At 68.3% G+C, this 54,213-nt stretch carries 55 protein-coding genes, 4 tRNA genes and 1 pseudogene (1 of these 60 running past the window's edge); 32 read left to right on the plus strand and 28 right to left on the minus strand.

All coding sequences use genetic code 11. The features are described from left to right. Nucleotides 1-93: 93 nt before the first annotated feature. Nucleotides 94-681: an imidazoleglycerol-phosphate dehydratase HisB gene (hisB, locus tag VK682_RS18395; protein WP_089848985.1), complete on the minus strand. Its 588-nt coding sequence runs from the start codon at nucleotides 679-681 to the stop codon at nucleotides 94-96. 125 nt (nucleotides 682-806) lie between these two features. Here hisB and VK682_RS18400 point away from each other — a divergent pair, with 125 nt between their 5' ends. Then, on the plus strand, nucleotides 807-1,046 hold the full coding sequence (locus VK682_RS18400) for an Lrp/AsnC ligand binding domain-containing protein (RefSeq protein ID WP_089848983.1): 240 nt from the start codon (nucleotides 807-809) through the stop codon (nucleotides 1,044-1,046). A gap of 117 nt (nucleotides 1,047-1,163) precedes the next feature. Here VK682_RS18400 and VK682_RS18405 read toward each other — a convergent pair. From VK682_RS18405 to VK682_RS18435, 7 genes are all read right to left on the minus strand, one after another. Beyond that, nucleotides 1,164-1,238, minus strand: a tRNA-Gly gene (locus VK682_RS18405). Nucleotides 1,239-1,282: 44 nt separating this feature from the next. Then, nucleotides 1,283-1,357, minus strand: a tRNA-Gly gene (locus tag VK682_RS18410). Nucleotides 1,358-1,401: 44 nt separating this feature from the next. Beyond that, nucleotides 1,402-1,476 (minus strand) — tRNA-Gly (locus tag VK682_RS18415). Nucleotides 1,477-1,713: 237 nt separating this feature from the next. After that, nucleotides 1,714-5,163, minus strand: coding sequence for a pyruvate carboxylase (locus VK682_RS18420; RefSeq protein WP_230797241.1), 3,450 nt, complete (start codon nucleotides 5,161-5,163; stop codon nucleotides 1,714-1,716). A gap of 161 nt (nucleotides 5,164-5,324) precedes the next feature. Continuing rightward, complete coding sequence (locus VK682_RS18425; protein ID WP_230797242.1) at nucleotides 5,325-5,753, minus strand: CoA-binding protein; 429 nt, start codon at nucleotides 5,751-5,753, stop codon at nucleotides 5,325-5,327. 347 nt (nucleotides 5,754-6,100) lie between these two features. Then, nucleotides 6,101-8,392, minus strand: coding sequence for a xanthine dehydrogenase family protein molybdopterin-binding subunit (locus VK682_RS18430; RefSeq protein ID WP_230797243.1), 2,292 nt, complete (start codon nucleotides 8,390-8,392; stop codon nucleotides 6,101-6,103). Between the two features lie 80 nt (nucleotides 8,393-8,472). After that, complete coding sequence (locus VK682_RS18435) at nucleotides 8,473-9,600, minus strand: type III PLP-dependent enzyme (RefSeq protein ID WP_230797244.1); 1,128 nt, start codon at nucleotides 9,598-9,600, stop codon at nucleotides 8,473-8,475. Nucleotides 9,601-9,681: 81 nt separating this feature from the next. Between VK682_RS18435 and VK682_RS18440 the strand changes: the two genes are divergently transcribed. Both VK682_RS18440 and truB read left to right on the plus strand, forming a co-directional pair. After that, nucleotides 9,682-10,143 (plus strand): Lrp/AsnC family transcriptional regulator, encoded by a 462-nt coding sequence (locus VK682_RS18440; RefSeq protein ID WP_230797245.1) that lies wholly within the window; start codon nucleotides 9,682-9,684, stop codon nucleotides 10,141-10,143. Nucleotides 10,144-10,295: 152 nt separating this feature from the next. Then, nucleotides 10,296-11,201, plus strand: coding sequence for a tRNA pseudouridine(55) synthase TruB (truB, locus tag VK682_RS18445; RefSeq protein ID WP_230797246.1), 906 nt, complete (start codon nucleotides 10,296-10,298; stop codon nucleotides 11,199-11,201). Nucleotides 11,202-11,208: 7 nt separating this feature from the next. Here truB and VK682_RS18450 read toward each other — a convergent pair whose 3' ends face one another. Both VK682_RS18450 and VK682_RS18455 read right to left on the minus strand, forming a co-directional pair. Further along, complete coding sequence (locus VK682_RS18450; protein ID WP_230797247.1) at nucleotides 11,209-12,036, minus strand: alpha/beta fold hydrolase; 828 nt, start codon at nucleotides 12,034-12,036, stop codon at nucleotides 11,209-11,211. Further along, a complete protein-coding gene (locus VK682_RS18455; RefSeq protein ID WP_230797249.1) occupies nucleotides 12,036-12,713 on the minus strand; it encodes a haloacid dehalogenase type II in 678 nt (225 codons plus the stop codon). Before VK682_RS18455 ends, VK682_RS18450 begins: the two co-directional genes overlap by 1 nt. A 177-nt stretch (nucleotides 12,714-12,890) precedes the next feature. Here VK682_RS18455 and VK682_RS18460 point away from each other — a divergent pair, with 177 nt between their 5' ends. Continuing rightward, nucleotides 12,891-13,319: an FKBP-type peptidyl-prolyl cis-trans isomerase gene (locus VK682_RS18460; protein ID WP_089848967.1), complete on the plus strand. Its 429-nt coding sequence runs from the start codon at nucleotides 12,891-12,893 to the stop codon at nucleotides 13,317-13,319. A gap of 89 nt (nucleotides 13,320-13,408) precedes the next feature. Here VK682_RS18460 and VK682_RS18465 read toward each other — a convergent pair whose 3' ends face one another. Beyond that, on the minus strand, nucleotides 13,409-14,311 hold the full coding sequence (locus VK682_RS18465; protein ID WP_324782318.1) for a LysR family transcriptional regulator: 903 nt from the start codon (nucleotides 14,309-14,311) through the stop codon (nucleotides 13,409-13,411). 98 nt (nucleotides 14,312-14,409) lie between these two features. On the opposite strand from VK682_RS18465, the gene VK682_RS18470 reads away from it, so the two are divergent. The 5 genes from VK682_RS18470 (at nucleotide 14,410) to VK682_RS18490 (ending at nucleotide 18,245) form a co-directional block, all read left to right on the plus strand. Beyond that, complete coding sequence (locus tag VK682_RS18470) at nucleotides 14,410-15,228, plus strand: SDR family NAD(P)-dependent oxidoreductase (protein WP_230797255.1); 819 nt, start codon at nucleotides 14,410-14,412, stop codon at nucleotides 15,226-15,228. Nucleotides 15,229-15,398: 170 nt separating this feature from the next. Next, nucleotides 15,399-16,187 (plus strand): 3-oxoadipate enol-lactonase, encoded by a 789-nt coding sequence (gene pcaD, locus VK682_RS18475; protein ID WP_230797257.1) that lies wholly within the window; start codon nucleotides 15,399-15,401, stop codon nucleotides 16,185-16,187. Beyond that, entirely contained in the window at nucleotides 16,187-16,915 is a 729-nt protein-coding gene (locus tag VK682_RS18480; RefSeq protein ID WP_230797258.1) for an alpha/beta fold hydrolase, read from the plus strand. The genes pcaD and VK682_RS18480 overlap by 1 nt, the downstream gene beginning before the upstream one ends. After that, nucleotides 16,912-17,736 carry a lyase family protein gene (locus VK682_RS18485; protein WP_230797259.1) on the plus strand — a complete coding sequence of 275 codons (825 nt, stop codon included), beginning with the start codon at nucleotides 16,912-16,914 and terminating at the stop codon, nucleotides 17,734-17,736. Before VK682_RS18480 ends, VK682_RS18485 begins: the two co-directional genes overlap by 4 nt. 218 nt (nucleotides 17,737-17,954) lie before the next feature. Continuing rightward, nucleotides 17,955-18,245, plus strand: coding sequence for an ArsR/SmtB family transcription factor (locus VK682_RS18490; RefSeq protein WP_230797316.1), 291 nt, complete (start codon nucleotides 17,955-17,957; stop codon nucleotides 18,243-18,245). A gap of 16 nt (nucleotides 18,246-18,261) precedes the next feature. Here VK682_RS18490 and VK682_RS18495 read toward each other — a convergent pair whose 3' ends face one another. The 3 genes from VK682_RS18495 to VK682_RS18505 form a co-directional block, all read right to left on the minus strand. Continuing rightward, nucleotides 18,262-20,142, minus strand: coding sequence for an acyl-CoA synthetase (locus tag VK682_RS18495; protein WP_324782319.1), 1,881 nt, complete (start codon nucleotides 20,140-20,142; stop codon nucleotides 18,262-18,264). Nucleotides 20,143-20,270: 128 nt separating this feature from the next. Next, nucleotides 20,271-22,070 carry an ABC transporter transmembrane domain-containing protein gene (locus VK682_RS18500; RefSeq protein WP_230797262.1) on the minus strand — a complete coding sequence of 600 codons (1,800 nt, stop codon included), beginning with the start codon at nucleotides 22,068-22,070 and terminating at the stop codon, nucleotides 20,271-20,273. Between the two features lie 123 nt (nucleotides 22,071-22,193). Next, a tRNA-Gly gene (locus tag VK682_RS18505) sits at nucleotides 22,194-22,267 on the minus strand. A gap of 113 nt (nucleotides 22,268-22,380) precedes the next feature. On the opposite strand from VK682_RS18505, the gene VK682_RS18510 reads away from it, so the two are divergent. Both VK682_RS18510 and VK682_RS18515 read left to right on the plus strand, forming a co-directional pair. Beyond that, the gene (locus tag VK682_RS18510; protein ID WP_230797263.1) at nucleotides 22,381-23,463 is read left to right on the plus strand and encodes a methylglyoxal synthase; all 1,083 of its coding nucleotides are present in this window, start codon (nucleotides 22,381-22,383) and stop codon (nucleotides 23,461-23,463) included. 58 nt (nucleotides 23,464-23,521) lie between these two features. Next, nucleotides 23,522-23,923, plus strand: a complete 402-nt coding sequence (locus VK682_RS18515; RefSeq protein ID WP_089848946.1) for a DUF2177 family protein — start codon at nucleotides 23,522-23,524, stop codon at nucleotides 23,921-23,923. A 25-nt stretch (nucleotides 23,924-23,948) separates the two neighbouring features. Here VK682_RS18515 and VK682_RS18520 read toward each other — a convergent pair whose 3' ends face one another. The 3 genes from VK682_RS18520 to VK682_RS18530 are packed head-to-tail and all read right to left on the minus strand — an operon-like array spanning nucleotide 23,949 to nucleotide 25,894. After that, the gene (locus VK682_RS18520) at nucleotides 23,949-24,692 is read right to left on the minus strand and encodes an SDR family NAD(P)-dependent oxidoreductase (protein WP_230797265.1); all 744 of its coding nucleotides are present in this window, start codon (nucleotides 24,690-24,692) and stop codon (nucleotides 23,949-23,951) included. A gap of 9 nt (nucleotides 24,693-24,701) precedes the next feature. After that, nucleotides 24,702-25,337, minus strand: a complete 636-nt coding sequence (locus VK682_RS18525; protein ID WP_089848942.1) for a ChrR family anti-sigma-E factor — start codon at nucleotides 25,335-25,337, stop codon at nucleotides 24,702-24,704. Further along, entirely contained in the window at nucleotides 25,334-25,894 is a 561-nt protein-coding gene (locus VK682_RS18530) for a sigma-70 family RNA polymerase sigma factor (protein WP_230797266.1), read from the minus strand. The genes VK682_RS18525 and VK682_RS18530 overlap by 4 nt, the downstream gene beginning before the upstream one ends. 246 nt (nucleotides 25,895-26,140) lie before the next feature. Here VK682_RS18530 and VK682_RS18535 point away from each other — a divergent pair, with 246 nt between their 5' ends. The 4 genes from VK682_RS18535 (at nucleotide 26,141) to VK682_RS18550 (ending at nucleotide 29,855) form a co-directional block, all read left to right on the plus strand. Beyond that, nucleotides 26,141-27,427 (plus strand): NAD(P)/FAD-dependent oxidoreductase, encoded by a 1,287-nt coding sequence (locus VK682_RS18535; protein WP_324782320.1) that lies wholly within the window; start codon nucleotides 26,141-26,143, stop codon nucleotides 27,425-27,427. After that, a complete protein-coding gene (locus VK682_RS18540; RefSeq protein WP_324782321.1) occupies nucleotides 27,424-28,212 on the plus strand; it encodes a DUF1365 domain-containing protein in 789 nt (262 codons plus the stop codon). Before VK682_RS18535 ends, VK682_RS18540 begins: the two co-directional genes overlap by 4 nt. After that, nucleotides 28,212-29,369: an SAM-dependent methyltransferase gene (locus VK682_RS18545; RefSeq protein ID WP_230797269.1), complete on the plus strand. Its 1,158-nt coding sequence runs from the start codon at nucleotides 28,212-28,214 to the stop codon at nucleotides 29,367-29,369. The genes VK682_RS18540 and VK682_RS18545 overlap by 1 nt, the downstream gene beginning before the upstream one ends. A gap of 132 nt (nucleotides 29,370-29,501) precedes the next feature. Continuing rightward, nucleotides 29,502-29,855, plus strand: a complete 354-nt coding sequence (locus VK682_RS18550) for a cupredoxin domain-containing protein (RefSeq protein ID WP_089848931.1) — start codon at nucleotides 29,502-29,504, stop codon at nucleotides 29,853-29,855. Here VK682_RS18550 and VK682_RS18555 read toward each other — a convergent pair. Continuing rightward, the gene (locus tag VK682_RS18555; RefSeq protein ID WP_324782322.1) at nucleotides 29,852-30,397 is read right to left on the minus strand and encodes an rRNA large subunit pseudouridine synthase E; all 546 of its coding nucleotides are present in this window, start codon (nucleotides 30,395-30,397) and stop codon (nucleotides 29,852-29,854) included. The genes VK682_RS18550 and VK682_RS18555 overlap by 4 nt on opposite strands. A 3-nt stretch (nucleotides 30,398-30,400) precedes the next feature. Next, nucleotides 30,401-30,853 (minus strand): nucleoside deaminase, encoded by a 453-nt coding sequence (locus tag VK682_RS18560; RefSeq protein WP_324782323.1) that lies wholly within the window; start codon nucleotides 30,851-30,853, stop codon nucleotides 30,401-30,403. A 96-nt stretch (nucleotides 30,854-30,949) separates the two neighbouring features. Here VK682_RS18560 and VK682_RS18565 point away from each other — a divergent pair, with 96 nt between their 5' ends. The 7 genes from VK682_RS18565 (at nucleotide 30,950) to VK682_RS18595 (ending at nucleotide 38,086) form a co-directional block, all read left to right on the plus strand. Continuing rightward, nucleotides 30,950-32,485, plus strand: coding sequence for a pseudouridine synthase (locus tag VK682_RS18565; protein WP_324782324.1), 1,536 nt, complete (start codon nucleotides 30,950-30,952; stop codon nucleotides 32,483-32,485). A gap of 121 nt (nucleotides 32,486-32,606) precedes the next feature. Next, nucleotides 32,607-32,801: a hypothetical protein gene (locus tag VK682_RS18570; RefSeq protein WP_089848923.1), complete on the plus strand. Its 195-nt coding sequence runs from the start codon at nucleotides 32,607-32,609 to the stop codon at nucleotides 32,799-32,801. A 12-nt stretch (nucleotides 32,802-32,813) separates the two neighbouring features. After that, nucleotides 32,814-33,644: a hypothetical protein gene (locus VK682_RS18575; protein WP_230797271.1), complete on the plus strand. Its 831-nt coding sequence runs from the start codon at nucleotides 32,814-32,816 to the stop codon at nucleotides 33,642-33,644. A gap of 191 nt (nucleotides 33,645-33,835) precedes the next feature. Next, nucleotides 33,836-34,723 carry a 5-bromo-4-chloroindolyl phosphate hydrolysis family protein gene (locus VK682_RS18580; RefSeq protein ID WP_089848919.1) on the plus strand — a complete coding sequence of 296 codons (888 nt, stop codon included), beginning with the start codon at nucleotides 33,836-33,838 and terminating at the stop codon, nucleotides 34,721-34,723. Between the two features lie 30 nt (nucleotides 34,724-34,753). Continuing rightward, entirely contained in the window at nucleotides 34,754-35,956 is a 1,203-nt protein-coding gene (locus VK682_RS18585; RefSeq protein ID WP_089849087.1) for a toxic anion resistance protein, read from the plus strand. Between the two features lie 3 nt (nucleotides 35,957-35,959). Then, on the plus strand, nucleotides 35,960-36,937 hold the full coding sequence (locus tag VK682_RS18590) for a DUF2927 domain-containing protein (protein WP_230797273.1): 978 nt from the start codon (nucleotides 35,960-35,962) through the stop codon (nucleotides 36,935-36,937). 15 nt (nucleotides 36,938-36,952) lie between these two features. Continuing rightward, nucleotides 36,953-38,086 carry an SPFH domain-containing protein gene (locus VK682_RS18595; RefSeq protein ID WP_230797275.1) on the plus strand — a complete coding sequence of 378 codons (1,134 nt, stop codon included), beginning with the start codon at nucleotides 36,953-36,955 and terminating at the stop codon, nucleotides 38,084-38,086. A 3-nt stretch (nucleotides 38,087-38,089) separates the two neighbouring features. Here the strand turns inward: VK682_RS18595 and VK682_RS18600 are convergent, their stop codons facing one another. Together VK682_RS18600 and VK682_RS18605 are read right to left on the minus strand one after the other, a co-directional pair. Then, complete coding sequence (locus VK682_RS18600) at nucleotides 38,090-38,377, minus strand: cupin domain-containing protein (protein WP_089848913.1); 288 nt, start codon at nucleotides 38,375-38,377, stop codon at nucleotides 38,090-38,092. Next, entirely contained in the window at nucleotides 38,367-38,936 is a 570-nt protein-coding gene (locus VK682_RS18605) for a hypothetical protein (protein WP_230797276.1), read from the minus strand. The genes VK682_RS18600 and VK682_RS18605 overlap by 11 nt, the downstream gene beginning before the upstream one ends. Before the next feature lie 118 nt (nucleotides 38,937-39,054). On the opposite strand from VK682_RS18605, the gene VK682_RS18610 reads away from it, so the two are divergent. The 3 genes from VK682_RS18610 (at nucleotide 39,055) to dtd (ending at nucleotide 41,547) form a co-directional block, all read left to right on the plus strand. Continuing rightward, nucleotides 39,055-40,134 (plus strand): TFIIB-type zinc ribbon-containing protein, encoded by a 1,080-nt coding sequence (locus VK682_RS18610; protein ID WP_230797277.1) that lies wholly within the window; start codon nucleotides 39,055-39,057, stop codon nucleotides 40,132-40,134. Nucleotides 40,135-40,207: 73 nt separating this feature from the next. Further along, complete coding sequence (locus VK682_RS18615; RefSeq protein ID WP_324782325.1) at nucleotides 40,208-41,107, plus strand: carbohydrate kinase family protein; 900 nt, start codon at nucleotides 40,208-40,210, stop codon at nucleotides 41,105-41,107. Beyond that, nucleotides 41,104-41,547 (plus strand): D-aminoacyl-tRNA deacylase, encoded by a 444-nt coding sequence (gene dtd, locus VK682_RS18620; RefSeq protein WP_230797280.1) that lies wholly within the window; start codon nucleotides 41,104-41,106, stop codon nucleotides 41,545-41,547. Before VK682_RS18615 ends, dtd begins: the two co-directional genes overlap by 4 nt. Nucleotides 41,548-41,556: 9 nt before the next feature. Here dtd and VK682_RS18625 read toward each other — a convergent pair whose 3' ends face one another. Further along, nucleotides 41,557-42,885, minus strand: a complete 1,329-nt coding sequence (locus tag VK682_RS18625) for an Ig-like domain-containing protein (protein WP_230797281.1) — start codon at nucleotides 42,883-42,885, stop codon at nucleotides 41,557-41,559. Nucleotides 42,886-43,150: 265 nt separating this feature from the next. Beyond that, nucleotides 43,151-44,743 (minus strand): glycerol-3-phosphate dehydrogenase, encoded by a 1,593-nt coding sequence (gene glpD / locus VK682_RS18630; RefSeq protein WP_324782326.1) that lies wholly within the window; start codon nucleotides 44,741-44,743, stop codon nucleotides 43,151-43,153. Between the two features lie 47 nt (nucleotides 44,744-44,790). Between glpD and VK682_RS18635 the strand changes: the two are divergent. The 4 genes and pseudogenes from VK682_RS18635 to VK682_RS18650 form a co-directional block, all read left to right on the plus strand. Then, nucleotides 44,791-44,997: pseudogene (locus VK682_RS18635) on the plus strand (hypothetical protein); the annotation flags it as partial. Between the two features lie 6 nt (nucleotides 44,998-45,003). After that, nucleotides 45,004-45,351: a hypothetical protein gene (locus VK682_RS18640; RefSeq protein WP_324782338.1), complete on the plus strand. Its 348-nt coding sequence runs from the start codon at nucleotides 45,004-45,006 to the stop codon at nucleotides 45,349-45,351. 47 nt (nucleotides 45,352-45,398) lie between these two features. Further along, the gene (locus VK682_RS18645; protein WP_230797284.1) at nucleotides 45,399-45,971 is read left to right on the plus strand and encodes a DUF4202 domain-containing protein; all 573 of its coding nucleotides are present in this window, start codon (nucleotides 45,399-45,401) and stop codon (nucleotides 45,969-45,971) included. Nucleotides 45,972-46,026: 55 nt separating this feature from the next. Then, the gene (locus VK682_RS18650; RefSeq protein ID WP_324782327.1) at nucleotides 46,027-46,737 is read left to right on the plus strand and encodes a CbiX/SirB N-terminal domain-containing protein; all 711 of its coding nucleotides are present in this window, start codon (nucleotides 46,027-46,029) and stop codon (nucleotides 46,735-46,737) included. Between the two features lie 56 nt (nucleotides 46,738-46,793). Here the strand turns inward: VK682_RS18650 and VK682_RS18655 are convergent, their stop codons facing one another. Then, the gene (locus tag VK682_RS18655; RefSeq protein WP_324782328.1) at nucleotides 46,794-47,420 is read right to left on the minus strand and encodes an META domain-containing protein; all 627 of its coding nucleotides are present in this window, start codon (nucleotides 47,418-47,420) and stop codon (nucleotides 46,794-46,796) included. Nucleotides 47,421-47,450: 30 nt separating this feature from the next. Further along, nucleotides 47,451-47,927 carry an Lrp/AsnC family transcriptional regulator gene (locus VK682_RS18660; protein ID WP_089848892.1) on the minus strand — a complete coding sequence of 159 codons (477 nt, stop codon included), beginning with the start codon at nucleotides 47,925-47,927 and terminating at the stop codon, nucleotides 47,451-47,453. Between the two features lie 105 nt (nucleotides 47,928-48,032). On the opposite strand from VK682_RS18660, the gene putA reads away from it, so the two are divergent. The 3 genes from putA (at nucleotide 48,033) to VK682_RS18675 (ending at nucleotide 52,661) form a co-directional block, all read left to right on the plus strand. Further along, complete coding sequence (putA, locus tag VK682_RS18665; RefSeq protein ID WP_324782329.1) at nucleotides 48,033-51,461, plus strand: bifunctional proline dehydrogenase/L-glutamate gamma-semialdehyde dehydrogenase PutA; 3,429 nt, start codon at nucleotides 48,033-48,035, stop codon at nucleotides 51,459-51,461. 73 nt (nucleotides 51,462-51,534) lie between these two features. Continuing rightward, entirely contained in the window at nucleotides 51,535-52,281 is a 747-nt protein-coding gene (locus tag VK682_RS18670; RefSeq protein ID WP_089848888.1) for a rhomboid family intramembrane serine protease, read from the plus strand. Further along, nucleotides 52,278-52,661 carry a GFA family protein gene (locus tag VK682_RS18675; RefSeq protein WP_324782330.1) on the plus strand — a complete coding sequence of 128 codons (384 nt, stop codon included), beginning with the start codon at nucleotides 52,278-52,280 and terminating at the stop codon, nucleotides 52,659-52,661. The genes VK682_RS18670 and VK682_RS18675 overlap by 4 nt, the downstream gene beginning before the upstream one ends. A 46-nt stretch (nucleotides 52,662-52,707) precedes the next feature. Here VK682_RS18675 and VK682_RS18680 read toward each other — a convergent pair whose 3' ends face one another. From VK682_RS18680 to VK682_RS18690, 3 genes are all read right to left on the minus strand, one after another. Further along, nucleotides 52,708-53,499: an inositol monophosphatase family protein gene (locus VK682_RS18680; protein ID WP_089848884.1), complete on the minus strand. Its 792-nt coding sequence runs from the start codon at nucleotides 53,497-53,499 to the stop codon at nucleotides 52,708-52,710. Between the two features lie 73 nt (nucleotides 53,500-53,572). After that, entirely contained in the window at nucleotides 53,573-53,902 is a 330-nt protein-coding gene (locus tag VK682_RS18685) for a hypothetical protein (protein ID WP_230797293.1), read from the minus strand. A gap of 242 nt (nucleotides 53,903-54,144) precedes the next feature. Next, nucleotides 54,145-54,213 carry the final stretch of a hypothetical protein gene (locus VK682_RS18690; RefSeq protein WP_230797294.1) on the minus strand. Its footprint extends 336 nt past the window's final position, so 69 of the gene's 405 nt are visible here — the last part of the coding sequence; the start codon falls outside the window, past its right edge; its stop codon occupies nucleotides 54,145-54,147.

The following is a 54,213-nucleotide window of genomic DNA, read 5'->3' on the forward strand; positions in this document are numbered from 1 at the left end:
CTTTACCCTGCCGCGCCTGCGGCGCGAGGGGCAGCGCCCCTCGCCTTTTCAGACTGCCGCGCCAGAGGCGCGAGGGGCAGCGCCCGGCAGCTGTCACAGCGCGCCCTTGGTCGAGGGGATGGCGTCGCCTTTGCGGGGATCGGGTTCCACCGCCTCGCGCAGGGCGCGGGCCACCGCCTTGAACACCGCCTCGACGATATGATGCGAATTGACCCCCGACAGCGCCTCCACATGCAGGGTGATGCCGCCCTGCGCCGCAAAGGCCTGAAAGAACTCGCGCACCAGTTCGGTATCGAAGGTGCCGATCTTTTCGGTGGGCAGATCCACGTTCCAGACCAGATAGGCGCGGCCCGACAGATCAAGGGCCGCCCGCACCAGCGCGTCATCCATCGGCAGCAGGCAGGAGCCGTAGCGCCGGATGCCGCGCTTGTCGCCAAGCGCCTGTGCCAGCGCCTGCCCCAGCGCGATGCCGGTATCTTCCACCGTGTGGTGGTCGTCGATATGCAGATCGCCCGCGGCCCGCACCACCATGTCGATCAGCGAATGCCGCGCCAGCTGGTCGAGCATGTGGTCGAAGAATCCGACCCCGGTCTGCATGTCGTAAACGCCGCTGCCATCCAGATCGAGACTGACCTCGATCTTGGTCTCGGCGGTGCTGCGGTGGATCTGGGCCTTGCGCATGGGGCTCTCCGGGTTGGTCCGGCGGCCCTTATAGGCAGGACCGGCGCGCAGGCCAAGCCCTTGGACCCCGCGCGGGCTTGCGGGCGGCGGGGGGCTGTGCCAGCCTGCTCCAAAACGAGGAAGCCATGACCACCTGCGTCTTTGTCCAGATCCGCTGCAAGCCCGGCACCACCTATCAGGTTGCTGACGGCATCGCGCTCAAGGAAATCCATTCCGAGCTCTATTCCACCTCCGGCGAATGGGATCTGCTGCTGAAGCTCTACATCCCCGAAGGCGCCGATGTCGGGCATTTCATCAATGAAAACCTGCTGGACGTGCCGGGGATCGAACGGTCGCTGACCACGCTGACCTTCAAGGCGTTCTGAGCCCGGCCCGCCCGGGCGGGCGGCGCGGCCCAGCCCGCGCGCCCCGCCGGGGCCGAAAACGCAAACAGGGCCAACCCGAAGGCGGCCCCGCATCACGCAGATCGGTGGATTGATGAATGGAGCGGGCGAGGCGATTCGAACGCCCGACCCTAACCTTGGCAAGGTTATGCTCTACCCCTGAGCTACGCCCGCGCTGCCATTCATCTGCGGCGGAGTGATCCGCCATTTGGTCCATCTGGAGCGGGCGAGGCGATTCGAACGCCCGACCCTAACCTTGGCAAGGTTATGCTCTACCCCTGAGCTACGCCCGCGCTGCCATTCATCTGCGGCGGAGTGATCCGCCATTTGGTCCATCTGGAGCGGGCGAGGCGATTCGAACGCCCGACCCTAACCTTGGCAAGGTTATGCTCTACCCCTGAGCTACGCCCGCAGTCCTGATGGGTGAGGGCGATTTAGAGTCTGCGGCATGTCTCTGCAAGAGGAAAATCATCCCGCCCTGGCATTTTTTCCCGCCCGCGCCGCGCCCTGCCGAAAAGACCCGCCTGGCCGCAGGGGAAACGGGGTCTGAAGCCCCGCTTGTCCCCTGCCCCAGAGTCCCAAACAGAAACCCCGCGGCCAGAGCGTGCTGGCCGCGGGGCTGGGGCGGATCCGCCGCAGAGCGGGCCGGTCAGGCCTCGTCGAATTCGATCAGCAGATCCTTGGCGTCGATCTGGCTGCCGGGGGTGACATGCACCGCCTTCACCACCGCGTCGCGTTCGGCATGCAGGCCGGTTTCCATCTTCATCGCCTCGATCGTCACCAGCAGGTCGCCCAGCTTCACCGCCTGCCCCGCCGTCACCACGACAGAGGCCACCACGCCCGGCATCGGCGCGCCCACATGCGCGGGGTTGCCCATCTGCGCCTTGGGCCGCGCCGCACTGGAGGCCTTGGCCTTGCGGTCCGGCACGCGCACGGTGCGGGGCTGGCCGTTGAGCTCAAAAAACACCCGCACCTCGCCATCGTCCTGCGTCTCGCCCACGGCGATCAGGCGCATTTCCATGGTCTTGCCCGGATCGATCTCCGCCGAGATCTCTTCACCCGGCTCCATCCCGTAGAAATAGGTCCGCGTCGGCAGCACCCGCACCGGCCCGTATTCCAGATGCCGCGTCATGTAATCGGTGAAGACCTTGGGATACATCAGATAGCCGTTAAGATCCTCGCCATCGATGGTCACCTCCTCGAACTTCGCCTGAAGCTCGGCGCGGGTCGCCTCCAGATCCACGGGCGGCAGGTGCTTGCCGGGACGTTCGGTGTTCGGCGCCTCGCCCTTCAGCACCTTTTTCAGGATGCCTTCGGGAAAGCCGCCCGGCGGCTGGCCCAGATTGCCGCGCATCATGTCGATGACCGAATCGGGAAAGCTGACCTCGGTCTTCGGATCCTCGACCTGCGCCCGGCTCAGCCCCTGGCTCACCATCATCAGCGCCATGTCTCCCACCACCTTGGAGGAGGGCGTGACCTTCACGATGTCGCCGAACATCATGTTCACGTCGGCATAGGTCTTGGCCACCTCGTGCCAGCGCTCCTCCAGCCCCAGCGACCGCGCCTGCGCCTTGAGGTTGGTGAACTGCCCGCCGGGCATCTCGTGCAGATAGACCTCGGAGGCGGGCGCCTGCATCCCCGATTCAAAGGCCGCATACTGCCCGCGCACCGCTTCCCAGTAGTTGGAGATCTCGCGGATCACGTCCATCTCCAGCCCGGTGTCGCGGTCGGTATGGCGCAGCGCCTCGACGATGGAACCCAGCGTCGGCTGCGAGGTATTGCCCGACAGCGCGTCCATGGCCGCATCCACAGCGTCCACCCCGGCCCTGGAGGCCTCCATGATGGTGGCGATGGCGGCACCGCTGGTGTCATGGGTGTGGAAATGGATGGGCAGCCCCACCTCTTCCTTCAGCGCGCGGATCAGCGCACCTGCGGCAGAGGGTTTCAGCAGCCCCGCCATATCCTTCAACCCCAGCACATGCGCGCCCGCGTCGCGCAGATCCTTGCCCATGGCGACATAGTATTTCAGATCATACTTGGCCCGCGCCGGATCAAGGATGTCGCCGGTATAGCAGACCGTGCCTTCGCAGATCTTGCCGGTCTCCAGCACCGCATCCATGGCGACGCGCATGTTCTCGACCCAGTTGAGGCTGTCGAACACCCGGAACACGTCCACGCCCGACTCCGCCGCCTGCGCGACAAAGCTCTGCACCACATTGTCGGGATAGTTGGTATAGCCCACGCCGTTGGAGGCGCGCAGCAGCATCTGGGTCAGGATGTTGGGCATCTTGGCGCGGATGTCGCGCAGCCGCTGCCACGGGCATTCCTGCAGGAACCGGTAAGCCACGTCGAAGGTGGCGCCGCCCCAGCATTCCACGCTGAAAAGCTGCGGCAGATTGGCGGCATAGGCGGGCGCCACCTTGATCATGTCGATGGACCGCATCCGCGTCGCCAGCAGCGACTGGTGGCCGTCGCGCATCGTGGTGTCGGTGATGAGCAGCTTCTGCTGCGCCAGCATCCAGTCCGCCACCGCCTGCGGCCCCTCGCGCTCCAGCAGGGTGCGCGTGCCGGGCAGCAGCGTCTCGGTGCGCGATTCGGGCGGGCGGGCGGGCTTCAGATCCGCCGCCGGGCGCGCGCGCCCCGCCACCTCGGGATGGCCGTTTACGGTGATGTCGGCGATATAGGTCAGCACCTTGGTGCCCCGGTCGCGGCGCTTCTTGAAATCGAACAGCTCCGGCGTCGTGTCGATGAATTTCGTCGTATACTGGTTGGTCAGAAACACCGGGTGTTTCAGCAGGTTGATGACGAATTCGATATTGGTACTGACGCCCCGGATCCGGAATTCGCGCAGCGCCCGGTCCATGCGGCGGATCGCGGCCTCTGGAGTCGGCGCCTTGGCGGTCACCTTCACCAGCAGCGAATCGTAATAGCGGGTGATGACCCCGCCCGCATAGGCCGTGCCGCCATCCAGCCGGATGCCCATGCCGGTGGCCGAGCGATAGGCGGTGATGCGGCCATAATCGGGGATGAAATTGTTGGTCGGATCCTCGGTGGTGATCCGGGTCTGCAGCGCGTGGCCGGTCAGGCGGATGTCATACTGGCTGGCCTTGCCGGTGGCTTCCGCCAGAGACTTGCCCTCGGCGATCATGATCTGCGCCTGCACGATGTCGATGCCGGTGACCTCCTCGGTCACGGTATGCTCGACCTGCACCCGCGGGTTCACCTCGATGAAGTAGAACTTGCCCGTCTCCATATCCATCAGGAATTCGACGGTGCCCGCGCATTCGTAATTCACATGCGCGCAGATCTTGCGGCCCAGCTCGCAGATCTCCTCGCGCTGCGCCTCGCTCAGATAGGGGGCGGGCGCGCGCTCGACGACCTTCTGGTTGCGGCGCTGCACCGAACAGTCGCGTTCATAGAGGTGATAGATGTTGCCCATCTTGTCGCCAAGGATCTGCACCTCGACATGGCGGGCGCGGATGATCATCTTTTCCAGATAACCCTCGCCATTGCCAAAGGCGGCCTCGGCCTCGCGCCGTCCCTCCAGCACCTTTTCCTTCAGTTCCTTCGGGCCGTTGACCGGGCGCATGCCGCGCCCGCCGCCGCCCCAGCTGGCCTTCAGCATCAGCGGATAACCGATCTTTTCCGCCTCGGCCGCGATGGCCTCCCAGTCATCGCCCAGCACCTCGGTGGCGGGGATCACCGGCACGCCCGCCTCGACCGCCACCCGCCGCGCCGAGGCCTTGTCGCCCAGCGCCCGCATCGTTTCCGCGCGCGGCCCGATAAACGTGATCCCCGCCGCGTCGCAGGCATCGACAAAATCGGGGTTCTCGGACAGCAGGCCATAGCCCGGATGGATCGCATCCGCCCCCGACAGCTTGGCCACGCGGATGATCTCGGGGATCGACAGATAGGCGGCGACCGGCCCCAGCCCCTCGCCGATGCGATAGGCCTCGTCCGCCTTGAACCGATGCAGCCCCAGCTTGTCCTCTTCCGCGTAGACGGCCACGGTCCGCTTGCCCATCTCGTTGGCGGCCCGCATGATGCGGATGGCGATCTCGCCACGGTTGGCGATCAGGATCTTCTGGAACTCGGGCATCTGGTCCTCCTTCTGACAGGGGCCCCCCACGGACCCCGCACCGGCAAGAGAATGCGATGCCGCGTCGCAGCGCAAGAAGATTTCGCCTGCGCCGGGACCGCCCCGCTGGTTTCTTCTGACCGGAAATATCCCGGGGTGCGGGGCAGCGCCCCGCCCGACCCTCAAAGGCCGGCGTCGCCCAGAAGCCGCGGGAATTCGATCTTGGGACAGCGGTTCATCACCACATCGACGCCCCGCGCGCGGGCCAGCGCGGCAGCACCGTCATGCACGACGCCAAGCTGCATCCAGATGGTGCGCAGATGCGGCAGATGCTCCAGCGCGTCCTCGACGATTTCCGGCACCGCGTCGGAGCGGCGGAAGATGTCCACCATATCCACCGGCGCATCGACGTCAGCCAGCCGCGCCCGCACCTCTTCGCCAAAAAGCATCATGCCCGCATGGCCGGGATTGACCGGGATCACCCGATAGCCCTGCTGCACAAGAAACCGCGCCACATAGTGGCTGGGCCGCACCGGATTCAGCGAGGCCCCCACCACCGCCACGACGCGGCTGCGTTTCAGGATCTCCGTCAGAAGGGCATCATCGGTCATGCGCCCAGTGTGCCACGGCTGCGGCAAAAGAAAACCCGTGTCGTGGGCAGAATTGCTTCCCCCCTGCCCCGGCGGCTCCCCACGGCAGCGGCATCAAGCAGGCCTCGGCCATAACCCGCACCGGCGGCACCGGCAAACCACCGGCCAGAACGGCGCGGCCCCGCACAAGAAAAAGCGCCCGGGATGAACCCGGGCGCAAGTCGTGGAACGAGGGACAGTGAAGGGTGCGCGGGGGTTCCGGATCCGCGCTCCTGATCCAAAGATAGGCGAAAATGCCACATCCGGAAGCCCCCTCAAGAAGACGTGAAGAATTTTCTTGATCTTCCCTCCCGGATTTGGCAGGCGCCCTATTCCGCCGCCATCCGGCTGCCCTGCAGCATCTCCCAGACCCGGTGCGGGGTGAAGGGCATATCGGCCTGACGGATGCCCCGATCCCAGAGCGCGTCCTGCACCGCATTGGCCACGGCAGCCATGGATCCCACCGTGCCCGCCTCGCCGCAGCCCTTCATGCCCATCGGGTTGCCGGTAGAGGGCACCGGTTCCACGTCAAAGGCGATCCACGGCGAATCCTTGGCGCGCGGCATGGCGTAATCCATGAAGGTGGCGGTCAGAAGCTGGCCGTCCTCGTCATAGACCACCCGCTCGGTCAGCGCCTGACCCAGACCCTGCACCACGCCGCCATGCACCTGCCCCTCGGCCAGCATCGGGTTGATGAGATTGCCGAAATCGTCGACCACCGTGTATTTGACCACCTGCGTCACGCCGGTGTCGGGATCAACTTCCACCTCGCAGAAATGCGCGCCATTGGGATAGGAGCGCGCGTCGATGGCGGTGCGGGCCGACCATGTCAGCAGATCCTCGCGGCCCTTCTCGCGCGCCAGCGCCGCCACTTCCAGCATGGTGGGGGTCAGGTTCGACCCCTCGGCGCGGAAGCGTTCGTCATCAAAACGCACCTCGTCCGGATCCACGCCCATCTCGCCCGCAAGGAATTCGGTGAAGCCCGCCACCATGTCGCGCACGGCGGTCAGCGTCACCGTGGCCTGCGTGGTCACCGAGCGCGAGCCGCCGGTGCCCCCGCCCCGTGCGATCAGGTCGCTGTCGCCCTGCACCACCTCGATGGCCTCGAACGGGATGCCGGTCTGGTCGGACAGGAACTTGGCATAGACCGTCTCGTGGCCCTGCCCGTTGGACTGCGTGCCCACATAGATCAGCGCGCCGCCCTCGGGGGTGAATTCCACCCGCACATCCTCCGACGGATCGCCAAGGATGCTTTCGATGTAATAGCACAGGCCCAGCCCGCGCAGCTTGCCCTGCGCTTCCGATGCGGCACGGCGCGCGGCAAAGCCCGCGATGTCGGCATCCGCTTCGGCATGGCCCAGCACGCGGGAGAAATCGCCCACGTCGTAATTCTCGCCGGTGACGGTCTTGTAGGGAAACTCCTTGATGAAGTTGATCCGGCGCAGCTCCTGCGGATCCACCCCCAGCTCGCGCGCGGCGCGGTCCATCATCCGCTCCAGCACATAGATGGCCTCGGGGCGGCCCGCGCCGCGATAGGCATCCACCTGCGTGGTGTTGGTGTAGAACCCTTCGCAGCGCATCCATGCGTTCTGGATGTCATAGGTGCCGGTCAGCACCTTGGCAAAGAGGATCGACTGGATCGCCTGCCCGAAATTCGAGTTATAGGCGCCAAGGTTGCACAGCGTGTGCACGCGGTAGGCGGTGATGCGGTTCTCGGCATCAAAGGCCAGTTCCGCCATGGTCACCAGATCGCGCCCGGCATGGTCCGACAGCATCGCCTCGGTCCGGTCGGACATCCAGCGCACCGGCTGGCCCAGCTTCATCGCGGCAAAGGCGATGGCGAAATATTCCGGGTAAGGCGCGGCCTTCATGCCGAAGCCGCCCCCCACATCGGGATTGGTCACGCGCACATTGGCCTCGTCCAGACCAAAGACGCGCGCCATGTCGCCCTTCAGCCCCCAGACCCCCTGCCCGTTGAACGCCACATGCAGACGGCTGCCATCCCATTCCGCATAGGCGCCGCGCGGCTCCATCGCGTTGACGATGACGCGGTTGTCGCCCACTTCCAGCCGCACGACCTTGGCCGCGCTGTCGATGGCGGCAGCGGTTTCCGCCTCGCGCCCCATGCCGAAGTCAAAGGCGCGGTTGTCCGGCGCCTCGGGATGCAGGGCCTCGCCCCCGGCGCAGATGTCCAGATGCGCGGGCAGTTCGGTATAGTCGAACTCGATCAGTTCGGCGGCATCCTGCGCCGCCTGCAGGCTGTCGGCCACGATCAGCGCCACCGGTTCGCCCACATGGCGCACCCGCTTGTGCGCAAGCCAGGGCCGGGTCGGCGCCGCCCCCTTGCTGCCGTCGCGGTTCTCCATGACCACGCCGGTCATGGTGATGTCGACCTCCGCCGCCAGCAGATCCTCCACCGTCACCACCAGATGCACGCCGGGCGCCTGACGCGCCGCCTCCACATCCAGCGCGTCAATCACCGCATGCGCCACCGGAGAGCGGAACATGATCCCGTGCAGCGCGCCCTCGGGCGCGATGTCATCCACATAACGCCCGTGCCCGGTGAGAAAGCGCACATCTTCGCTGCGCCGCATCGCCTGCGCCTTGCCGAATTTTTCCATGGGTCTCCTCGCGGTCTGCCTTTGGCCGCGACTGTAGGCAGATGACCGGCAGAGTCCAGCGCCCCCGCCGCCGACCCGGCTCAGCCTGCGGGCATCCGCACCATGCTGCGCGCACCATAACCATTGAAGCCGGTGACCAGCGCCCGCGAATAGGCGCCCATGCCCTCGATCAGCAGGAAGTCTCCCTCCGCCAGATCCTCGGGCAGCGCCACCGGCTCGGGCAGCCGGTCCAGACTGTCGCAGGTCGGCCCGAACACCACCCGCGGCAGGCCCGCCCCCGACCGCGGCGTGCCGTCGGGCGCGAAGATCCGCAGCCGGTCAAGCGGCCCCATGTCGCGCCATTCCGCCAGCCCGCCATAGATGCCGTCATTCAGGAACACCGCCTCCGGCGCCACCGCCTTGACCCGCAGCGCCAGCATCAGCGCCTCGGCACAAAGCGCGCGGCCCGGCTCGCAGACCAGATCGGGGCCGTCTGCGCCAAAATGCACATCCCGCGCCCGTTCGATGGCGGCAAAGATCGCGCGCAGATCCGGCGCCTCGCCGCCGCGCCGGGCAGGAAAGCCGCCGCCGACATTGAGCCGGTGCAGCCGCACGCCTGCCGATGCCGCCACCCGCGCCGCCGCCGCGATATAACTCTCCCACGCGGCGGGATCGGGGCATTGCGTGCCCGGATGAAAGGTGACCGACGGCACCAGCCCCATCGCCGCCACCTCGCGCAGCAGCAGCCCCGCCTCCTCGGGGCCCGCGCCGAACTTGGCGCCAAAATCATAGACGGCGCCCGCCACCGGCAGCTTCAGCCGCACCGCCACTTCGGTGCCGCGCGGCAGCGCCGCCAGCTTGGCCAGCTCCCCCGCGCGGTCCACCGACCATGACACGCAGCCAAAGCGCAGCCCCTCGGCCACCTCGTCGCGCGACCGCACCGGGTTGTGGTAATGCAGCACCGCCTCGGGGCAGATCCCGCGCACCAGCGCCATCTCGGCGGGGGAGGCCACGTCAAACACCGTGATCCCCGCCGCCACCAGCCCCTCCAGCAGCGCCGGATCGGGATTGGCCTTCACCGCATAGCTGACTTCTCCGGGAAACCCCGCCAGAAACGCCGCCGCCGTCTCCGCCAGCCGGTCCGGGCAGAACAGGAACACCGGCGCGTCGGGCAGATTGGCCCTCAGCCAGCTGTCGGCGGATGTGGTCAGGGTGCGGTCGTGGTTCATCAGGGGCCTCCATGTCGGTCAGAGCCAGCCTGCCAGCGATCCCGCTCGATTTCAGGCAGCAGATCTGCCAGACTGACCGGCATGTCTGGACAGAATGACGACACCGCACCGCAGATCGACGAAACCGACCGCGCGCTGCTGGCGCTGCTGGCCGCCGATGCGCGCCGCCCCGTGGCCGATCTGGCGCGCAGGCTCGGCCTTGCCCGCACCACGGTGCAGGCCCGCATCGACCGGCTGGTGGCGCGCGGCGTCATCGCGGGCTTCACCCTGCGGCGCGGCGCGGCGGGCCGCGCGCCGATCCGCGCCACGGTGCTGGTCACGCTCGAACCCCGCACGCAGGCCGACCTGCTGGCGCGGCTGCGCCAGATGCCGGTGGTGGATCAGGTCCATACCGTGTCGGGCCGGGTGGATCTGCTGCTGACGCTCAGCGCCACCAGCACCGCCGAACTCGATGCCACGCTCGACCGCATCGCCGAGGCGCGCGGCGTGCGCAGTTCGGAAAGCCTGATCCATCTCAGCACCAAGCTCGACCGCGACGGCTGATGCGGCTTCATCTTGCCCCTGAACTCCGGGGGTGAATTGGGGCAAAGCCCCAAGAGGGGGCAGCGCCCCCTGCCGCTCCCGCCACGCAGCACAATTGACAGGACGCGCCCCGGCCTGCTAACGGGCGCGCTTCGTCACAACCGGAGCAGACTATGGGACGCAAGAAGGGCCGCGACATTTCCGGCTGGCTGGTCGTGGACAAGCCCGCAGGCATGACCTCCACCTCGGTGGTGAACAAGGTCCGCTGGGCGCTGGACGCAAAAAAGGCGGGCCATGCCGGCACGCTCGACCCCGAGGCGACCGGCGTGCTCGCCGTGGCGCTTGGCGAGGCGACCAAGACCGTGCCATGGATCACCGATGCCCTGAAGGCCTATCGCTTCACCGTGCGGCTCGGGCAGCGCACCAATACCGACGATGCCGAGGGCGAAATCCTCGACACCAGCGATCTGCGCCCCACCGACGCGCAGATCAAGGAGGCGCTGCACGGCTTTGTCGGCGAGATCCAGCAGGTGCCGCCGCAGTTCTCCGCCGTGCGGGTCGATGGCGAACGCGCCTATAAACGCGCCCGCGACGGCGAGACGATGGATCTGGTGGCCCGCCCGCTCTGGGTGGAGGAACTGCTGCTGGTCGACCGCCCCGATGCCGATCATGTCGAACTGGACATGGTCTGCGGCAAGGGCGGCTATGTGCGCTCCATCGCGCGCGATCTGGGCGAGGTGCTGGGCTGCCATGGCCATGTGCTCAAGCTGCGCCGCATCTGGTCCGGCCCGTTCGAGGCCTCGGACGGGCTCAGCATCGACCAGATCGACGCGCTGGCGAAATCGCCCGAGCTTGACGCGCATCTGCTGCCCTTGGAAACCGGGCTGGCCGATCTGCCGGAACTGCGCTGCACCGCCGAAGGCGCGGCACGGCTGCGCAACGGCAATCCCGGCATGGTGATCCCCTCCGAGGCCGAATATGGCGACGAGGCCTGGGCCTCGTTCGAGGGCCGCGCCGTGGCCGTGGGCGTCTACAAGGGTGGCGAGCTGCATCCCAGCCGGGTCTTCCTGCTGGGCTGATCGCGCCTCAGCCCAGCATCCGCAGCCAGCGCGCCAGCGCATCCAGCGCGGCGGGCTCGTCCAGAAATGGCACATGACCGCGCCCGGGAATCTCTGCCGCGATCATGTCCGGGCGGCGCGCGGTCATCTGCGCAAAGGTCTCGGGCGACAGCAGGTCGGATCCCGCGCCGCGCAGCGCGCACAGCGGCAGGCCCTTCAGCGCGTCGAAAAGCGGCCACAGATCGGCGGCGGGCTGCGCGCCGCTGCCGAGCACCGCCTCGCGCAGCGCCGGATCATAGGTGATGACCAGCCCCTCCGGCGTCTCGCGGTAGAATTTCTCCACCTCGGCGCGCCAGCGGGAGGCGGGCACATCGGCAAAGCCGCGCATCACCGCGCCGCGCGCCGCCGCTGCCTCGTCATGGCTGCGCCAGACCGGGTTGCGGCCCAGATAGCCCTTGATGACCTCCAGCCCCTCGGGCGCGATCTCGGGGCCGATGTCGTTCAGCGCCACGCCCAGCAGACGCGCCTTGGCGCTGGCCGCCAGCACCATGGCGATCAGCCCCCCGCGCGAGGTGCCCAGCACCGCCGCCTGCGCCAGCCCCAGATGGTCCAGCAGCTCCAGCGCGTCGCGCGCCTCGGTGGGGATGGTGTAGCTGGCGGGATCGCCCCAGTCCGACCGCCCGCGCCCGCGATAATCCAGCCGGATCAGCCGCACCTTCGCGGCATCCAGATGCGGCGCCAGATAGTCGAAATCCCGCCCGTCGCGGGTCAGCCCGGCAAGACACAGCAGCGGCAGGCCCGCGCCTTCGTCGGTGTAGAACAGCGTCAGTCCGTCAGAGGTGACAAATTCTGGCATCACAGCAGCTCCGGCAGGGAGGACAGGTCAGGCAGCACATGGGCCGGACGCGCCATCAGCCGGTCCTCGGGCTCGCCCGCGCGGTTGACCCAGACCGTGGCAAAGCCATAGGCCGCAGCCCCCGCCGCGTCCCACCCGTTGGAGGAGACAAACAGCACCTCTGCGGGGTCGGTTCCGAACCGCGCCCCCACAAGGTCATAGACCGCGCGGGCGGGCTTGTAGATGCCCGCCTCCTCCACCGACAGCACCGCGTCGAGCGCGCCGCCGATGCCCGCGTGATCCACCGCCGCCTGCAGCATGTCGGGGCTGCCATTGGACAGGATCGCGCAGCGCAGCCCCCGCGCCTTGAGATCTGCCAGCAGCGCGGGCACCTCGGGATAGGCGTCCAGCGCGCGGTAAAGCGCCATCAGCCGGGCGCGCATCGCGGCATCGGACAGGCCCTGCCGGGCCATGGCCCAATCCAGCCCATCTAGGGTCACCTGCCAGAAATCGACGTGATGCCCGGTGATGGCGCGCAGCCATGTGTATTCCAGCTGCTTGCGGCGCCAGTCGGTGGCCAGATCGCGCCAGAGCGGACCCAGCGGCTCCATCCCCGGCTCGGCGGCGGCGCGGCGCGCGGCGGCGGACACGTCGAAGAGCGTGCCATAAGCATCAAAGACGCAGGTTGTCAGGGTCATGACCGGCCTCCCATGCCCCGAACGTGACATGCGCGGCCCCGCCGGGAAAGGCCAAATTCCGCCCCCGGTTTGCATTCAGGGGCAGGCTTGCTTAAGTTGGGGCGGAGCAAACGAGTACCCGTCGTGACAGGCGGCCTCGATCATTCACCAATTTCCCCCAAAGATACGGAGTTTCTCATGACGCAGGTCAAGACCGGCGATACCGTCCGCATTCATTACACCGGCACGCTGAACGATGGCACCCCCTTCGATTCCAGCTCGGGCCGCGACCCGCTGGAATTTACCGTGGGATCGGGCCAGATCATCCCCGGCCTTGAAAAGGCCATCCCCGGCATGGCCGTGGGCGAGAAGAAGACCGTCGAGGTGCCCGCCGAGGATGCCTATGGCGCCGTGCAGCCCGAAGCCCGCCAGACAGTGCCGCGCACCGAAATTCCCGACCACATCCCGCTGGAGCTGGGCACGCCGCTGCAGGTGCAGACCCCCACCGGGCAGGTGGTGCAGGTGACCGTGGCCGAGGTGAGCGACAGTGAAGTGACGCTCGACGCCAACCACCCGCTGGCCGGCAAGGATCTGACCTTCGCCATCGAACTGGTCGAAATCGCCTGAGCCCCTCAGGACGACATGACGCGCAAGGGCGGGCCTCGGCCCGCCCTTTTTGTGTCGACCGCTCAGCGGCGGACAGGGCAGCCTGCCCGTCAGCTCTCTCTATCCGCCCCCTGCCGAAGGCTTTCCAGAAACAGGCTAAAGGCGCGGGTGGGCTGGCGGCGGCTTGAATAGAACGCGTGATAGCCCGGAAACCGGGGGCACCAGTCGGCAAGGACTTCGACAAGACCGCCGTCCTTCAGCGCGGGCGCGGCGAGGTCTTCAAGCATGTAGGCCAACCCCAGCCCCGCACAGGCCGCCCCGACGAGCGTGTCACCGTCATTGACGATGACGGACGGCGCCACCTTCACCGTCTCCGCCCGCCCGTCCTTTTCGAACGACCACGGCGACAGGGTGCCACCGGCGTTTCTGAACCCGATGCAGCGATGCGCCGACAGCTCGCGCGGCCTGCGCGGCGGATCGCAGGTGTCGAGATACCGCGCCGCGCCCACCACGACAGCCCTCAGAGGTGGGCCCACGGGCACCGCGACCATGTCCATCTCCAGATCCTCGCGCAGCCGTATCCCGATGTCGAACCGCTCGGCCACGATGTCGACATGCCGGTTCTCCACGCTCAGTTCGCCGTCAATCTCGGGATGGGCCGCGATCAGCCGCGCAAAGGCCGGCCAGACGAGCGTATCCGCGGCATGTTTTCCGCAGGTCACCCGCAGGCGCCCGCCCGGCTGCTCGCGCAGCCGCCCAAGCTCCTCCATCTCCGCATCCAGCTCTGCAATCACCGGGGCGAGCGTGTCCAGCAGCCGCTCCCCCGCTGCGGTCGGGGCAAGGCTGCGCGTCGAACGTGACAGCAGCCTGAGACCCAGCTCGCCCTCAAGGCGCTTCACGGTCTGGCTGACGGCGGACTGGGTCACCCCAAGGCTGCGCGCCGCCGCAGTGAAGCTGCCCAGTTCGGCAACCCGGTTGAAGATGACGAGATCCGAAAACTTACGGGGTTCCATTCAGTAACCCTACTACTTGGTCCGACAATTTTGCGGGCACTAATCGCACACTTCACAAACATGCTAATCAAGGGCCCACCAGACAAGAGGATCTGAGAATGACAGACAAAGTATGGTTCATCACCGGGGCTGGCGGTGGGTTGGGGCATCTGATCGCCCGCGATGCCTTGCGGGCTGGCGCCAAGGTCGTGGCCACCAGTCGAGGTGTCGAGGGGCTTGCCGAACGCCTCTCCGCGCCAGAGGGCCGCCTGCTCGTGCTGCCGCTTGACGTGACCGATGCCGGGGCGGCTTTGGCTGCGCATGACGCCGCCATCAAGACGTTTGGCCGGATCGATGTTCTGGTCAACAATGCCGGTCGCGCGCAGCTTGGATGGTTCGAGACGATCCCCGATGACGACATGCGCCAGCAGTTCGAGGTCAACCTTTTCGGGGCGATGACCGTGGCGCGTGCGGTGCTGCCGACGATGCGCCGCCAGCGCTCGGGGCTTGTGGTCACCATCTCGTCGGTGAACGGTCTCGTTTCGAACCCCGGTGGATCGGTATATTCCTCGTCCAAATTCGCGCTTGAAGGCTGGATGGAGGGGCTCGCCGAAGAGATCGCTCCGCTGGGCATCCGCTCTCTTGTTGTGAACCCCGGGATGATGCGCACGAATTTCCTTGATCCGTCGCGCGCGCGGCAGGGAAATGTCGAGATTGCCGATTATGCCGAGGCGGTGGCCGGGTTCCGGGCCTTCATCACACAGGCGAACGGCGCGCAGCAGAACGATCCCGAAGCGCTTTCCGCCCTGATCGTCGCCGAAGCGTCGTCTGCCGAACCCGCGCGACGGCTCCTGTTCGGGCGCGATGCGCATGACTGGGCCCGCGCCAAATGCCAGCAGCTTGCCGCGGAAATCGACGCCTCGCGCGCACGGGCCTGAACGGGCGCAACGCCGTCCTGGCCCGCTGAGCCGACATCCGGGGCGCACGGCTTCCGAGGATGCCTTCGGCGGCGACGGTTTGACAGAGCGTCATCGCCCGACCCGATCCCGCCCTTTTCTCTGCCCTGCAGCGCCGTTACCATGGCCGCGACAGTCAGGGAGCCTGCCGCATGCACATGGCCGATCTGGGCGACATCCGCCTGCACTACCGTCTTGACGGGCCGGAGGATGGCGCGCCCTTGGTGCTGATCCACGCGCTGGGGACCGACCTGCGCCTGTGGGACGCGCTGATCCCGCTGCTGCCGCAGGGGCTGCGCGTGCTGCGCTATGACCTGCGCGGGCACGGCCTTTCCGACATTCCGCCGGGCCCCTATGCCATGGGCGCGCTGGTGCGCGATGCCGAACGGCTGATGGACTTCTGCGGGATGCGAGACGCGATGGTGCTGGGCGTGTCGCTGGGCGGACAGGTCACGCAGGGGCTGGCGGTAAAGCGGCACGATCTGGTGCGCGCCGCGATCCTGTCGAACACCGCCGCCCGCATCGCCACCCGGCAGATCTGGGAAGACCGCATCGCGCAGATCGAGGCGCAGGGCATGGCGGCGCTGGCCGATGCGGTGCTGGAGCGCTGGTTCCCCCGCGCCTTCCTCGCCACGCCCGACCTGCAGCGCTGGCGCAACATGCTGCTGCGCACCCCGCCCGAGGGCTATGCCGCCTGCTGCGCGGCGATCGCGGGCACGGATTTTTACACCCCCACCGCCGGGCTGCGTCTGCCGGTGCTGGGCCTTGCGGGCAGCGAGGATGGATCCACCCCGCCCGATCTGGTGCGCGAAACCGTGGATCTGATCCCCGGGTCCCGCTTCGCGCTGATCCGGGGCGCGGGGCACCTGCCCTGCGTGGACCAGCCGCAGGCCTATGCCGACCATGTCACCGCGTTCCTGCACGCGCAGGGGCATCTGTGATGGCGCGCATCCTGCTGATCCATGGCGCAGCCCACGGGGCGTGGTGCTGGCGCGACGTGATCCCGGCACTGGCAGAGCGGGGCCATCAGGCCTGGGCCATCGATCTGCCCTCGCACGGGCAGGACACCACCCCCGCCGCCGAGGTGACGCTGCAGAGCTATGTGCAGGCCATTCAGGCCGCGCTGGACGAGCCTGCCGTGATCGTCGCGCATTCCATGGGGGGCGTGCCTGCCACGCAGGTGGCCGAACTGGCGCCTGACCTGGTGCAGCGGCTGATCTATCTCTGCGCCTATCTGCCCGAAGATGGCGACAGCGTGGCCAGCCTGCGCCGCGCTGGCCCCAGCCAGCCGCTGCTGCCCGCGATCCTGCGCGACCCCGGTGGCGTGACCTTCCGCTTCGATCCGGCGCTCGCGCGCGAGAAATTCTATCACGACTGCCCGCCCACGCTGGTGGACCGGGCCCTGCGGCACCTGACCCCGCAGCCGATCCGCCCGCAGGAAGATGGCGTAAGCCTTGCCGGCATCGCCGAAACCGTGCCGCGCAGCTATATCGTCTGCGCGCAGGATGCGGCGATCCCGCCCGACTATCAGCGCGCCATGGCCTCGGTCCTGCCGCGCGACGAGGTGGTGGAGATGACCTGCTCCCACTCGCCCTTCCTGTCTGATCCCGACGGGCTTGCCGCCGTGATCGACCGCCTTGTGACCGCCGATGGAAAGACCGCCCCATGACCGCCAGCCCCTTTGACAGCGCCCATCTGCACCGGCTTTTTGCGCCCGGCGACATGGCGCGGCTGTTCAGCGACAGCGCCGACATCCGCGCGCAGATGATCGTGCTGGGTGCGCTGGCACGGGTGCAGGGCGAGGCAGGCGTGATCCCCGACCTGTCGGGCCGCGCCATCCACCGCGCCAGTCTGGAACTGCAGATCGACCCGTCGGGCCTTGCCGCACGCGTCGCGGCAGAGGGCGCCACCGCCCCGGCACTGGCACAGGCCTTCCGCGACCTGATGCAGGCCCCCGACCATGCGCGTTACGTGATGACCGGCGCAGCGCCCGCCCATGTGCAGGACAGCGCGCTGATGCTGCGGCTGCGGCAGGTGCTGGCGCAGATGGAGGCGGCGCTGGACGCGCTTCTGGGCCGTGACCTGCCCGCTGGCGCGCGCGCCGCACTGCAGGCGCAGAAGGACGGCCTGCCCGCCCTGCGCGACGGCGCCCTGTGGGTGTCGCTGCCCGATGCGGCGCTGCGCCCGGCGCTGGCCGCGGCGCTGGGGCTGCGCGATCCGGGCTGCGACTGGACCGCCGACCGGAGCCCGCTGCGCCGCGTCGCGGGCTGGGCCGCCACGCTGGCCGGGGCGCTCTGCCCGCTGGCCCGGCCCGACGACCCGGTGCGCGCTGCTGCGCTGCAGGCCCTTGCCGCGCAGGCCGCTGCGCTGCTGCCGCTGCTGGACGCGCCCGATGCCGCCATGGCGCAGCCCGCCGAATGGCTGGCGCTGCCGCAGATCCTGCTCTGCGCCGGGGCGGCGCTTGGCCATGCCGATGCCTTGGCGGCGTGAGGCTTGCGCCCGGCGCGCGGCTCTGCGATAGCGCCTCTGCCCGAAATCAGGGCATGGCCCCTGCCGGTGGCCCCGGAGCCGCGACGCGGTCCGGGGGCAGGCTCGCCTTCCGCCGCAGACCGCCTATATAAAGTGCTGAGCTTGCAGACCGCCCATGGCGCACAGAGGCCCAAGACGTGACCGACCAGACGACGATCTCTCCGCCCCCCGCTGAAGACATGGCCGAAAACGCCCGCAGCGCGGCGGCCTTTCTCAAGACGCTGGCCCATGAGGGGCGGCTGATGATCCTGTGTCATCTGGGCTCTGGCGAGAAATCCGTGGGCGAGCTGGAAAGCCTGCTGGGGATCCGGCAGGCGGCGGTCAGCCAGATGCTGGCCCGTCTGCGCGAGGAAGGTCTGGTGCAGACCCGCCGCGACGGCAAGACCATCCATTACAGTCTGGCCAGCGATGACACGGGCCGGGTGATCGCCCTGCTTTACGAGATGTTCTGCGCCCCCAGACAGGGCTGACACCGCCCGGGCAGGATCACTCCGCCCAGTCCCAGGCTTGGGCAAAATCCCCCAGACAGCGCGCCACCGCGTCGCGGTCCGCGCCATGGGCCGCAACCCGCGCCACCAGCCCGCGCTTGCGGTCATCACTCACGGAAACAACCCGCGCGGGCAGGCCTGCCGACTCCAGCGCGGCGTTGCAGACGCGGGTGATCGCCTGCTTGCGCAAGTCCGGCTTGAACACCTTGCCCACGGCGGTCTTGGGGAGTTCGGGCAGGATGGTCAGATGTTTGGGATAGGCGGCGCGTTCATGGATATGCACGCGGGCATGGGCCATCAGCTCGGCCTCGGTCACCGAGGCACCGGCCACCAGTTCGACAAAGGCGCAGGGCAGTTCGCCTGCATGGGCGTCGGGCTGGCCGATGGCCCCGGCAAAGGCCACGGCGGGATGCGCCAGCAGCGCCTGTTCGATCTCGGCGGGGTCGATGTTGTGCCCGCCCCGGATGATCAGATCCTTGGCCCGCCCGGTGATCCACAGATAGCCGTCGGTATCCAGCCGCCCCAGATCGCCGGTGCGCAGATAAAGCCCCTCGTGGAACAGGTCGTGATTCTTGTCGAGTTCGGTATAGGTCGACCCGGCATAGACGCCGGGACCGGCCACGCAGATCTCGCCCACCTCATCGGGCGGGCATTCGCGCGGGCCGTCAGGGGTCTGGGCCACGATCCGGACATGGGTATAGGGAAAGGGAATGCCGACCGAGCCCACCTTTTTCGGCCCGTCCGGCGGGTTGACCGCCACAAGACAGGTCGCCTCGGTCAGGCCGTAGCCTTCGCAGATGGTCAGCCCGCAGGCCGCCTCGAACCGCCGGAACAGTTCCAGCGGCATGGGGGCCGATCCGGAAAAGGCGAATTTCACCGAGGAGATGTCGGCATCCACCCGGCGCTGCATCAGGGCCGAGACCGCCGTGGGCACGGTGATGACAAAGGTGACCTTCCAGCGCGCGCAGAGCTTCCAGAAATTGTCGAACACGCCCTCGCCGCGATAGCCTGCGGGCGTGGGCAGGATCACATGCGCGCCAGAGGACAGCGCCGACATCACGATCACATGCGCGGCAAAGACATGGAACAGCGGCAGCGGGCACAGGATGACATCGTCTTCCCGGAAGAGCAGCCGCGCCCCCAGCCAGCCGTTATAGAGCATCCCGGAACACAGATGCTGCGCCACCTTGGGCATGCCGGTGGTGCCGCCGGTGTGGAAATAGGCCGCGACCCGGTCCTGCGGCACATCCTCGAAGGCGAGCCGCGTGGGCTGCCGCGCCAGCAGCCTGCGGAAACAGCGCAGATCGGCGTGATGGGTGGCGGGCAGCTTCGGACGCAGGAACGGCACGATCCAGCGTTTCGGCGGGGACAGGTAGCGCGCCAGATCCACCTCCAGCACGGTGCCCACCTGCGGCGCGTGGCGGCAGGCCTCGGCCACCTTCTGCGCCACGTCGCTGCGCGGAAAGGATTTCAGCGTCACCACCACCTTGGCGCGGCAGTCGCGCAGGATGGCCGCGATCTGCTCTGGCTCCAGCAGCGGATTGACCGGCAGGACAATCCCCGCGACGGCGCCGCCCAGCAGGGTCAGCAGCGCCTCGGTGCAGTTGGGCAGCACCATGGCCACCACATCGCCCTGCCCCACGCCCAGACTGCGGAACAGGTTCGCCGCCTGCGTCACCTGCGCGTGCAGCTCTGCCCATGTCAGTGTCTCCGCCTTGTCCTGCGGCCCGGACTGCAGCTGGAAGCTGACGGCGGGACGGTCGGGAAAGGCCGCCGCCGTGCGCGCAAGACGCCCCAGCAGCGTGGCGGGCACGTCGCGCGCCTGCCATGGCATTTCCGCCTCGATGGCATCGCGGTCGGCCACGGATGCGTAGCTCATGGGCCTGTCTCCTCCTTGACCCGCGGGTGGGTCTCCCCCGCGGATCAGTCTGGAAAGGTTGTGGCCTTGGTGCAAGATCTTCGGACGCGGCGGCACAGAAACCTTGCTGCGGGCGCGGGCGCCCCGGCCTATTCCGCCGCCAGCCCGTCGGTGAACTGCAGCCGCGCCAGCCGGGCGTAAAGCCCGCCTTCGGCCACCAGCGCATCATGGCTGCCTTCGGCCACGATGCGGCCATGCTCCATCACCACGATGCGGTCGGCCTTTTTCACCGTGGCCAGCCGGTGCGCCACGATGATCGTGGTGCGCCCTTCGGCCAGCACGTCCACCGCCCTTTGCACCGCGCGTTCGCTCTCCGCATCCAGCGCCGAGGTCGCCTCGTCCAGCAGCAGCACCGGCGCGTCGCGCAGGATGGCGCGGGCGATGGCCACGCGCTGTTTCTGCCCGCCCGACAGCATCACGCCGCGTTCGCCCAGCCATGTGTCATAGCCTTCGGGCAGCGCGGTCAGGAAATCATGCGCGGCGGCGGCGCGGGCGGCGGCCTCGATTTCCGCATCCGAGGCATCGGGGCGGCCAAAGCGGATGTTGTCGCGGGCGGAGGCGGCAAAGATCACCGGATCCTGCGGCACCAGCGCGATATGGCGGCGGAAGGCATCGCGCGCCATCTCCGACACCGGCACCCCGTCCAGCAGCACCTGCCCGCCATCAGGGTCATAGAACCGCTGGATCAGCTGCACGATGGTGGTCTTGCCCGCGCCCGAAGGCCCGACCAGCGCCACCGTCTCGCCGGGGCGGATGGTCAGCGCCACACCGTCCAGCGCCTTGACGCCGGGCCGGGCGGGATAGGTGAAATCCACATGGTCAAAGGTGATCTCGCCGCGCACCGGGCTGGGCAGCGCCCGGGGCTGCGCGGGATCCTGCACGGTATCCTCGGTGTGCAGCAGTTCCACCAGCCGTTCGGTGGCCCCCGCCGCGCGCTGCAATTCGCCAAAGATTTCCGACAGCGCGGCCACGGCGCCCGCCACCATCACCGAATAGATCACGAACTGCACCAGCGCGCCCGCGCTCATCACCCCGGCGCGCACGTCCCACGCGCCCATCCACAGCACGCCGACAATGCCGGTGAACACCAGAAAGATGACGATGGCGGTCATCAGCGCGCGGGTCCAGATCCGCCGCCGCGCCGCATCGAAGCTCTTTTCGGTCACATCCGCAAAGGCCCGGCGCGAGATCACCTCGTGGGTGAAGCTCTGCACGGTCTGCACCGCCGCCAGCGCCTCGGCGGCATTGCCGGAAGAGGCGGCGATCCAGTCCTGATTTTCGCGGCTGAGCTTGCGCAGGCGCCGCCCCAGCGTCAGGATCGGCACCACCACCACCGGCACCAGCAGCAGCACCATGCCGGTGAGCTTGGCCGAGGTGAACAGCATCAGGGTCAGCCCGCCCGCAAAGATCAGCACGTTGCGCAGCGCGATCGACACCGACGATCCGATGACCGACAGGATCAGCGTGGTGTCGGTGGTGATCCGGCTCAGCACCTCGCCGGTCATGATCTTTTCGTAGAAGGAGGGCGACAGGCTCATGACCCGGTCGAACACCGCCATGCGGATGTCGGCCACCACCCGTTCGCCCAGCCGCGTGACAAAGGCGTAGCGCAGCGCCGTGCCCAGCGCCAGAAGCGCCGCGATGCCCAGCGCCGCCATGAAATAGCGGTCAAGCAGCGCGCCGTCTTCGACGTTGAAATTGTCGACCACGCGGCGCACCGCCAGCGGCAGGGTCAGGGACACCGTGGCCGTGGCGATCAGGGCAAGGATGGAGGCGACCATCAACCCGCGATAGGGCGCCATGAAGGGCCAGAGCGCCCCGAGCGAGCCAAGCTTGCGCGACTTGGCGCGATCGTCCTGCACGATGGCAGCGGGATTTCCGTGGGCCATTCCCCCTCCTTTGTCTGCACGGCAGGGTATCCCCGTGCAGGCTCTGCGCGTCAAGCCGAACCATGCCGGGGCACGGCGCGGCAAAAAAGCTGCGACATACGGTCCGGAGGCGGCGGGAGAGGATGGAGCGGGTAGACGGAATCGAACCGACATAGCCTGCTTGGAAGGCAGGGGCTTTACCATTAAGCTATACCCGCGCGGTGGCCCAGTTCCTAAGTCATGGCCTCGGGCGGGTCAAGCGGGTTGTTGACGCGCCGCCCCCTGCCCCTGACAACGGGACATGACCCAGCCCTTGCCCGGAGATGCTGCCATGGCGTTCGATTTCATCCTGATGCTGACCGCAGACGACCGCACCATCCCCGATGCCCGCGCCCGTCTGGCCGAGGCATTGGAAGGCGGGGTGCGCCATATCGGGTTCAAGGATGTGGGCCTGCCCTTCGCCGACCTGAAAGGTCTGGCCGAAGACATCCGCGCAGCGGGAGGCCGGTCCTATCTGGAGGTGGTGAGCCTTGATGCCGAAAGCGAACTGGCCTCTGCCCGCGCGGCGGTGGATCTGGATGTGGACTGCCTGCTGGGCGGCACCCGCGCCGAAGAGGTGACGCGGCTGACCCGGCAGCATCCGCTGCGCTACTATCCGTTTCCGGGCCGCATCACCGGCCATCCCAGCGTGCTGGAGGGCCCCGCCGCCGCGATCGTGGAGTCTGCCCGCCGCCTGACCGATCTGGAGCATGTGCACGGGCTTGACCTGCTGGCCTATCGCTTCGCGGGGGACGTGCCGGGGCTGATGGCGCAGGTCTGTGCGGCGGTGGAGGCGCCGGTGATCATGGCGGGCAGCATCGACAGCGAGGCGCGGGTGCTGGAGGCGGCGCGCGCCGGGGCCGAAGGCTTTACCGTGGGCACCGCAGCGCTTGCGGGCGCCTTCCCCGCCGAGGCCGAAGGCTTTGCCGCGCAGGTCCGCGCCATCCTTGCCATCACCACCCGCGCCCGCGCCGTGGCCACGGCGCCGCGCCGCATCGCGCTGGCCGCGCATGACACCCGCAAGGCGCAGCTTCGGGCTTGGGTCACCCGCCATGCCCGCGCGCTGGCCGGGCACCGGCTGATCTGCACCGGCGGCACCGGGCGCATGATCGACGAGGCGGTGCCCGGCCTGACCCTGCGCCGCCTGCAGCGCGGATCACGCGGCGGCGACCAGCAGCTTGGCGCGCTGATCGCCACGGGCGAACTGGACGCGGTGATCTTTTTCGCCGACCCCACCCTGCCCCATGGCGGCGATGTGGATCTGCAGGCACTGACCCGGCTTGCCATGCTGCATGACACCCCCGTGGCGCTCAGCCCGGCGGCGGCGGATCTGGTGGCGGGCGGGCTTTTTGGCGCGGCACCGCCTTTCGGGTGATCCAGCGCGCGGGGTGGCGCGTAGACCAAAGAAGCACCCCAAGCAAAGCGAGGCCCCGATGCAGATCCCTCTCCTTTATGGCGTGACCGCCGCCATCTTCCTTGGGCTGGACATGCTGGGCATCCGGTTCATCGTGCGCCCGGTCTTCGACCGGCATGTGGGTCACCTGCTGGCGGAACCGCTGCGGCTGGGACCGGCGGCGGGCTTCTATCTCGCCTATGTGGCGGGGCTTTTGTATTTCGTCTCGGTCGATGCGCTGCGCGATGCGGCCCCGCTGCAGGCCCTGCTGGGCGGCGCGCTGCTGGGGCTGATGTGCTACGGCACCTACGAGATGACCAATTACGCCACGCTGGCCGACTGGTCGGTGGAGCAGATCGTGGTCGACGGCCTGTGGGGCGCGTTCCTGACCGGCTTTTCCGCTTGGGCGGGCGTCGCGATCCTGACCGGCAAGCTGGCCTGATCCGGCACCCTGTCGCCTGCGCAGATCAGCGCAGGCGCGAGGTCAGGCGGAAGGCCAGCCCATAGGGCAGCAGGCGCAAGAGCTTCAGCAGCGTGGTGAAGCGCTTCGGAAAATGAATCTCGAAACTGCGGCCCGCCAGCCCCTTGGAAATGGCGCGCGCCGCATCTTCGGGTTCCATCATCGCGGGCATGTTGAAATCGTTCTGATCGGTCAGCCGGGTCCGCACGAAGCCCGGAGAGATCAGCCGCACATCCACATCGGGCGCAAGTTCGATGCGCAGGGTCTCGGCAAGGTTGATGATCGCGGCCTTGGTCGCGGAATAGGCCTGTCCCTTGGGCAGCCCGAAATACCCCGCGACCGAGCCGAACAGCGCCAGCTGTCCGCCCTGCCGCAGCAGCTTCGGCGCCAGCCGCGCCACCAGCAGCGTGCCAAACACATTGACCCGCACCAGCGCTTCGGCCTTCTGCAGATCCATCTCGGAGACCGGCGTGGGATCATAAAGCGCTGCAGTGCAGATCACTGCATCGAGCTTTGGCCCTTCGGACAGCTGCGCCACGGCCTGTTCCACCGTCTCGCGCTGCAGCAGATCCAGCGGCAGCACCAGGGCGCCGCCGATTTCCTGCGCCAGCGCCTGCAGCGCATCGCCATCGCGCGCGGACAGGATCAGCTGCGCCCCCTGCCCTGCCAGTTCGCGCGCCAGAGCGGCGCCGATGCCCGCGCTGGCGCCGATGATCCAGATCCGGCGGCTGGCATGGGGGGCGGAGGTCATGGCGTATCCTTAAATGCGGAACAAAGGCTGCAGCAGACGCGGCAGGAAGGCGGTGAACCGCAGCGGCGCGTCGGTGGCGGCCAGACAGATGCAGGGCGCCCCGGGGCAGGCGACGGGCTGGTGGTCAAGGTCATCCTCGGCCAGTTCCACGTCTCCGACCCCAAAGCGACCCTCGCTGTCGGAAAACGCGCCCTGCAGCACCAGCGTCAGTTCCAGCCCGTTATGGCCGTGCTCGGGCACGGCGCGGCCCGGCGGAATGTACAGCAGCCGCAGCGAACCGTCCTCGTCCGCCGACAGCACCTGCTGGCGGATGCCGCCGCCCAGCATGCGCCAGCGCGGCGGCTGGCCGTCCAGCGCCTGCATCACCGGCGCGGGAAAGATGCCCGAACGGCGTGGTGCGGGCGGGGGTGGCGGCGCGCTGTCAAGCGCGGCCAGCAGCCGGTCGCGCGCGCCGTCCTGCAGCGCGGCGGGCGCCAGCCGGTCAAGCAGGGCACCGCCCACCATCTCTTCGGCCTCGGCCTGAGCGCGGCAGGCATCGCACATCGACAGATGCGCTGCGACGACCACCGCAAAGTGATGCGGCAGCTGTCCCGCCGCATGGGCACGGATCAGATGATCCGGGATATGATGACTGATGGCACTCATTCTGGCTTCAGGTCTTTCAACTCATGCCTCAGGCGTTCCAACCCAAGACGTATACGGGACTTGATGGTTCCAAGCGGCAGGCCGGTGGTGCGGCTGATCTCGCTGTGCGGCATGTCTTCCATGTAGGCCTTCTGGATGGCCTGCACCTGTTCGGGGGCAAGCCGGTCCAGCGCCGCGCGCAGATGCCGCGCCTCCTGCGCCAGCGCGAGGATCTGCGGCGCGTCCGGCTCGTTTCCGGGCGGCTCCTCCAGCTCCTCCAGCACCACCGCCGGGCGGCGGCGCACAAGGTCGATCTGGCGGTTCCGCGCGATCCGGTAGATCCACGCGGAGGCTTCGGCGCGGTGCGGATCGAACTGCGCGGCCTTGTGCCAGACCGCCAGCATCACATCCTGCACCACATCCTCGGCGCTGCCGTCGCGCAGCCCGCCGCGCAGCAGCATAGCCTTCAGCCGCGGGCCAAAATGATCAAAAAGCCGCGCAAATGCTGCGCGGTCGCGCCGATCCCGCACCGCGATCAGCCATTGCGTGGGCTCGGTGAATCCGTCAGGCGTTGTCACCGTGCCTCCTTTTCTCGCCAGTGTCCGGGTGCGAGTTTCACCCGCCCGCTGTCCGACATGCAAGTCGGCAGCGCTGTGCCCCACGGGGGCGTGATCGGTGAGTGTTGCATCCAGAGACATGCAGGGTTTACGGCATTCCGATGCCAAAGGATCACTCGTGCGGGGATTTTTTTCGGCCTTGGCTGATCCGTGGCGACAAACCTCACGTATTTAAGACTAATTCCCGTATCCACACGGAGGTGACGCGTGGCATTCGATCTTTCTCTTGGCTCTCCGCAGCGTGTGGCGGTGATCGGCGGCGGCATTTCCGGCATGGCCTGCGCATGGCTGCTGGCGGCCCGTCACAAGGTCACGCTTTACGAGGCCGCGCCAAGGCTGGGGGGCCATGCCCGCACCGTGGTGGCAGGGCGCGCCGGGGATCAGCCCGTCGATACCGGCTTCATCGTCTTCAACTATGCCAACTATCCGCATCTGACCGCGCTCTTCCGCGATCTCGACGTGCCGGTGGAACGCAGCGACATGAGCTTTGGCGTCTCGCTGGACAGCGGGCGGCTGGAATATGCCCTGCGGTCGGGCGATGCGGTGTTCGGACAGCGAAGAAACCTGCTGAATCCGACCTTTCACGGCATGATCCGGGACATCCTGCGCTTCAACGCGCGGGCCGAGGCGGTGGCCGAAGGCCGCCCGGAGCTGACCATCACCGATCTGGTGCGCGAGCTGCGGCTGGGTCAGGCCTTCCGCGACAGTTATCTTTTTCCGATCTGCGGCGCGATCTGGTCCACCCCCACCGGCAAGATCGGCGATTTCCCCGCCGAGACGCTGATGCGCTTTCTGCGCAACCACGCGCTGCTGTCGCCCAAGGGCCAGCATCAGTGGTGGACGGTGTCGGGGGGCAGCGTGTCCTATGTCTCGCGGCTGGAACAGGCGCTTGGCGCGCGCGGCGTGCAGATCCGCAGCGGCACCCCGGTGCGCAGCGTCAGCAGGGACGACACGCAGATCACCCTGAAGGCGGATCACGATACCCCGCGCGAATTCGATCAGGTGGTGCTGGCCTGCCATGCCGATGTGGCGCTCGACATGCTGGCGGATGCCAGCCCCGAGGAACAGGCGGCCCTTGGCGCGGTGCGGTTCCAGCCCAACCGCGCCGTGCTGCACCGCGATCCGCGCGCCATGCCGCAGCGCCGCCGCTGCTGGAGCTCGTGGGTCTTTCGCACCGAACGCAACCCGCAGCCCGGCGCCTCTGTGGGGGTGACCTACTGGATGAACAAGCTGCAGAACATTCCCGAAAGCGATCCGATGTTCGTGACCCTCAACCCGCAGGGCATCATTCACGAGTCGGCCATCTATGACGAGACGGTGTTCCGGCATCCCGTCTTTGACCCGGCGGCGCTGGCCGCGCAGAGGACCATCGCGCAGATGCAGGGCATCAACCGCACATGGTTTGCCGGGGCATGGCTGCGCAACGGCTTTCACGAGGACGGCTTTGCCAGCGCGGTGCGCATCGCCCGCCACATGCTGCCGGAGCGGGTGTGACCGCGGCCACCCTGCCCCTTGCCGCGCGGCTGGAACAGGGCGCGGTGCTGCGGCTGCCCGCGCAGGTCACCCATGCCCGGCGCGGCGCCATCCGCCATGCCTTCGGCTATGCGGTGGAGTTCCTGCTGATGGATCCCGATCATGCGCGCAGCCAGCCGCTGTTTTCGCGCAACGGCTTCAACCTTGCCTCGCTGCGCGACCGCGATCATGGCGGGCCGCGCGGCAAGGGGCGCGGCGTGGTCTGGGCGCGCGAGATCTTTGCGCAGGCCGGGCTCGACTGCACCGGTCTGACCGTGGCGCTGCTGGCGCAGCCGCGCTTTCTGGGCTTCTGGTTCAACCCCGTCAGCTTCTGGCTGGCGCTGGACGGGCCGCATCTGCGCGCGGTGATCGCCGAGGTCAACAACACCTTCGGCGACCGCCACAGCTACCTGTGCCATCTGCCCGGATTTGTCCCGATCACGCCACAGGATGACCTGACCGCGACCAAGGTGTTTCACGTGTCACCTTTTCAGGACATCTCCGGCACCTATCATTTCCGTTTTACGCTTGGGGACAGACGCATCGCCATCCGCATCATCCAGATCGACGGCACCGAAGGGCTGATCGCCGCCATGTCCGGCCCGGTCCTGCCGCTGCGCACGCGCGATCTGGCAGCCTCGCTGGTCCGGCGCCCCGGCGGGGCGCTGCGGGTTGTGGCGCTGATCTACTGGAATGCCCTTCGACTGAAACTGAAGGGCGCGGCTTACCGAAAACGGCCCGCGCCCCCCGATCACGAGGTCAGCTGATGAAACTGCCGATTACAGGCCTGATGAAACGCCGCTTTCTGGCCACGCTGGAACAGGCCACCGAGGGTCGGCTGACGCTGACCACCCCCGAAGGCACCGTGCACCATTTCGGCACCGACGGCCCCGAGGCCGATGTGCAGATCACCGACTGGGCCGTGCTGCCCGCCATGCTGGCGCGGGGCGAGGTCGGCTTTGGCGAAACCTTTGTCGCGGGGATGTGGCACACTTCCTCGCTGGAACGGCTGGTGGCCTATACGCTGGCCAATCTGGATGCGCTGGATCATTACGCCACGCCCGGGATCTTTGCCCGGCTGCGGTTCCGGATCGTGGACCGGATCCTGCGCAGCAATTCGCTGCGCGGCGCCTCGCGCAACATCCGCGCGCATTACGACGTGGGCAACGAATTCTACCAGCTGTGGCTTGACCCCAGCATGACCTATTCTTCGGCGCTGTTCGCCGGAGACGAGGATCTGCCCGCAGCACAGGCGCGCAAATACGACCGCATCCTGAACCGCCTGCCCGAGGGCGAGCGCATTCTAGAGATTGGCTGCGGCTGGGGCGGCTTTGCCGAACGCGCCGCCGAGGCGGGGCGCCATGTCACCGGCATCACCCTGTCGCCCAGCCAGAAAGGCTATGCCGATGCGCGGCTGGACGGGCGCGCCGACATCCGCCTGCAGGATTACCGCGCCGTGCAGGGCCGGTTCGACAACATCGTGTCCATCGAGATGATCGAGGCGGTGGGCGAACGCTACTGGCCGGTCTATTTCGCCACGCTGAAAGAGCGTCTGGCCGAGGGCGGGCGGGCCATGGTGCAGGCCATCACCGTTCCGGACGCGGAATTTTCGCTCTATCGCCAGCGCACCGATTTCATCCGGCACTACACCTTTCCGGGCGGCATGCTGCCCTGCGACGCGATGATCGCGCGCGAGGCGTCCAAGGCCGGGCTGGTGGTGCGCGAGAATTTCGCCTTTGGCCAGCATTACGCCCGCACCTGCCGGATCTGGGCCGAGGCCCTGCAGGCGCAGCGCGCCCGCATCCGCAAGCTGGGCTATGGCGAACCCTTCCTGCGCAGCTGGCAGTTCTATGTCGAAAGCTGTGCCGCCACCTTTGCCACCGGGCGCACCGATGTGGTGCAGGTCGAACTGGCCCACGCCTGACCGGGCGCGCCGTCCCGGAGGATGCGGCAGGGCCCCGGCCCTGCCGCATCGCCCAAATTCTGCCCCAGTTTTCCGCTATCCGCCGGTCCGTCCCGGATGGGGATCCCTGTGCCGCAGAAGGAGCACGCAAGGATGCGCAAGATCACGACTCTGGCCCTGATGCTGGGAAGCCTCGCCGCGCCCCTCGCCGCCGCCGAGCATGAGGTGCTGATGATGGGCAACGGCTACTTCCCCGATTACGTCTATCCCGAACTGGGCGACACCATCGTGTTCCGCAACGACTCCGACATCGCCATGTCGGCCACCGCCACCGATGACAGCTGGACCACCGGCGTCATGCAGCCCGGCGCCGCCGTGCAGCTGCTGGTGGCCGAGGGCATGACCCAGACCTTCCGCGACACGGTGCAGCCCGACAATCCCGCAGCGGGGGTGATCGACTACATCAACCCCGCCCCGCTGCAGCTGGAAGAAAACGTCTCCAACTAGGCGTCGCGCCATGTGCCGGGGGCCAGCCCGTCCAGCGACCAGTCGCCGATCGACCAGCGCACCAGCCGCAGGCAGGGCAGGCCCACATGCGCCGTCATGCGCCGCACCTGCCGGTTGCGGCCTTCGGTGATGGTCAGTTCCAGCCACGCATCCGGCACCGACTTGCGGAACCGCACCGGCGGGTTGCGCGGCCACAGCTCGGGATCGGGGATCAGCCGTGCCCGCGCCGGGCGGGTCGGCCCGTCCTTCAGCGTCACCCCCTGCCGCAGCTGCTGCAGCTGCGCCTCTTCCGGGGTGCCTTCGACCATCACCAGATAGGTTTTCGGCTGCTTGAACTTCGGATCCGCGATCCGCGCCTGCAGCCGCCCGTCATCGGTCAGCACCAGCAGCCCCTCGCTGTCGCGGTCGAGCCGCCCCGCCGGATAGACCCCGGGCAGCGTGATGAACTCCGACAGGGTGGGGCGCGGGCTGTCCTCCGTGCCCTTGTCGGTGAATTGCGTCAGCACCCCGTAGGGCTTGTTGAACAGGATCACCCGCGGCATCCGTCACTCCCGCCTTTGTGCAAAAAATGCCCGCAGCAGCGCCTCCGCCTCGGGGGCGGCGATGCCGTCATAAACCTCGGGGACGTGATGGCACTGCGGATGGGCAAACACCCGCGCCCCCTGCGCCACGCCCCCCGATTTCGGATCGGAGGCGGCGTAATACAGCCTGCGGATCCGGGCAAAGGAAATGGCGGCGGCGCACATCGGGCACGGCTCCAGCGTCACGTAAAGATCATGCCCCGGCAGCCGTTCCGACCCCGCCGCGGCACAGGCAGCGCGCAGCGCCACGATCTCGGCATGGGCGGTGGGGTCATGCGCCGCGCGGGTGCGGTTGCCCGCCTGTGCCACCACCCGGCCCTCGGGCGACACCACCACGGCCCCCACCGGCACCTCGCCGCGCAGGGCGGCGGCACGCGCTTCGGACAGGGCAAGATCCATATGGCTGCGGAACGTCATGGGCCGGGCATAGCGCGAAGCCCGCCGCTTGGCGAGACGGCTTTCCCCCGTGCGAGACGGCTTCCCCAAACTCCGGCGATGCAGTAGGAGGGCAGCATGAAAAAACCCCCCTCGCCCCCCGAACAGACCCCCACCTCCGCCGCCGCAGGCGACCGCATCGCCAAGGTGCTGGCCCGCGCGGGCGTGGCCAGCCGCCGCGATGCCGAGCGGATGATCGAGGAGGGCCGCGTGGCGGTCAATGGCAAGGTGATCGACAGCCCGGCGCTGAACATCACCGCCAAGGACCGCGTGACCGTGGATGATGCGCCCTTGGCCGAACCCGAGGCGGCGCGGCTGTGGATGTATTACAAACCCATCGGGCTGGTGACGACCAACAGCGACGAAAAGGGCCGCGAGACCATTTTCGACAAGCTGCCCGAGGATCTGCCGCGGGTGCTGAGCGTGGGGCGGCTTGACCTCAACTCCGAAGGTCTGCTGCTGCTGACCAATGATGGCGGCATCAAGCGCAAGCTGGAACTGCCCTCCACCGGCTGGCTGCGCAAATACCGGGTCCGGGTCAACGGCACCCCCACCGAGGCGATGCTGGAGACGCTGCGCGCCGGCATCGTGGTGGACGGTCAGGCCTTCCAGCCGATGCAGGTGACGCTGGACCGCCAGCAGGGTGCCAATGCATGGCTGACCGTGGGCCTGCGCGAAGGCAAGAACCGCGAGATTCGCCGCGCCATGTCCGATGTGGGGCTGACGGTGAACCGGCTGATCCGGGTGTCCTACGGGCCGTTCCAGCTGGGCCAGATGAACCCCGGCGAGGTGATCGAGGTGCGCCCCAAGGTGATGCGCGACCAGCTGGGGCTTGAAGGGCCGCCGCCCGAAAAGCCGCAGCCGACGCGCACCCGCAAACCCGGACCCGGCAAGCCGGGCCGCAGCGGCAAACCCGGCCCCGGTCCGGGCAGACCCGGCCTGCCGCGCGATCCGGAGACCGGCAAACCCATGGCGCGCGCAGGCGCGGCCAAGACCGCAGGGCGTCGCGACGCCGAGACCGGCAGACCTGCGGGACGCTTTGGCGCAGGCGCGGGCGCGGGCAAACCCATGGGGCGCCGCGATGCAGAGACTGGCAAGCCGGCGGGCCGCCCCGGCGCGGGCGCGGGCAAGCCCATGGGGCGGCGGGATGCGGAGACCGGCAAGCCAGCAGGCCGCCCCGGCGCCGGTGCCGCCAAGACCTTTGGCCGCCGCGATCCCGAAACCGGCAAGCCGATGGCGCGCGCTGGTGCAGGCACGGGCGCGGGCAAGCCGATGGGGCGCCGCGATGCGGAGACTGGCAAACCGGCAGGCCGCCCCGCTGCGGGTGCCGCCAAGACCTTTGGCCGCCGCGATCCAGAAACCGGCAAGCCTATGGCGCGCGCAGGTGCAGGCGCGGGCGCAGGCAAGCCCATGGGACGGCGGGATGCGGAGACCGGCCCGCGCTCCGGTCCGGGCAAGACCTTTACCGCCAGATCCGCTGCGGGCGCAGCACCCCGCCCCGGCGGCAAGCCCGCTGGCAGGCCCGGTGGCGCACCGGCGGGCCGTTCGGGGGGCAAGCCGGGTGGTCCGGGGGGCAAGCCCGGCCCGAAACCGGGGGGCAAGCCAAAGCGCTGAGCCCGCCCTGCCCCATCCTTGACATGTTCAATGTAACACTCTGTTAATCTTGGTGAAAAAAACCCGCGCGGCGCCAGAGTGATGCCGCGATTTTGCCCGGATTCGCCGCCAGTCTTTGGGCATGACATCGATCTTCGCCCTTATTGTGCTATGTGCCACCACTCTGCTGGTGCTGGGAAACCTGCGGATGATCGCGCAGGACACGTGGCAGGCCTTGGCTCTGGCGGCCACGCGTCTGCGCGGTGACGGCCATCTGGGTGCCCGCACCGCCTTTGCGGCGCTGTGGATCCTGATCTTTGCGCTGAGCTATCAGTAACGGAGCCCGGCCATGTCCCACCCCGTCCCCCCTTCGGCCCGAAAAAGGCGCAGCGGCCCGCTTGAGGCAGCGCCGCTCCTGCTGTTTCTGGCGGCCTTTCCGCTGATCCTGCTGCTGTTTCACGGCACCGCCACCTCGGCCTTTGCCGCCGTGCTGCAGCTTGTGCTGCTGGCGCTGGCGCTGCGGCTGATCCATCGCGGCCAACAGGTGGAGGAGGACTGGTTTCAGAACAGATCCGCCCGCCCGCCGCGCCTGCCGCGCAAGACCATCGGATCGGCGCTGATCGGGCTGACGCTGCTGCTGCTGGCGGGGCATCATTTTGCAACACTCTGGCTGCCGCTGGGATTTGGCCTGCTTGGCATGGCGCTGAGCCTTGCCGCCTTTGGCCGCGATCCGCTGCGCGGCAGCACCGCCGTGCAGGACCGCACGCGGCGGGCCCAGATCGAGGCTGCGCTGGGGCGGGTCGAGGCTGTACTGAAACAGCAGGTGGACAAGGCCGCAAGCCTTGGCGATGCCGAAATCGCCGGACGCGCCGAAGGCCTGCGGATCACCGTCATGGCGCTGCTGCGCGCCCTGTCCGAAGATCCCGCCGAGGCCAAGCGCCTGCGCCGCCCCGTCGCGCGGTTTCTGGAACTGTTCGCCGCCGAAAATAACCGGCTGCACGCCGCATGGGAGACGGAGGACCGCGCCAAGGCCCGGCTGCGCTATCTGGCGCGGATCGCAGCGCTTGGCGAGGCGTTCGAGGACCGTGCCCGCGAAACCGGTCTGGCGCAGGGCCGCGACGCCTTCGAGATCGAGGCGGACCTGCTCTGGACAAGGATGTACCGCCACCGCGCCGCGTGATCGCCGACTGCCCGGCATTGTCAAAGCTTTCCCCTAGCAAATCGCGCGCTAAGCCCTTAAGTTCCTGACCGAACCGAGGAAGACCAGCCAGGGGGCGACATGTCCGACAAGGCCTTGCGCAAGGTCGCTTATGTGCTTCTGATCGTGCTCCTCTTCGGGGTCTCTTCCGGCTGGCTGGGGGGGCTCTGACCATGGCGCAGCGATTTGGCGGCAAACACAGCCCCGGCCGCCCCGATCCCGAAACCCCGCAGGAGACGCCGCCGCAGTATCACGGCGCCAAGGTCGATCCCGTGGGCGCCCGGTCCAACGTGCTGTTTTTTCCGCCCATCGTGCTGGCCGCCACCTCGCTCAATGACGGGGCCACCGGGCTGGCGCTTGGCCTTCTGGGGGCGGGGGCGCTGCTGCTGGGGGCGTGGCTGCTGCGCGACGGGCTGCGCGCGCAGGCGGCCTATGACTCGCGCCGCGTCGCGCGCCGTCCCGCCATCCCGCGCAAGATTTTTGCCGCCCTGCTTGCCGGGGCCGGTGTGGGCCTCGCCGCCTTCAAGGCTGATCCCGGCCTGCTGGCGCCGCTGATCTATGGCGCCTCTGCCGGCGCGCTGCATCTGGGCGCCTTCGGGCTTGATCCGCTGCGCGACAAGGGGCTGGACGGGGTCGACACCTTTCAGCAGGGCCGCGTTTCGCGCGTGGTCGACGAGGCCGAAGCCTACCTGACCGCGATGGAAGAGGCGGCGCGCCGCTCCGGCGACCGTCAGGTGGAGGCGCGGGTGGAGCGGTTTCACCTCAGCGCGCAGGCGCTGATCCGCACGGTGGAGGAGGATCCGCGCGATCTGTCCGGTGCCCGGCGTTATCTGGGCGTCTACCTGATGGGCGCGCGCGATGCGGCGGTGAAATTTGCCGACATCTACAGCCGCACGCAGGATGCGGGCGCCAAGGCAGATTTTATGCAGCTGCTCACCGATCTTGAACAAAGCTTCGGGCAGAAGACCCGCAAGCTGCTGCTGGACAGCAATGCCGACCTGACCGTCGAAATCGACGTGCTGCGCGGCCGGTTGCAACGCGACGGCGTCCGGCTCGACTGAGCGGATGCCGCAGAACAGATAGGAATGGACATGTCCGACCAAGTGAAAACGAAAGCACAGGATGCCGTGGCGCTTGTGGACGAGGTCAATTCGGTCGTGCTGCCGGATCCCTCCCCCGCCGAGGACGTCGTGTCGCTGGAGACCGCAAGCCCCGAGATGAGCGAAGAAATCCGCGCCCGCATGGACGAGATCGACATGGGCGACACCCAGTCCATCGTCTCCTTCGGCTCTGCCGCGCAGGCCGAACTGCAGGAAATCAGTCAGGCGATGCTGGCCGATGTGCGCAACAAGGATGTGGGGCCTGCGGGCGACAGCCTGCGCGACATCGTCACCACCATCCGCGGCTTTTCGGTCAGCGAGCTGGACGTGCGCCGCAAGCAGAGCTGGTGGGAAAAGCTGGTGGGCCGCTCCGCGCCTTTTGCCAAGTTCACCGCGCGCTATGAACAGGTGCAGGCACAGATCGACCGGGTGACCGACACGCTGCTGAAGCACGAACATGCGCTGCTGAAAGACATCAAGTCGCTGGACCTGCTCTATGACAAGACGCTGCAGTTCTATGACGAGCTGGCGCTTTACATCGCGGCGGGCCAGCAGAAGCTGGCCGAACTGGACAACGTGACCATCCCCGCAAAGGAGGCCGAGGTGCAGGCCGCCAGCCCCGACGCGCAGGTGATGACCGCGCAGCAGCTGCGCGACCTGCGCGCCGCGCGCGACGATCTGGAACGCCGGGTGCATGACCTGAAGCTGACGCGGCAGGTCACCATGCAGTCGCTGCCGTCCATCCGGCTGGTGCAGGAAAACGACAAGTCGCTGGTGACGAAGATCAACTCGACCTTGGTCAACACCGTGCCGCTGTGGGAAACCCAGCTGGCGCAGGCGGTCACCATCCAGCGCAGCGCCGAAGCCGCCGCTGCGGTGCGCGACGCCAATGACCTGACCAACGAACTGCTGACCGCCAATGCCAAGAACCTGCGCGACAGCAACACCGCCATCCGCACCGAGATGGAGCGGGGCGTGTTCGACATCGAGGCGGTGAAACAGGCCAATGCCGATCTGATCGCCACCATTCAGGACAGCCTGCGCATCGCCGACGAGGGCAAGGCCCGCCGCGCCAAGGCCGAAGAAGAGCTCAAGCGCATGGAAGGCGATCTGCGCGACACGCTGTCCTCGGCCAAGGCGCGCGGCACCGGCACCGGTGACACCACCGCCACCTCCGTTCCGGCCGGGGCCTGAGCCATGCGGCGCGGGCGGCTTCTGCTGTCATCTCTGCTCTGCGCGGCGCTGGCCGCCTGCGGCGGGTCCGAGCCTGCGCCGCGCCCCCCCGTGGTGGCGCCGCCGTCCCGCCCTGCCCCGGTAGCCCCGGAGCCCCCCGCGCCCGATCCCGCGCCGCTTCGCCGGTCGCTGGCCAGCGTCGATCTGGAAACCTATTACAGCCGCGTGCAGACCGATCTGCTGGCGCGCGGGCTGCTGCGCACCGATGGCGGCGGCGCCGACACGCCGGTGACCGACACCATGCTGCAGCGCAATTTCGAACGCATCGCGCTGGCCGAGGAATACGAGCGCGGACAGGGGCTGCGCCCCTCCAAGGGGGAACTGGGCCGGGTCAAGAAATGGCTCAAGCCCGTGCGCGTCACCGCCGAATTCGGCACCCATGTGCCCGCCGACATGCAGGTGCAGGCGCGCAACGAACTGACCGGCTATGTCAACCGGCTGGCGCGGATCACCGGCCATCCCATCGCCATGCAGTCCAGCGCCGCCAATTTCCACGTGCTGTTCATGAGCGAGGATGACCGCGCGCAGATCGCGCCGCGCATCAAGGCGCTGGTGCCCGACGTGAACCCGTCGGCGCTGGCGATCTTCGACAACCTGCCGCGGGGCGTGCACTGTCTGGTGATCGCCTTTTCCGACACCTATAACGGCCATGACTACGGGCAGGCGATCGCGGTGATCCGGTCCGAACATCCGCCGCTGCTGCGCCGGTCCTGCATCCATGAAGAGGTGGCGCAGGGGCTGGGGCTGGGCAATGACAGCCCGCAGGCGCGGCCCTCCATCTTCAACGATGATGACGAATTTGCGCTGCTGACCTCCATGGACGAAAAGCTGCTGCAGATCCTTTATGATCCCCGGCTGAAGCCCGGCATGGATGCCGACACCGTGCGCCCCATCGTGCAGGAGCTTGCCACCCGGCTGACCGCACCGCCGGGATCCAGCTGATACAAGGAGTCCCCCATGGGCATTCTCGATTTCCTTTCCGGCCAGTTCATCGACGTCATCCACTGGACCGACAACACCCGCGACACGATGGTGTGGCGGTTCGAACGGGAAGGCCACGAGATCAAGTATGGCGCCAAGCTGACGGTACGCGAGGGCCAGACAGCGGTCTTCGTGCATGAAGGCCAGCTTGCGGATGTGTTCACCCCCGGGCTTTACATGCTCGAGACGAACAACATGCCGATCATGACCTCGCTTCAGCATTGGGATCACGGCTTTCGCTCGCCCTTCAAGTCCGAGGTGTATTTCGTCAACACCACCCGGTTCAACGGGCTGAAATGGGGCACCAAGAACCCGATCATCTGCCGCGATCCCGAATTCGGCCCGGTGCGGCTGCGCGCCTACGGCACCTATTCGGTGCGGGTCAGCGACGCCTCCCGCTTCCTGCGCGAAATCGTGGGGACGGATGGTGAATTCACCTCCGACGAGATCAGCTTCCAGATCCGCAACATCATCGTGCAGGAATTTTCCCGCCTCATCGCGGGTTCCAACATTCCGGTGCTGGACATGGCCGCCAACACCGCCGATCTGGGCCGGATGCTGGCCGAAGGCATTTCCGCCACCATCGCCGACTACGGGCTGAGCCTGCCCGAGCTTTACATCGAAAACATCTCCCTGCCCGCAGCGGTGGAGCGCGCGATGGACAAGCGCACCTCCATGGGGGTGATCGGCAATCTGGACGCCTATACCAAGTTTCAGGCCGCCGAGGCGCTGGCGGCCGAAGGCTCCGCCGCCGGTCAGGCCATGGGCACCGGCTTTGGCGCCGGGCTGGGCATGGCCATGGGCGCGCAGATGTCCGGGGCACAGCAGGCAGGCGCGCAGCCCGGACCTTGGGGCGCCCGCCCCGAGGCGGCAGCGCCGCCGCCGCCCCCGCCGCCGCCGGTGGAACATGTCTGGCACATCGCCGAAAATGGCGCGACCAGCGGGCCGTTTTCCAAGGCCCGGCTGGGGCGCATGGTCACCGAAGGCAGCCTGCGCCGCGACAGCCATGTCTGGACCCAAGGGCAGGATGGCTGGAAGCGGGCGGAGGATGTGGCGGAGCTGGCGCAGCTGTTTACCGTGATGCCGCCCCCGCCGCCTCCGGGGGTCTGAGGCTTAGCGCAGGAATTCCACCTCGACAAAGCTCATCGGGGCGGTGCCCGCGTTGATGACGTTGTGTTCGGTCCCCGCCTCGCGGCGATAGGCGGCGCCTGCGGGGGTCGTGACCTCGCGCACCTCGCCGCCGGGCAGTTCCAGCCGCATGGTCATGTCGGTCAGCGCCACGATGACATAATCGTAATCATGCACATGCCAGCCGGTCTGGGCGCCCGGGGCAAAGTCGAAGCGGGTCACGCGGGTCTGGTCGTGGGACAGCAGCGGGGTGGCGGTGGCGTCATCGCACATGGGGCGGCTCCTTTGGCACGGGGGAAAACGCGCCCATCAGCATCGGCGCGCGGCAGGCATCGGGCGGAAAGCGGTAGGCGTCGTCGCGCTGCGCCGGAAAGGGCCGGTCGGGCGCCACCTGCGACATCTGCAGCAGCCGTCCGTCCAGACACAGATCCTGCGCCGCGTTGCCGATGTTGAACCCGAATCCGCCCGCTCCGCAATCGGTGCCGAACCCGTCCATGTTCCATGCCTGCGGCATCAGCGCATCGGGGCCGTAGACGGCAAAGGCATCGCGCTGCGGATGGAAGGTCAGCCGCCATGTGGTGTCCTCGGTCAGCATGCCCAAGGCCCAGCGACCAATGGGGGCGCCGTCGCGGAAGCCTTCGATCACGAAACAGTCCACATCCTCGGCCGCCACCACGTCACGTTCGGCCATGGCCGCGTCAAAGGCCAGCGCGCCGCGCAGGGAATAGCCGCCGCCGCCCTGCCAGTCGAAGCGCCATGTCAGGTTCTGGGCATGGGCGGCTCCGGCAAGCGCCAGCGTGGCCAGAACGGCCATCAGGGAAAATCGGGTCATCACAGGCTCTGCATCTGCTCCGGTCGCCCCGACCCTAACCGCTGTCGCGCCCAAGGAAAACAGGTTCCCTCCGCCCTTCGCCCGGCCTAGGGTGGCGCCGCCAGACAGGAGCCCTGCGATGAACGAGGAACACCGCTTTCCCTGCGACAATTGCGGCGCCGATTACCGCTATGACCCGGCCACGGGCGAGCTGATCTGCGACCATTGCGGCGACCGCCACGGGATCGAAGGCGCAGGCCCATGGGACAGCGGGCTGCGCGAGCTGGATTTCCACGCCGCCCTGCAGAACCTGCTGCCCCTGCAGGAGATGGAGGATCTGCGGGTCACGCAATGCCCCAATTGCGGCGCGGAGGTGGAGTTTTCCCCCGACACCCACGCCACGGAATGCCCGTTCTGCGCCACGCCCGTGGTCACCGACACCGGCACGCATCGCCAGATCAAGCCGCGCGGCGTGGTGCCTTTCCTGCTTGACGAGGCGGCGGCGCGCAAGGCGATGACCGACTGGCTGGGCGGGCTGTGGTTCGCGCCGGGGGGCCTGCAGGATTACGCCCGCAAGGGACGGCGGATGCAGGGCATCTATGTGCCCTACTGGACCTTCGACGCGCAGACCGCCTCGCGCTACAGCGGCGCGCGCGGCACGGTCTATCACCAGACGCGGCAGGTGATGCGCGACGGCAAGATGACCACGCAGCGCGTGGCCAAGTTGCGCTGGACGCCGGTGTCGGGCCGCGTCGCGCGGTTTTTTGACGATGTGCTGGTGCTGGCGTCAAAATCCCTGCCGAAGAAATTCACCGACGCGCTGGAGCCATGGGATCTGAGCCGGCTGGAGCCTTACAAGCCGCAATACCTCGCCGGGTTCCGGGCCGAGGGCTATCAGGTCGATCTGGACAGCGGCTTTGCCGAGGCGCGGCAGATCATCGACCGCCAGATCGCGCGGGATGTAAAATTCGACATCGGTGGCGACCAGCAGCGCATCACCCGCATCGACACCGACGTGTCGGCGGTGACCTTCAAGCATATCCTGCTGCCGGTCTGGCTTGCCGCCTACAAATACCGGGGCGAAACCTACCGGTTTGTGGTCAACGGCACCACCGGGCGGGTGCAGGGCGAACGGCCATGGTCGGCATGGAAGATCGCGCTGGCGGTGGTGCTGGGGCTGATCGTGGCGGCGGGCATGGGCTATGTCATGTCGCGCTGACGCCGCGATTCCGGGCCTTGTGCCGCCCGCGGCGACAGGGCAGTTTCGGCGCTAACATTCAAGGGAGTGCACCATGATCCTCTGCTGCGGAGAATCGCTGATCGACATGCTGCCGCGGCAGACCGCCAGTGGCGAGACCGCCTTTGCCCCCGTCGCGGGCGGTGCGGTGTTCAACACGGCCATCGCGCTGGGGCGGCTTGGCGCGCCTGCGGGCTATTTCGGCGGCCTCTCCACCGATCTGTTCGGCCAGATCCTTGATGGCGCGCTCAGCACCTCGCGGGTGGATGCAAGCCTTGCGCGCCGGTCGGCCCGGCCCACCACGCTGGCCTTTGTCACCCTGACCAACGGGCAGGCGAGCTATGCGTTTTATGACGAGATGACCGCAGGCCGCATGCTGACCGAAGACGACCTGCCCGATCTGGGCGACAGCACCGAGGCGCTGTTTTTTGGCGGCATCTCGCTGGTGTCGGAACCGGGGGCCGATGCCTATGCCGCGCTGTGCGCGCGGTCCGGCGACCGGGTGGTGATGATCGACCCCAACATCCGCCCGAGCTTCATCACCGATGAACGCCGCTACCGCGCCCGGCTGGGCACCATGCTGCGCCGCGCCGACATCGTGAAGATCTCGGACGAGGATATGGACTGGCTGGGCACCACGCCCGACGCGCTGCATGCCGATGGGGCGGCACTGGTGCTGATGACCCGCGGCGCCGCCGGGGTGCGCGCCAGCACGCCCGAGACCAGCTTCGAAGTGCCCGCCGTCCGGACCGAGGTGGTGGACACCGTGGGCGCGGGCGACACGTTCAACGCAGGCCTGCTGGCCGGGCTGTCGCAGGCCGGGCTGCTGACCCGCGCGGCATTGCGCGCGGCCACGCCCGAGGCGCTGCGCCCGGCGGTGGAACTGGGCGCGCGTGCGGCCGCCATCACCGTCAGCCGGGCGGGTGCCAACCCGCCATGGGATCACGAGCTGTGAGGCTTCTGATCCAGCGCGTCACTCAGGCGCAGGTGGCGGTGGAGGGCGCCGTGGTCGGCGAAATCGGGCCCGGCCTGATGATCCTTGTCTGCGCCATGGCTGGCGATACCGATGTCGAGGCGGAGCGGCTGGCGGCCAAGGTCGCCAAGCTGCGCATCTTCCGCGACGCAGGCGACAAGATGAACCTGTCGCTGCTGGACACGGGGGGTGCGGCGCTGGTGATCAGCCAGTTCACCCTTTCCGCCGACACGCGCAGCGGCAACCGCCCCGGCTTTTCCACAGCCGCCGCCCCGGCAGAGGGCGAGCGGCTTTACACCCGCTTTGCCGCCGCCCTGTCGGCGCAGGGCATCCCCGTCGCCACCGGGCGCTTTGGCGCCGACATGAAGGTGTCGCTGGTCAATGACGGCCCGGTCACCATCTGGATGGACAGCGACAGCTGAACGCGCCGCTTACTGCTGCGACATGCACCTGTGCGGGTCGGTCTTGGCCTCCGGGGCCAGCCCTGCTGCATCTGCCGCGCCATCGGCGGCCTCCCCCTCCACGGCCACACCGACCGAGGTCTGGGTGTCCACCGTCAGCGTCCCGGTGGTGGTGGCGCGGTTGCCAGCCGCATCGGTGGCGGTGACGGAAATGCCGGTCTCGTAGATGCCCATGCGCAGATCGTCGGGCGGCACGGTCAGCAGCCATGCCCCCTCCCCGTCCGCCATCACGCTGTGGCTGCGCCCGTCCAGCACCAGCGTGATCGCCGCATCCGGATCGGTCTGGCCGGTTAGGGCGAGGCCGCCCGCCTCTTCCGCCGCATTCACCCCGCCATTGAAGGTGATCGGCCCGCCAAGGCTGACCGACAGGTCGGTGTCGATCTGAAAGCCATGCGTGGCGGTGGCGCTGTTGCCCTCCGCATCGGTGGCGGTGACCTTTGCTTCGGTCGCATAGCTGCCCGAGGCGAGATCGGAAAAGGCCACGCTCCAGCTGCCATCCGCTTCGGTCAGCGCCTGCTGGCTGAGCCCGGCCAGTTCCACCATCACCATGGCCCCCGCCTCGGCCATGCCGGTCAGCAGCACGCCCGTGCGCAGTTCTTCGGCGCGGAACGCCTCCTCGCCGGTCAGCGGCAGGGGCGCTTCCATCTGCTGGTCTTCGGGCGGCGCGGTCATCTCGCATTCGGTGGCAATTCTGTGGGTCCGCGTCAGCGCATTGCCCGACAGGTCGGTCACGGTCACCTCCGCCTCGCCCAGCCAGCCCTCTGCGTCTGGTGCCGTCAGCAGAAGCGACCAGCGGCCATCCGGGACCACGGTCGCGGCGTGATCCCGGCCCGCCACGGTGACGCTGACGCGCGATCCCGCCGGGGCGGTGCCGGTCAGGCTCAGCCCCTCCTCCCGGTGATCGACGGTCATCAGGTCATCGCCGGATTCTGCCGCGATGCTCCGCAGATGCGGAAGCGGCAGCGCGTCGGTCAGCCGCAGCACGGATCCCCGGTCAGCCGGGGCGGCAAGGTCGCTGCCGCGCAGGACCGGCAGCAGCATGGCGCCTGACCGCACAAACAGCTCCGGCCGGTCGGGACCGGCAAAATACCCGGCCAGCAGCAGCGCCGCGCCATCGGCCAGCACGATCCGCAGATCCTCGCCGGACTGGCGAAAGCTCTGGATGTCAGCCGGATCAAGATCGAACGAGATCTGGCTGCCCGGCGCCGCGTCGATCACCCCCTCCTGACCGCCGCCGCCCGCATGCCCGCTTTCAACCGCACCCGCACGGGTCCGGATCACGAAACCAATCGCTTCCATGAGATTACACCGCTCCCCTCGGGCCGCCCTTTTTTGCTGCCGGCAGCCTGTTTATTCTGTCCCTGAGACACCTTATTTTGGCCATATTCTTCAGTTTCGAAACTGTCGAGGCCATCGCAGCGGTCAAACGGACCGCTGACGTTGCCATAAAGTCGCAAACCCGACCTTGCGTCAAGGACCGCGAAATGGGGGTTCTGTGGGGAAAACGGCAGGAACGGGCAGGATCATGGCCTGCCCGCAGCCCCGGAGCGGCGCGGTGCCGGGATCATTCGGCGGCGGCAGGCTCCTGCCCGCGCAGACGGGCGTCCATCCAGATCTGCAGATCAGCGGCCTGCGCCGCCGTCACCCGCAGCCCCAGCTTGCCGCGCCGCCACAGCACATCCTCGGCGGTCAGGGCAAATTCCCGCTCCATCAGCCAGAGCACCTCGCGCTCGGTCAGCGTGGCGCCAAAATCGCGGCCCAGATCGGCGGCGGACTGCGCGCCCTCCAGAATCTGCCGCGCCTCGGTGCCATAGGCGCGCACCAGACGCTTGGCCCATGCCCCGGTCAGAAAGGGATGATCCGCGCAAAGATCCTGCACCAGCCTGTCGACCCCGCCGACCAAAAAATCACCCCCCGCCAGCGGCACGCCAGCGGTCCAATCGCCGCGCGGCACGTCCAGCACCGTGGCGATGCGCGCCAGCGCCTGTTCGGCCAGACGGCGATAGGTGGTGATCTTGCCGCCAAAGACGTTGAGCATGGGGGCGCCGTCATTCTCTTCCAGCGCCAGAACATATTCGCGGGTGGCGGCGGTGGCACTGCTGGCGCCATCCTCGTAAAGCGGGCGCACGCCGGAATAGGTCCAGACCACATCCTCGGCGGACAGCTGGCGGCGGAAATAGCGATTGGCGAAGCCCAGCAGATAGTCCTGCTCCGCCTCGGTGCAGACCGGGCGCTGGTCGGGATCGGGATGCGGCGCCTCGGTGGTGCCGATCAGGGTGAAATCCTCCTGATAGGGGATCGCGAAGATGATCCGCCCGTCCTGCCCCTGCAGGAAATACGCCTTGTCATGGTCAAAGAGCCTGCGCACCACCACATGCGAGCCGCGCACCAGCCGGACGCCATGCGCGGTGGCCTGCTGCCCCAGCCGGTCGCTCAGCACGTCGGAGACCCAAGGCCCGGCGGCATTGACCACCAGCCGCGCGTGATGGGTGCGGCGGTGGCCCTGCGGATCCTCCGTCTCGATCCGCCAGCCGCCGGTGACGGGCTGCGCCTCCACCACCTTGGTGCGGGTCAGGATGGTGGCGCCACGATCCGCCGCGTCGCGCGCATTAAGCGCCACGAGCCGCGAATCCTCCACCCAGCCATCGGAATATTCCCAGCCCCGGCGAAACCCCTCGCGCAGCGGCGCCCCTTCGGGGCTGTTGCGCAGATCGAGCGTGGCGGTGCCGGGCAGCAGCTTGCGCGCGCCCAGATGGTCATAAAGGAACAGCCCCAGCCGGATCAGCCATGCCGGGCGCCGCCCCTTCATCCATGGCAGGGCCAGCGACAGGATCCGCGAGGTGGGCGTGTCGCTGTCAAAGCGCATCTCGGGATCCCACGGCAGCACGAAGCGCATGGGCCAGCTGATATGCGGCATGGCGCGCAGCAGCACCTCGCGTTCGCGCAGCGCCTCGCGCACGAGGCGGAATTCGAAATATTCCAGATAGCGCAGCCCGCCATGGAACAGCTTGGTCGAACTCGACGAGGTGGCCTGCGCCAGATCGCCCTGTTCGGCCAGCGTGACCGACAGCCCCCGCCCCGCCGCGTCACGGGCAATGCCACAGCCGTTGATGCCGCCACCAATGACGAACAGATCGGTAAACTTCGGGTCAGACATGATCGCTCCCTTGCCTGTCAGGGCGGGATGTAGCATTTTCGCGCTAAATGGAAAATAAACGAATAGAAAGGCCATTCGCTTCTGCGCGAATTTCTGCAGGTGCGAAACCCACCGACCACGGGAGACCATGTCGCGGTCGCTTCGCCTCTCCCGCCAGCAGGGCAGGGCAAGGTCGAGGATCTGGCCGCGGGATTCGGCGTCACCCGGCAGACATCCGCCGCGATCTGGCTGATCTCGCCAGCGCCGGACAGCTGCAGCGGGTGCATGGCGGCGCGGTGCTGCCCTCCGGCACGGTCAACCTCGCGCATGAGGACCGCCGCGCCCTGCACCGCGAGGCCAAGGCGGCGATGGCGCGGGCCTGCGCGGCGATGATCCCGCACAAGGCCTCGGTCGCGATCAACATCGGCACCAGCACCGAGGCGGTGGCGCGCGAACTGCTGCACCATAGCGCGCTGCTGGTGGCCGACCAGTCCAAGTTCCAGCGCGCCGCCCCGGCCCGCATCGCCACGCTGGCCGAGGTCGACACGCTGCTGACCGACCGCGCCCCTGCCGCCCCGCTGGCGGAGGTCTGTGCCGGATGGGACACCGCCATCCGGGTCTGTTCCTGACGGCGCGCCCGTGCCACTCTGACCCCCAGCCGCAGAAGGACCAGCCCATGACAGACCACCCGCCCCGCCTTGCCGCGACGCTGACCGCCATTGACGCCGCGAACGCCGCCGATCCCGATACCGGCGAGGGCACCGCCGCCGCCCTGCTTTATGGCCAGCGGATGACGGCGGAACTGGACCGGATCTTTCCCGACGCCTCGGAGGTGCTGCGGATCGCGGCGCGCGGGCAGCATGTGGAACGCTGGCTGCTGCCGCGCGACAGCTATCCCGAAGGCCGCGCGGGCTATCTGGAGTGGCGCCGCGAGCAGGGCCGCCGTCACGCGGCGCGGCTGCAGGGCTTCATGGCCAAGGCGGGCTATGACGCCGCCGCGCAGGAGCAGGTGGGGCGGATGCTGCGCAAGGAGGGTCTCAAGCGCGACCGGCAGGTGCAGGCGCTGGAGGACGTGATCTGCATCACCTTCCTGAAATGGTATTTCCTGCCCTTCGCCGAGGGCCGCGACGCGGAAGAGCTGGACCGCATCGTCACCCGCACCGCGCTGAAGATGTCGCCCGAGGGCCGGGCGCGGGTGCTGCGGGAGTTCGATCTGCCGGAGCCATTTGTCGCGGCCTTCCGCGCTTGATCGGGGCCGGAGGCGCCTATCTATGACCCGAGCCCATCATCCGCAGGAGAAAGTGATGCCGCAGGACCACCCCCGGAGCGCGCTGATCGTCGCCCATGGCAGCCCGTCGGATCCGGATCCGCAGGAAGCCGCGCTGCAGGCGCTGGCGCGGGCAGTGGCGTCGCATCTGCCGGGCTGGCAGGTGCGCGGCGCCACGCTGGCCGCCGAAGGCGCGTTCGACGCGGGCGTGGCCGCGCTGGAGGCGCCGCTGATCTATCCGTTCTTCATGGCGCGGGGCTATTTCACCGGGCGGGTGCTGGCGGGCAAGGCCGAGGCGCTGGGGCTGCGGCAGATGGAGCCTTTCGGCACCGAACCCGCGCTGATCCCGCTGGCCGAGACGGCGCTGGCCGAGCAGCTGGCCGCGCGCGGCTGGCACCCGGCAGAGACGGATCTGGTGGTGGCCGCGCATGGCAGCGCCGTGTCGCGCACCAGCGCCGACAGCGCCCGGGATTTTGCCGCAGCGCTGCAGGGGCGGATGGGCTTTGCCGCCGGGCGCTCGGGCTATGTGGAGGAGGAGCCCTTCCTGAAGGATGCGGCGCGCAGTTCCCGGCAGGCGATCTGCCTGTGCCATTTTGCGCTGAATGCCGGGCATATGATCGATGACGTGCCCGAGGCGCTGGCTGAGGCGGCGTTTGACGGGCCGGTGCTGCCCGCCTTCATCGACTGGCCGCAGACGCCGCAGCTGATCGCGGAGAGTTTGCGCCGGGCGGTGCCCGTCGCCGCGTGACCGGGATCGCCTGCGGCGTCCCGCTTGCCCGCCTGCCGCCACGCGCGCGGGGGTGATCAGCGCCGCGCGCGGATCACCACCTCGTCGCCCGCGCGCAGATCCAGCCCGCCCTGCGCGTCAAGCCGCACCCCGGTGACCCGGGCCAGCGCGGCAAAAAGCGCCTGTTCCTGTACCATCACCGGTTCGGGGCAGGCCATGCGGGTGGCGGCAAGCGGCCCCGGCCCCTCCGGCCCCCAGCTGCCGGTGAAGCGGTTGCAGCCGCCGCTGCCGGTGAACCCGCCCTCTTCGTCCCAGAGCAGATCCGGCGCGGATCCGGTCACCGGGGCGCCCGCGATCTCTGTCACCGTCCAGGGCGCGCCGGTGACCGTGGTCATGCCCGAGACCGCGCAGGCGCTGAGCTCGCGGCCTGCCAGCATCACCGTCACCTCGTCGCCCTTGGTCCAGACCCATGTGTCGGGATCCACCTCCGCCACCATGCGCATCCCCGAGGCGGCGGGCTCCTGCCGGAGCGGCAGCGCCACATCCCCCGACAGAAGCTCTGCCCTTTCCCCCGACATGGACAGGCTCAGCCCGCCCTCGGCACAGGTGATCGCCATCTGCACGGGCAGGCCCTGCGCCCAGACCGGTCCAGCCAGTCCCGTCAGCGCCCCTGCCAGCACCAGTCCCAGACTCCGCTTCGGCATGTCGCGTCTCCTTCTGCTGCGGAGCGGTGGTCAGATGATCTCTGCCAGACCGTCCTCCTTCACCGCCTGCATGGCAACATAGGTCGATGTGGTCGAGACATGCGGCAGGGTGGACAGTTTTTCGGCCAGCACCCGCCGATAGCTGCGCATGTCCGCCGTCCGCACCTTCAGCAGATAGTCGAAATTGCCCGCGATCAGATGCACCTGTTCGATTTCCGGAATGGCGGCGACGGCGCGGTTGAACGCCTCCAGCGAGGCTTCGCGGGTGTCGGACATGCGCACCTCGACAAAGGCGACGTGATCCAGCCCCAGCCGGATCGGGTCCAGAATGGCGCGGTAGCCGCGGATCACCCCCAGATCCTCCAGCCGCCGCAGCCGCGCCTGTGTCGGGCTTTTGGACAGGCCGATGCGCCGCGCCAGTTCGGTGATCGACAGCCGCCCCTCTTCGGCGAGGGTGGTCAGGATGGCGCGGTCGAACCGGTCGAACTCTTCGCTATCTGCCTGCATCGTCCGGACCCCGCAATTTGGTGAAAGCGCCTGCATCCTGCGCCATAATCAGGCCAACCGCCTGACGCATCCCGGGTAGAATGGCACAAATCTCTGGAGTTCGCCATGCCTCACGACACCCTGCCCGATCTGCGCGCCGCGATGGATGCCGCCACCTATGCGCCCGAGGCGCCGCTGGTGGCGCGGCTGTCGCAGGAGGCGGCGCTGAGCCCTGCGGACCGCGCCGCCATCACCGCGCGCGGCGCCGATCTGGTGCGCGCCATCCGCACCAGCGCCAAGCCCGGGCTGATGGAAGTGTTTCTGGCCGAATACGGCCTGTCCACCGATGAGGGCGTGGCGCTGATGTGTCTGGCCGAGGCGCTGCTGCGCGTGCCCGATGCCGACACCATCGACGCGCTGATCGAGGACAAGATCGCGCCCTCCGACTGGGGGCGGCATATGGGCCGCTCCTCCTCGCCGCTGGTCAATGCCTCCACATGGGCGCTGATGCTGACCGGCAAGGTGCTGGATCCGGCGCGCCGCCCCGGCCCCGCAGGCCATCTGCGCAACGCGGTGAAACGGCTGGGCGAACCGGTGATCCGCAGCGCCGTCAGCCGCGCGATGAAGGAGATGGGCGCGCAGTTCGTGCTGGGCGAGACCATCGAGGCCGCGATGACGCGCGGCGCCCGGCGCGAGGCACAGGGCTATACCTACAGTTATGACATGCTGGGCGAGGCCGCGCGCACCGAGGCGGATGCCCTGCGCTATCACCGCGCCTATGAGGAGGCCATCGCGGCCATCGCCCGGGCCGCGCGGTCGCAGGACATCCGCGACAATCCCGGCATTTCGGTCAAGCTGTCGGCGCTGCATCCGCGTTATGAGGAGGCACAGAAAGACGACGTGCTGCGCGTGCTGGTGCCGCGTCTGGTCACGCTCTGCGAGGCGGCGGCGCGGGCGCGCATCGGGCTGAACATCGACGCCGAGGAGGCCGACCGACTGGCGCTGTCGCTGGACGTGATCGAGGCCGCGCTGGCCGCGCCGCAGCTGGCGGGCTGGCAGGGCTTCGGCGTGGTGGTGCAGGCCTATGGCAAGCGCGCGGGCCATGTCATCGACTGGCTCTACCAGACGGCGGAACGGCTGGACCGGCGCCTCATGGTGCGGCTGGTCAAGGGCGCCTATTGGGACACCGAGGTGAAGCGGGCACAGGTGCTGGGGCTGGCCGATTTCCCGGTCTTCACCGGCAAGCCCGCCACCGATGTCAGCTACATCGCCAATGCCCGCAAACTGCTGGGCATGACCGACCGCATCTATCCGCAATTCGCCACCCACAACGCCCATACCGTTGCCGCCGTGCTGCATATGGCAGAGGACAGGTCCGCCTTCGAATTCCAGCGCCTGCATGGCATGGGCGAACGGCTGCACGAGATCGTGCATGAGCGCGAAGCGACGCGCTGCCGCATCTATGCCCCGGTAGGCGCGCATCGCGATCTGCTGGCCTATCTGGTGCGGCGCCTGCTGGAAAACGGCGCCAATTCATCCTTCGTGAACCAGATCGTGGACGAGTCGGTGCCTGCCGAAGCGGTGGCCGTCGATCCCTTCACCGCTGGCGCCCCCCGCCCGCTGGCGCGCGGCACCGAACTGTTCCAGCCCGAACGGCCCAATTCCGAAGGCTTCGACCTGACCGACCGTCCCACGCTGGCCCGGATCGACGCGGCGCGCGCGCCGTTCCGCGCCCATGTCTGGCAGGCAGGCCCGGTTCTGGCCGTGGCGGCCCCGGCGGGAGAGAGCGAAGAGACCCGCAACCCCGCCCGCCCATCGGACATCGTGGGCCATATCACATGGGCCAGCGCCGAGACCGTGCAGGCGGCAGCGGGCGCCGCGCAGGTCTGGGAAGCCCCCGCCGCCGACCGCAGTGCCGCGCTGAACCGGGCCGCTGACCTTTACGAGGCGGAGTTCGGGCAGATCTTTGCCCTGCTGGCGCGCGAGGCGGGCAAGACGCTGGCCGATGCCGTGGCCGAACTGCGCGAGGCGGTGGATTTCCTGCGCTACTATGCCGCCCGGGCCGAGGGCGCGCCGCCGCGCGGCATCTTCACCTGCATCAGCCCGTGGAATTTCCCGCTCGCGATCTTTACCGGGCAGATCGCGGCGGCGCTGGCTGCGGGCAATGCCGTGCTGGCCAAACCCGCCGAACAGACGCCGCTGATCGCGCATCTGGCGGTGACGCTGCTGCACCAAGCGGGCGTGCCCCGCAGCGCGCTGCAGCTTCTGCCCGGCGCGGGCGAGGTGGGGGCTGCGCTTTGCGCGCAGCCAGATGTGGCGGGCGTAGCCTTCACCGGCTCGACCGAGACGGCGCAGATCATCCACCGCACCATGGCCGACCATCTGGCCCCCGGCACGCCGCTGATCGCGGAAACCGGCGGGCTGAACGCCATGATCGTCGACAGCACCGCCCTGCCCGAACAGGCGGTCAAGGCCATCCTTGAATCCGCCTTCCAGTCCGCAGGCCAGCGCTGTTCGGCCCTGCGCTGTCTTTATGTGCAGGAGGACATCGCGCCGCATTTCACCGAAATGCTGATGGGCGCCATGGCGGCGCTGCGCCCCGCCGATCCGTGGCACCTGCCCAGCGATCTGGGCCCGGTGATCGACGCCGAGGCCCGCACGGGCATTCTGGACCATATCGCCCGCGCCCGGGCCGAGGGACGGCTGCTGAAAACGCTCGACCTGCCGGAGGAGGGCCATTTTGTCGCCCCGACCCTGATCCGCCTGCCCGGCATCGCAGCGCTGGAGCGCGAGATCTTCGGCCCCGTGCTGCATCTGTGCACCTTCCCTGCCCGCGATCTGGATGCGGTGATCGCGGCCATCAACGCGCGCGGCTACGGGCTGACCTTCGGGCTGCAGACCCGCATCGACGACCGCGTGCAGCATGTGACCGAGCGGGTCCATGCGGGCAACATCTATGTCAACCGCAACCAGATCGGCGCCATCGTCGGCAGCCAGCCCTTTGGCGGCGAGGGCCTGTCGGGCACCGGGCCAAAGGCGGGCGGCCCGCTTTACGTCGACCGCTTCCGCGCCAGCCCCGTCCCCGTGGCGCCCGGCGCATGGCACGCCGCCGATCCTGCCGACCGGCTGCAACATGCGCTTGGCGACCGGGGCACCGCCCCCACGCCGCTGCGCACCGACCTGCCCGGCCCCACCGGCGAGGCCAACCAGTATGTCACCCACCCGCGCGACCCGGTGCTGTGCCTTGGCCCCGGACCGGAGACGGCAGAGGCGCAGGCGCAGGCCATCCGCGCACTTGGCGGGGTGGCCGTGACTGCCCAAGGCCATGTCGACCCCGACACGCTGACCACGCTTGGCGGCTTTTCCGCCGCGCTCTGGTGGGGGGACGAAGCCAGTGCCCGCAGGCTGCGGCAGGCGCTGGCCCGCCGCCCCGGCCCGATCCTGAGCCTTGTCACCGGCGCCCCCGATGCGGGCCATGCCCGCGCCGAACGCCATGTCTGCATCGACACCACCGCCTCGGGCGGCAATGCCGCGCTGCTCAGCGGCAACATGTGACGGCTTTTCCGGCGCGGCCCTCCGCCGCGCCGGATCCGCTTGACGGGCGCGCGGGAAAGACCACACTCCGGGCATGTTTCCGATCCGCGACCACAACCCCTCGGGGCGCACGCCCTTTGTGACCTACGCGCTGATCCTCGCCAATGCGGGGATTTTCTTCAGCTATTGGTCGCTGTTCGACAGCCCGCGCGCGCTGGACGCGTTTTTCTGGGACTGGGCGATGATCCCCGCCAAGATTTCCGACGGCATGGGATTTGCCGGGCTCGTCACCTCGATGTTCCTGCATGGCGGGCTCATGCATCTGGGCGGCAACATGCTGTTCCTGTTCATCTTCGGCGACAATATCGAGGATGCGCTCGGCCATCTGCGCTTCCTGGGCTTCTACCTTGCCACCGGGCTTGCCGCAGCCCTGGCGCAATATCTGATGGAGCCGGGATCGCCCATTCCCATGGTCGGCGCCTCGGGCGCCATCGCCGGGGTGATGGGGGCCTATCTGCTGATGTTTCCGCGCGCCCGGATCGACATTCTCATCATCCTTGTCATCATCTTCAAGATCCTGCCGATCCCGGCATGGCTGCTGCTGGCCGCATGGTTCGCGCTGCAGCTTTTTGGCGGGCTTGGCACCAGCGCTGCCGAAGGCGGCGTGGCCTACTGGGCGCATGCGGGCGGCTTTGTCGCGGGGCTGGCGCTGATCGCCCCGGTCTGGCTGGCGCGCGGCGGCCCGGCCTTCTGGCGCCGCACCCATGGCACCCCGCCCCATCCCGAGGCGCGGTATATCCCCGCCCGCACCCGCATTCCCCGCACAGGACACCGCCGATGACCCAGCCGCTGACCGCCACCTGCCATTGCGGCGCCGTTGAACTGCGCGTCACCCTGACCGACGGGCTTGCCACGGCGCGGCGCTGCGACTGTTCCTTCTGCCGCCGCCGCGGCGCCCCCGCCGTCACCGCCCCCATGGGCGGGGTCGACGTGCTGCGCGGCGCCGAGCAGCTGACGCTCTACCAGTTCGGCACGATGACGGCGCAGCATCATTTCTGCGCGGTCTGCGGCATCTACATGTTCCACCGCCGCCGCTCCAACCCCAATGAATACGGGGTGAACATGGGCACGCTGGCGGGCGTGAACCCCGCCGAACACGAGCCGATCCCGTGGTCGGACGGCGTCAACCACCCCTCCGACGCTCCCGGCCGCCAGACATGACAAAGGGCGCCCGAAGGCGCCCCCCCATAGCCCTCGCAGGACCGGATCAGGCCTCGCGGATCACCTTGGCGAAATGGTCGAACAGATGGCCATTGGCGCAGAGGATCGCGCCCGTCTCATAGGGATCCTGATCGTCGCGCACGCCTTCGACCAGCGCCCCCGCTTCCGAGGCGATCAGCGCCCCCGCCGCCAGATCCCAGATCTGCAGCTCGCGCTCCCAGTAGCCGTCATAGCGGCCCGCCGCCACATAGGCGAGGTCCAGCGAGGCCGCGCCCCAGCGCCGCACGCCCGCGCATTCCGGCATCAGCCGCGCCAGATCCTTCAGCGTGGCAGGCAGGGTGCGCTTGGCGGCAAAAGGCACGCCGGTGGCGAAGATCGCCTCGATCATCCGCGACCGCCCAGATACCCGCAGACGGCGGCTGTCGTTCAGCCACGCGCCAGAGCCCTTTTCGGCATAGAACATCTCGTCCTTGGCAGGGTCGAACACCACGCCCGCGACGATCTTGCCCTTGTGCTCCAGGGCCACGGAAATCGCCCAATGCGGCAGGCCGTGCAGGAAATTGGTGGTGCCGTCCAGCGGATCGACGATCCAGCGCCGGGTCGGATCCTCGCCCGCCTGCCCGCCGCCCTCTTCGCCAAGCCAGCCATAGGTCGGCCGCGCGCCCAGAAGTTCGTCCTTGAGGATTTTTTCCGCCGCGATGTCGGCGCGGCTGACAAAGTCACCCGCCCCCTTCATCGAGACCTGCAGGTTCTCGACCTCGCGGAAATCCTTGACCAGCGACCGGCCCGCCTTGCGCGCGGCCTTGATCATGATGTTGAGGTTGGCACTGCCCTGCATGCGGAAGATCCCCGAAATGGTTCAGGCCGCGCGTATACGCGGCCCGTCACCAAATGCCAAGGCCGTAAGGCGCTCAGCGCCAGATCACGCCCTTTTCGCCCTCGGGCGTCCACGGGCGCGGCAGCGGCGCGGCACGATGCAGGCGCGCCTTGCGCGGGCTGTGGGCCTGCGGATCGTAATAGGTGCCCGCCGTGGGAATGTCGCACCAGATCACCCCGCCCAGAATGACCGGCTGGCGCGGCGCCGGGCACAGGTTGGAAATCGGATAGGACTGGATCAGCGGCGGCTGGGTCGGATCGGGCGACGGCCCGACCCAGATGTCATTCACCACCTCGGCGCGGGCGGCAATGGACCCGGCAAGGCTCAGCGCCGCCACCGCGGCAATAAAGGTCAAAACACGCATGGAAATCCCTCAGCACCCGGAATGAAAGAACTGATGCGAAGCCTAGCAGCCCCCGGCACCAAGTCAAACTTTTGTCCCATTTCGCGCGCACGCCGCAGGATGCGGAAACAGTCCCCGCAGATGACTGAAAAACCCGACCCAGGCGGAAACAGTCAGCCCTTCCAGCGGCCCCAAATATCCCGGGGGAGTCGCGCCTGCGCGACGGGGGCAGAGCCCCCGGCAGCCCCGCCGCCCGCGCCGCGTCAGGACTCTGGCGGCCCGGTCCGGTCGGCCTTCTTGCGCACCAGCACGCTGCGCAGGTCATGCATGGC

It is taken from the genome of Salipiger marinus (assembly GCF_035481585.1).
Classification (GTDB): Bacteria; Pseudomonadota; Alphaproteobacteria; order Rhodobacterales; family Rhodobacteraceae; genus Salipiger; species Salipiger marinus.

Excerpts from the sequence above, each read along its gene's own strand:
- VK682_RS18500 (WP_230797262.1), bottom strand. The coding sequence starts at position 22,070 with ATGGCCCACGGAAATCCCGCTGCCATCGTGCAGGACGATCGCGCCAAG.
- VK682_RS18465 (WP_324782318.1), bottom strand. The coding sequence starts at position 14,311 with ATGGAACCCCGTAAGTTTTCGGATCTCGTCATCTTCAACCGGGTTGCC.
- VK682_RS18610 (WP_230797277.1), top strand. The coding sequence starts at position 39,055 with ATGAACGAGGAACACCGCTTTCCCTGCGACAATTGCGGCGCCGATTAC.
- VK682_RS18440 (WP_230797245.1), top strand. The coding sequence starts at position 9,682 with ATGTCTGGACAGAATGACGACACCGCACCGCAGATCGACGAAACCGAC.
- VK682_RS18550 (WP_089848931.1), top strand. The coding sequence starts at position 29,502 with ATGCGCAAGATCACGACTCTGGCCCTGATGCTGGGAAGCCTCGCCGCG.
- VK682_RS18430 (WP_230797243.1), bottom strand. The coding sequence starts at position 8,392 with ATGGAAAAATTCGGCAAGGCGCAGGCGATGCGGCGCAGCGAAGATGTG.
- VK682_RS18675 (WP_324782330.1), top strand. The coding sequence starts at position 52,278 with ATGACCCAGCCGCTGACCGCCACCTGCCATTGCGGCGCCGTTGAACTG.
- VK682_RS18480 (WP_230797258.1), top strand. The coding sequence starts at position 16,187 with ATGGCGCGCATCCTGCTGATCCATGGCGCAGCCCACGGGGCGTGGTGC.
- VK682_RS18450 (WP_230797247.1), bottom strand. The coding sequence starts at position 12,036 with ATGCCAGAATTTGTCACCTCTGACGGACTGACGCTGTTCTACACCGAC.
- VK682_RS18460 (WP_089848967.1), top strand. The coding sequence starts at position 12,891 with ATGACGCAGGTCAAGACCGGCGATACCGTCCGCATTCATTACACCGGC.
- VK682_RS18655 (WP_324782328.1), bottom strand. The coding sequence starts at position 47,420 with ATGCCGAAGCGGAGTCTGGGACTGGTGCTGGCAGGGGCGCTGACGGGA.
- VK682_RS18575 (WP_230797271.1), top strand. The coding sequence starts at position 32,814 with ATGTCCCACCCCGTCCCCCCTTCGGCCCGAAAAAGGCGCAGCGGCCCG.
- VK682_RS18600 (WP_089848913.1), bottom strand. The coding sequence starts at position 38,377 with ATGTGCGATGACGCCACCGCCACCCCGCTGCTGTCCCACGACCAGACC.
- VK682_RS18680 (WP_089848884.1), bottom strand. The coding sequence starts at position 53,499 with ATGCAGGGCAGTGCCAACCTCAACATCATGATCAAGGCCGCGCGCAAG.
- pcaD (WP_230797257.1), top strand. The coding sequence starts at position 15,399 with ATGCACATGGCCGATCTGGGCGACATCCGCCTGCACTACCGTCTTGAC.
- VK682_RS18585 (WP_089849087.1), top strand. The coding sequence starts at position 34,754 with ATGTCCGACCAAGTGAAAACGAAAGCACAGGATGCCGTGGCGCTTGTG.
- VK682_RS18590 (WP_230797273.1), top strand. The coding sequence starts at position 35,960 with ATGCGGCGCGGGCGGCTTCTGCTGTCATCTCTGCTCTGCGCGGCGCTG.
- VK682_RS18435 (WP_230797244.1), bottom strand. The coding sequence starts at position 9,600 with ATGAACCACGACCGCACCCTGACCACATCCGCCGACAGCTGGCTGAGG.
- VK682_RS18650 (WP_324782327.1), top strand. The coding sequence starts at position 46,027 with ATGCCGCAGGACCACCCCCGGAGCGCGCTGATCGTCGCCCATGGCAGC.
- glpD (WP_324782326.1), bottom strand. The coding sequence starts at position 44,743 with ATGTCTGACCCGAAGTTTACCGATCTGTTCGTCATTGGTGGCGGCATC.
- VK682_RS18490 (WP_230797316.1), top strand. The coding sequence starts at position 17,955 with ATGGCCGAAAACGCCCGCAGCGCGGCGGCCTTTCTCAAGACGCTGGCC.
- VK682_RS18555 (WP_324782322.1), bottom strand. The coding sequence starts at position 30,397 with ATGCCGCGGGTGATCCTGTTCAACAAGCCCTACGGGGTGCTGACGCAA.
- VK682_RS18595 (WP_230797275.1), top strand. The coding sequence starts at position 36,953 with ATGGGCATTCTCGATTTCCTTTCCGGCCAGTTCATCGACGTCATCCAC.
- truB (WP_230797246.1), top strand. The coding sequence starts at position 10,296 with ATGGGACGCAAGAAGGGCCGCGACATTTCCGGCTGGCTGGTCGTGGAC.
- VK682_RS18525 (WP_089848942.1), bottom strand. The coding sequence starts at position 25,337 with ATGAGTGCCATCAGTCATCATATCCCGGATCATCTGATCCGTGCCCAT.
- VK682_RS18510 (WP_230797263.1), top strand. The coding sequence starts at position 22,381 with ATGGCGTTCGATTTCATCCTGATGCTGACCGCAGACGACCGCACCATC.
- VK682_RS18625 (WP_230797281.1), bottom strand. The coding sequence starts at position 42,885 with ATGGAAGCGATTGGTTTCGTGATCCGGACCCGTGCGGGTGCGGTTGAA.
- VK682_RS18615 (WP_324782325.1), top strand. The coding sequence starts at position 40,208 with ATGATCCTCTGCTGCGGAGAATCGCTGATCGACATGCTGCCGCGGCAG.
- VK682_RS18425 (WP_230797242.1), bottom strand. The coding sequence starts at position 5,753 with ATGACCGATGATGCCCTTCTGACGGAGATCCTGAAACGCAGCCGCGTC.
- VK682_RS18685 (WP_230797293.1), bottom strand. The coding sequence starts at position 53,902 with ATGCGTGTTTTGACCTTTATTGCCGCGGTGGCGGCGCTGAGCCTTGCC.
- VK682_RS18515 (WP_089848946.1), top strand. The coding sequence starts at position 23,522 with ATGCAGATCCCTCTCCTTTATGGCGTGACCGCCGCCATCTTCCTTGGG.
- VK682_RS18565 (WP_324782324.1), top strand. The coding sequence starts at position 30,950 with ATGAAAAAACCCCCCTCGCCCCCCGAACAGACCCCCACCTCCGCCGCC.
- VK682_RS18560 (WP_324782323.1), bottom strand. The coding sequence starts at position 30,853 with ATGACGTTCCGCAGCCATATGGATCTTGCCCTGTCCGAAGCGCGTGCC.
- VK682_RS18495 (WP_324782319.1), bottom strand. The coding sequence starts at position 20,142 with ATGAGCTACGCATCCGTGGCCGACCGCGATGCCATCGAGGCGGAAATG.
- VK682_RS18605 (WP_230797276.1), bottom strand. The coding sequence starts at position 38,936 with ATGACCCGATTTTCCCTGATGGCCGTTCTGGCCACGCTGGCGCTTGCC.
- VK682_RS18660 (WP_089848892.1), bottom strand. The coding sequence starts at position 47,927 with ATGCAGGCAGATAGCGAAGAGTTCGACCGGTTCGACCGCGCCATCCTG.
- putA (WP_324782329.1), top strand. The coding sequence starts at position 48,033 with ATGCCTCACGACACCCTGCCCGATCTGCGCGCCGCGATGGATGCCGCC.
- VK682_RS18455 (WP_230797249.1), bottom strand. The coding sequence starts at position 12,713 with ATGACCCTGACAACCTGCGTCTTTGATGCTTATGGCACGCTCTTCGAC.
- VK682_RS18420 (WP_230797241.1), bottom strand. The coding sequence starts at position 5,163 with ATGCCCGAGTTCCAGAAGATCCTGATCGCCAACCGTGGCGAGATCGCC.
- VK682_RS18580 (WP_089848919.1), top strand. The coding sequence starts at position 33,836 with ATGGCGCAGCGATTTGGCGGCAAACACAGCCCCGGCCGCCCCGATCCC.
- VK682_RS18400 (WP_089848983.1), top strand. The coding sequence starts at position 807 with ATGACCACCTGCGTCTTTGTCCAGATCCGCTGCAAGCCCGGCACCACC.
- VK682_RS18485 (WP_230797259.1), top strand. The coding sequence starts at position 16,912 with ATGACCGCCAGCCCCTTTGACAGCGCCCATCTGCACCGGCTTTTTGCG.
- VK682_RS18545 (WP_230797269.1), top strand. The coding sequence starts at position 28,212 with ATGAAACTGCCGATTACAGGCCTGATGAAACGCCGCTTTCTGGCCACG.
- VK682_RS18520 (WP_230797265.1), bottom strand. The coding sequence starts at position 24,692 with ATGACCTCCGCCCCCCATGCCAGCCGCCGGATCTGGATCATCGGCGCC.
- VK682_RS18470 (WP_230797255.1), top strand. The coding sequence starts at position 14,410 with ATGACAGACAAAGTATGGTTCATCACCGGGGCTGGCGGTGGGTTGGGG.
- VK682_RS18670 (WP_089848888.1), top strand. The coding sequence starts at position 51,535 with ATGTTTCCGATCCGCGACCACAACCCCTCGGGGCGCACGCCCTTTGTG.
- hisB (WP_089848985.1), bottom strand. The coding sequence starts at position 681 with ATGCGCAAGGCCCAGATCCACCGCAGCACCGCCGAGACCAAGATCGAG.
- VK682_RS18570 (WP_089848923.1), top strand. The coding sequence starts at position 32,607 with ATGACATCGATCTTCGCCCTTATTGTGCTATGTGCCACCACTCTGCTG.
- VK682_RS18645 (WP_230797284.1), top strand. The coding sequence starts at position 45,399 with ATGACAGACCACCCGCCCCGCCTTGCCGCGACGCTGACCGCCATTGAC.